General features: G+C 71.2%; 49 protein-coding genes, 3 tRNA genes, 2 pseudogenes and 1 riboswitch (2 of these 55 cut by a window edge). Of the genes and pseudogenes, 16 read left to right on the top strand and 38 right to left on the bottom strand.

The features are described 5' to 3' along the window. From rpmG to ACFQZ6_RS21225, 3 genes are all read right to left on the bottom strand, one after another. A protein-coding gene (gene rpmG, locus ACFQZ6_RS21235; RefSeq protein ID WP_003948671.1) for a 50S ribosomal protein L33 crosses the window boundary here: on the bottom strand, positions 1-87 show its 5' portion. 78 nt of this gene lie to the left of the window's left edge; 87 of the gene's 165 nt are visible here — the first part of the coding sequence; the start codon lies at positions 85-87; the stop codon falls past the left edge of the window. 89 nt (positions 88-176) lie between these two features. Then, positions 177-249, bottom strand: a tRNA-Met gene (locus tag ACFQZ6_RS21230). A gap of 46 nt (positions 250-295) precedes the next feature. Next, a tRNA-Thr gene (locus ACFQZ6_RS21225) sits at positions 296-368 on the bottom strand. Between the two features lie 269 nt (positions 369-637). Between ACFQZ6_RS21225 and ACFQZ6_RS21220 the strand changes: the two genes are divergently transcribed. Beyond that, positions 638-1897, top strand: a complete 1260-nt coding sequence (locus tag ACFQZ6_RS21220) for an amidohydrolase family protein (protein ID WP_381611456.1) — start codon at positions 638-640, stop codon at positions 1895-1897. Positions 1898-2011: 114 nt separating this feature from the next. Further along, the gene (locus ACFQZ6_RS21215) at positions 2012-2668 is read left to right on the top strand and encodes an SDR family oxidoreductase (RefSeq protein WP_381611454.1); all 657 of its coding nucleotides are present in this window, start codon (positions 2012-2014) and stop codon (positions 2666-2668) included. 35 nt (positions 2669-2703) lie between these two features. Here the strand turns inward: ACFQZ6_RS21215 and ACFQZ6_RS21210 are convergent, their stop codons facing one another. Both ACFQZ6_RS21210 and ACFQZ6_RS21205 read right to left on the bottom strand, forming a co-directional pair. Next, on the bottom strand, positions 2704-2916 hold the full coding sequence (locus tag ACFQZ6_RS21210; protein ID WP_381618507.1) for a hypothetical protein: 213 nt from the start codon (positions 2914-2916) through the stop codon (positions 2704-2706). A 98-nt stretch (positions 2917-3014) separates the two neighbouring features. Further along, positions 3015-3096 (bottom strand) — tRNA-Tyr (locus tag ACFQZ6_RS21205). Positions 3097-3319: 223 nt separating this feature from the next. Here ACFQZ6_RS21205 and ACFQZ6_RS21200 point away from each other — a divergent pair. Next, entirely contained in the window at positions 3320-3808 is a 489-nt protein-coding gene (locus ACFQZ6_RS21200) for a YajQ family cyclic di-GMP-binding protein (protein WP_381611452.1), read from the top strand. 85 nt (positions 3809-3893) lie between these two features. Here the strand turns inward: ACFQZ6_RS21200 and ACFQZ6_RS21195 are convergent, their stop codons facing one another. Further along, on the bottom strand, positions 3894-4160 hold the full coding sequence (locus ACFQZ6_RS21195; protein WP_381611450.1) for a GlsB/YeaQ/YmgE family stress response membrane protein: 267 nt from the start codon (positions 4158-4160) through the stop codon (positions 3894-3896). Between the two features lie 180 nt (positions 4161-4340). Here ACFQZ6_RS21195 and ACFQZ6_RS21190 point away from each other — a divergent pair, with 180 nt between their 5' ends. Continuing rightward, positions 4341-5597 carry an APC family permease gene (locus ACFQZ6_RS21190; protein ID WP_381611448.1) on the top strand — a complete coding sequence of 419 codons (1257 nt, stop codon included), beginning with the start codon at positions 4341-4343 and terminating at the stop codon, positions 5595-5597. 45 nt (positions 5598-5642) lie between these two features. Here the strand turns inward: ACFQZ6_RS21190 and ACFQZ6_RS21185 are convergent, their stop codons facing one another. The 13 genes from ACFQZ6_RS21185 to ACFQZ6_RS21125 form a co-directional block, all read right to left on the bottom strand. Beyond that, the gene (locus ACFQZ6_RS21185) at positions 5643-6209 is read right to left on the bottom strand and encodes an SMI1/KNR4 family protein (protein WP_381611447.1); all 567 of its coding nucleotides are present in this window, start codon (positions 6207-6209) and stop codon (positions 5643-5645) included. Positions 6210-6349: 140 nt separating this feature from the next. Then, on the bottom strand, positions 6350-6745 hold the full coding sequence (locus ACFQZ6_RS21180) for a YccF domain-containing protein (protein WP_381611445.1): 396 nt from the start codon (positions 6743-6745) through the stop codon (positions 6350-6352). Then, positions 6742-7605: a zinc metalloprotease HtpX gene (gene htpX, locus ACFQZ6_RS21175; RefSeq protein WP_381611444.1), complete on the bottom strand. Its 864-nt coding sequence runs from the start codon at positions 7603-7605 to the stop codon at positions 6742-6744. The genes ACFQZ6_RS21180 and htpX overlap by 4 nt, the downstream gene beginning before the upstream one ends. 250 nt (positions 7606-7855) lie before the next feature. Next, positions 7856-9415, bottom strand: coding sequence for an NADH-quinone oxidoreductase subunit N (locus ACFQZ6_RS21170; protein WP_381611442.1), 1560 nt, complete (start codon positions 9413-9415; stop codon positions 7856-7858). Then, positions 9412-11010 (bottom strand): complex I subunit 4 family protein, encoded by a 1599-nt coding sequence (locus ACFQZ6_RS21165; RefSeq protein ID WP_381611440.1) that lies wholly within the window; start codon positions 11008-11010, stop codon positions 9412-9414. Before ACFQZ6_RS21165 ends, ACFQZ6_RS21170 begins: the two co-directional genes overlap by 4 nt. A gap of 6 nt (positions 11011-11016) precedes the next feature. Then, entirely contained in the window at positions 11017-13011 is a 1995-nt protein-coding gene (locus tag ACFQZ6_RS21160; RefSeq protein ID WP_381611438.1) for an NADH-quinone oxidoreductase subunit 5 family protein, read from the bottom strand. Next, the gene (gene nuoK, locus ACFQZ6_RS21155; protein WP_381611437.1) at positions 13008-13406 is read right to left on the bottom strand and encodes an NADH-quinone oxidoreductase subunit NuoK; all 399 of its coding nucleotides are present in this window, start codon (positions 13404-13406) and stop codon (positions 13008-13010) included. The genes ACFQZ6_RS21160 and nuoK (ACFQZ6_RS21155) overlap by 4 nt, the downstream gene beginning before the upstream one ends. After that, entirely contained in the window at positions 13406-14164 is a 759-nt protein-coding gene (locus ACFQZ6_RS21150) for an NADH-quinone oxidoreductase subunit J family protein (protein WP_381611435.1), read from the bottom strand. Before ACFQZ6_RS21150 ends, nuoK (ACFQZ6_RS21155) begins: the two co-directional genes overlap by 1 nt. After that, positions 14161-14841, bottom strand: a complete 681-nt coding sequence (locus tag ACFQZ6_RS21145; RefSeq protein WP_381611434.1) for a 4Fe-4S binding protein — start codon at positions 14839-14841, stop codon at positions 14161-14163. Before ACFQZ6_RS21145 ends, ACFQZ6_RS21150 begins: the two co-directional genes overlap by 4 nt. Further along, complete coding sequence (locus ACFQZ6_RS21140) at positions 14841-15809, bottom strand: complex I subunit 1/NuoH family protein (RefSeq protein WP_381611432.1); 969 nt, start codon at positions 15807-15809, stop codon at positions 14841-14843. The genes ACFQZ6_RS21145 and ACFQZ6_RS21140 overlap by 1 nt, the downstream gene beginning before the upstream one ends. Beyond that, entirely contained in the window at positions 15806-16927 is a 1122-nt protein-coding gene (locus ACFQZ6_RS21135; protein ID WP_381611431.1) for an NADH-quinone oxidoreductase subunit C, read from the bottom strand. Before ACFQZ6_RS21135 ends, ACFQZ6_RS21140 begins: the two co-directional genes overlap by 4 nt. Beyond that, positions 16924-17559, bottom strand: a complete 636-nt coding sequence (locus ACFQZ6_RS21130; RefSeq protein ID WP_381611429.1) for an NADH-quinone oxidoreductase subunit B — start codon at positions 17557-17559, stop codon at positions 16924-16926. Before ACFQZ6_RS21130 ends, ACFQZ6_RS21135 begins: the two co-directional genes overlap by 4 nt. After that, positions 17550-17945: an NADH-quinone oxidoreductase subunit A gene (locus ACFQZ6_RS21125; RefSeq protein ID WP_381611428.1), complete on the bottom strand. Its 396-nt coding sequence runs from the start codon at positions 17943-17945 to the stop codon at positions 17550-17552. Before ACFQZ6_RS21125 ends, ACFQZ6_RS21130 begins: the two co-directional genes overlap by 10 nt. Before the next feature lie 213 nt (positions 17946-18158). On the opposite strand from ACFQZ6_RS21125, the gene ACFQZ6_RS21120 reads away from it, so the two are divergent. The 5 genes and pseudogenes from ACFQZ6_RS21120 to ACFQZ6_RS21100 all read left to right on the top strand — a co-directional run bounded on the left by ACFQZ6_RS21120 (position 18159) and on the right by ACFQZ6_RS21100 (position 24927). After that, entirely contained in the window at positions 18159-19355 is a 1197-nt protein-coding gene (locus tag ACFQZ6_RS21120; protein ID WP_381611426.1) for a sensor histidine kinase, read from the top strand. 162 nt (positions 19356-19517) lie between these two features. Further along, positions 19518-20872: pseudogene (locus ACFQZ6_RS21115) on the top strand (sensor histidine kinase). Positions 20873-21097: 225 nt separating this feature from the next. Then, positions 21098-21769 (top strand): LuxR C-terminal-related transcriptional regulator, encoded by a 672-nt coding sequence (locus ACFQZ6_RS21110; RefSeq protein ID WP_381611424.1) that lies wholly within the window; start codon positions 21098-21100, stop codon positions 21767-21769. 184 nt (positions 21770-21953) lie between these two features. Further along, the gene (locus ACFQZ6_RS21105; protein WP_381611422.1) at positions 21954-23885 is read left to right on the top strand and encodes a 2-oxoacid:acceptor oxidoreductase subunit alpha; all 1932 of its coding nucleotides are present in this window, start codon (positions 21954-21956) and stop codon (positions 23883-23885) included. Further along, positions 23878-24927, top strand: a complete 1050-nt coding sequence (locus tag ACFQZ6_RS21100) for a 2-oxoacid:ferredoxin oxidoreductase subunit beta (protein ID WP_381611421.1) — start codon at positions 23878-23880, stop codon at positions 24925-24927. Before ACFQZ6_RS21105 ends, ACFQZ6_RS21100 begins: the two co-directional genes overlap by 8 nt. 40 nt (positions 24928-24967) lie before the next feature. On the opposite strand, the gene ACFQZ6_RS21095 is transcribed toward ACFQZ6_RS21100, so the two are convergent. Beyond that, on the bottom strand, positions 24968-25408 hold the full coding sequence (locus ACFQZ6_RS21095; RefSeq protein WP_381611419.1) for a winged helix-turn-helix transcriptional regulator: 441 nt from the start codon (positions 25406-25408) through the stop codon (positions 24968-24970). 93 nt (positions 25409-25501) lie between these two features. Between ACFQZ6_RS21095 and ACFQZ6_RS21090 the strand changes: the two genes are divergently transcribed. From ACFQZ6_RS21090 to ACFQZ6_RS21080, 3 genes are all read left to right on the top strand, one after another. Then, a complete protein-coding gene (locus tag ACFQZ6_RS21090) occupies positions 25502-26356 on the top strand; it encodes an SDR family oxidoreductase (protein ID WP_381611417.1) in 855 nt (284 codons plus the stop codon). Between the two features lie 113 nt (positions 26357-26469). Further along, positions 26470-27462 carry an EamA family transporter RarD gene (gene rarD, locus ACFQZ6_RS21085; protein WP_381611415.1) on the top strand — a complete coding sequence of 331 codons (993 nt, stop codon included), beginning with the start codon at positions 26470-26472 and terminating at the stop codon, positions 27460-27462. 22 nt (positions 27463-27484) lie between these two features. Next, positions 27485-27952, top strand: coding sequence for a VOC family protein (locus ACFQZ6_RS21080; RefSeq protein ID WP_381611413.1), 468 nt, complete (start codon positions 27485-27487; stop codon positions 27950-27952). 36 nt (positions 27953-27988) lie between these two features. Here the strand turns inward: ACFQZ6_RS21080 and ACFQZ6_RS21075 are convergent, their stop codons facing one another. Further along, positions 27989-29185 (bottom strand): tetratricopeptide repeat protein, encoded by a 1197-nt coding sequence (locus ACFQZ6_RS21075; protein ID WP_381611411.1) that lies wholly within the window; start codon positions 29183-29185, stop codon positions 27989-27991. A gap of 190 nt (positions 29186-29375) precedes the next feature. Between ACFQZ6_RS21075 and ACFQZ6_RS21070 the strand changes: the two genes are divergently transcribed. Continuing rightward, a complete protein-coding gene (locus tag ACFQZ6_RS21070) occupies positions 29376-29957 on the top strand; it encodes a flavodoxin family protein (protein ID WP_381611409.1) in 582 nt (193 codons plus the stop codon). Positions 29958-29980: 23 nt separating this feature from the next. Here ACFQZ6_RS21070 and ACFQZ6_RS21065 read toward each other — a convergent pair whose 3' ends face one another. The 4 genes from ACFQZ6_RS21065 to ACFQZ6_RS21050 all read right to left on the bottom strand — a co-directional run bounded on the left by ACFQZ6_RS21065 (position 29981) and on the right by ACFQZ6_RS21050 (position 34687). Continuing rightward, a complete protein-coding gene (locus ACFQZ6_RS21065) occupies positions 29981-30940 on the bottom strand; it encodes an ABC transporter permease (RefSeq protein ID WP_381611407.1) in 960 nt (319 codons plus the stop codon). Beyond that, on the bottom strand, positions 30927-31967 hold the full coding sequence (locus tag ACFQZ6_RS21060) for an ATP-binding cassette domain-containing protein (protein WP_381611405.1): 1041 nt from the start codon (positions 31965-31967) through the stop codon (positions 30927-30929). The genes ACFQZ6_RS21065 and ACFQZ6_RS21060 overlap by 14 nt, the downstream gene beginning before the upstream one ends. A gap of 31 nt (positions 31968-31998) precedes the next feature. Further along, entirely contained in the window at positions 31999-33282 is a 1284-nt protein-coding gene (locus ACFQZ6_RS21055) for a LolA family protein (protein WP_381611403.1), read from the bottom strand. A 394-nt stretch (positions 33283-33676) separates the two neighbouring features. Further along, on the bottom strand, positions 33677-34687 hold the full coding sequence (locus tag ACFQZ6_RS21050) for a polyprenyl synthetase family protein (RefSeq protein ID WP_381611401.1): 1011 nt from the start codon (positions 34685-34687) through the stop codon (positions 33677-33679). 656 nt (positions 34688-35343) lie between these two features. Then, a riboswitch (cyclic di-AMP (ydaO/yuaA leader) is annotated at positions 35344-35537 on the top strand. Between the two features lie 3 nt (positions 35538-35540). Here ACFQZ6_RS21050 and ACFQZ6_RS21045 point away from each other — a divergent pair. Next, the gene (locus ACFQZ6_RS21045) at positions 35541-36038 is read left to right on the top strand and encodes a transglycosylase SLT domain-containing protein (protein WP_381611399.1); all 498 of its coding nucleotides are present in this window, start codon (positions 35541-35543) and stop codon (positions 36036-36038) included. A 39-nt stretch (positions 36039-36077) separates the two neighbouring features. Here ACFQZ6_RS21045 and ACFQZ6_RS21040 read toward each other — a convergent pair whose 3' ends face one another. Further along, positions 36078-36908 (bottom strand): HAD family hydrolase, encoded by an 831-nt coding sequence (locus ACFQZ6_RS21040; protein ID WP_381611397.1) that lies wholly within the window; start codon positions 36906-36908, stop codon positions 36078-36080. Between the two features lie 263 nt (positions 36909-37171). Between ACFQZ6_RS21040 and fahA the strand changes: the two genes are divergently transcribed. After that, on the top strand, positions 37172-38386 hold the full coding sequence (gene fahA / locus ACFQZ6_RS21035; RefSeq protein WP_381611395.1) for a fumarylacetoacetase: 1215 nt from the start codon (positions 37172-37174) through the stop codon (positions 38384-38386). A gap of 217 nt (positions 38387-38603) precedes the next feature. Further along, a complete protein-coding gene (locus ACFQZ6_RS21030; protein WP_381611393.1) occupies positions 38604-39542 on the top strand; it encodes a M56 family metallopeptidase in 939 nt (312 codons plus the stop codon). A 6-nt stretch (positions 39543-39548) separates the two neighbouring features. On the opposite strand, the gene recQ is transcribed toward ACFQZ6_RS21030, so the two are convergent. From recQ to ACFQZ6_RS20970, 12 genes and pseudogenes are all read right to left on the bottom strand, one after another. Further along, positions 39549-41555, bottom strand: coding sequence for a DNA helicase RecQ (gene recQ, locus ACFQZ6_RS21025; RefSeq protein WP_381618505.1), 2007 nt, complete (start codon positions 41553-41555; stop codon positions 39549-39551). A 167-nt stretch (positions 41556-41722) separates the two neighbouring features. Then, positions 41723-43372, bottom strand: coding sequence for an NADH-quinone oxidoreductase subunit NuoN (nuoN, locus tag ACFQZ6_RS21020; protein WP_381611392.1), 1650 nt, complete (start codon positions 43370-43372; stop codon positions 41723-41725). After that, positions 43369-44940, bottom strand: a complete 1572-nt coding sequence (locus ACFQZ6_RS21015) for an NADH-quinone oxidoreductase subunit M (protein WP_381611390.1) — start codon at positions 44938-44940, stop codon at positions 43369-43371. Before ACFQZ6_RS21015 ends, nuoN begins: the two co-directional genes overlap by 4 nt. A 5-nt stretch (positions 44941-44945) precedes the next feature. Then, the gene (nuoL, locus tag ACFQZ6_RS21010) at positions 44946-46892 is read right to left on the bottom strand and encodes an NADH-quinone oxidoreductase subunit L (protein ID WP_381611388.1); all 1947 of its coding nucleotides are present in this window, start codon (positions 46890-46892) and stop codon (positions 44946-44948) included. 15 nt (positions 46893-46907) lie between these two features. After that, entirely contained in the window at positions 46908-47207 is a 300-nt protein-coding gene (gene nuoK, locus ACFQZ6_RS21005; RefSeq protein ID WP_356061246.1) for an NADH-quinone oxidoreductase subunit NuoK, read from the bottom strand. After that, entirely contained in the window at positions 47204-48046 is an 843-nt protein-coding gene (locus ACFQZ6_RS21000; protein ID WP_381611386.1) for an NADH-quinone oxidoreductase subunit J, read from the bottom strand. The genes nuoK (ACFQZ6_RS21005) and ACFQZ6_RS21000 overlap by 4 nt, the downstream gene beginning before the upstream one ends. Next, a complete protein-coding gene (nuoI, locus tag ACFQZ6_RS20995; protein WP_381611384.1) occupies positions 48043-48693 on the bottom strand; it encodes an NADH-quinone oxidoreductase subunit NuoI in 651 nt (216 codons plus the stop codon). The genes ACFQZ6_RS21000 and nuoI overlap by 4 nt, the downstream gene beginning before the upstream one ends. After that, positions 48686-50050, bottom strand: coding sequence for an NADH-quinone oxidoreductase subunit NuoH (nuoH, locus tag ACFQZ6_RS20990; protein WP_381611382.1), 1365 nt, complete (start codon positions 50048-50050; stop codon positions 48686-48688). The genes nuoI and nuoH overlap by 8 nt, the downstream gene beginning before the upstream one ends. Then, positions 50047-52548 carry an NADH-quinone oxidoreductase subunit G gene (locus ACFQZ6_RS20985; RefSeq protein ID WP_381611380.1) on the bottom strand — a complete coding sequence of 834 codons (2502 nt, stop codon included), beginning with the start codon at positions 52546-52548 and terminating at the stop codon, positions 50047-50049. Before ACFQZ6_RS20985 ends, nuoH begins: the two co-directional genes overlap by 4 nt. After that, complete coding sequence (gene nuoF, locus ACFQZ6_RS20980; RefSeq protein ID WP_381611378.1) at positions 52545-53894, bottom strand: NADH-quinone oxidoreductase subunit NuoF; 1350 nt, start codon at positions 53892-53894, stop codon at positions 52545-52547. The genes ACFQZ6_RS20985 and nuoF overlap by 4 nt, the downstream gene beginning before the upstream one ends. Next, positions 53894-54763: an NADH-quinone oxidoreductase subunit NuoE gene (gene nuoE, locus ACFQZ6_RS20975; protein WP_381611376.1), complete on the bottom strand. Its 870-nt coding sequence runs from the start codon at positions 54761-54763 to the stop codon at positions 53894-53896. Before nuoE ends, nuoF begins: the two co-directional genes overlap by 1 nt. Then, positions 54760-55863: pseudogene (locus tag ACFQZ6_RS20970) on the bottom strand (NADH-quinone oxidoreductase subunit D) (its annotated part continues 195 nt past the right edge of the window); the annotation flags it as partial. The gene nuoE and the pseudogene ACFQZ6_RS20970, both read right to left, overlap by 4 nt.

Raw genomic sequence — 55863 nt, 5'->3', positions numbered from 1 at the left:
ACGCCGGTTCTTCTTGGTGATGTAGTTCCGCTCCTTGCACTCCACGCAGGCCAGCGTGATCTTCGGGCGGACGTCGGTGGCAGCCACGTGAGTGCTCCTTGACGAACGGATGGGATGATTTAACGCAAGAAAGAGTAGCCGATCGAAGGACCGACCCCACAATCGGCTACTGTCAGTAGCGGTGACCGGACTTGAACCGGTGACACAGCGATTATGAGCCGCTTGCTCTACCGACTGAGCTACACCGCTTCGATGCGATCAGATCCCGCCTCACGGCGGGAACCTCACACACCAGAGCCCCAAAACGGAATCGAACCGTTGACCTTCTCCTTACCATGGAGACGCTCTGCCGACTGAGCTATTGGGGCGAGCGATGAAGACATTACACGGTCAGCGGCGGTTCACCCAAATCCGTTTCCCGCCGCCCGCCCGACCCCGCGCGACGGGCCGCGCAGGGGCCCCAGGGAACGCACCGGCACCACCCGTCCAAGCGGCTGACCACGCCGTACGCACGACCGCGGACCACACCGGTACGACTATTGCGCTCCTCCCCGCCGCGGGCTGATCACCGTCCTAGGCTCGACTCACTCTGCGTGATCATCTGTTTCCCTGGATGCCCGCGACCCCCTGGAGTGCGATGCCCGACAGTCAGCCGCAGCCGCCCCACTCGTCGTCCTCCCCGGGCTCGCCGGGCCAGCCCGACGCGGCCCCCCTGCTGCTGTGCGGGGCCCGCCTCGCCGACGGCCGCACCGTGGACGTACGGCTGAGCGGCGGGCACATCGAGGCCGTGGGCACCGTCGGCAGCCTCGGCCCGGTGCGCGGCGGCGGGACGCGCCTGGACCTCGGCGGCTATCTGCTGCTGCCCGCCCCCGCCGAACCGCACGCCCACGCCGACACGGCCCTGTCGGCCGACGAGGACGGCCCAATCTCCTACGACCCCCAGGACGTCCAGCGGCGCGCCACCGAGGCCGCACTGCTCCAGCTCGGGCACGGCGCCACCGCCGTACGGGCGCACGCGCGCGTGGGGGACGTCCAGGGGCTCGGCGTCCTGGAGGCCACCCTCCAGGCGCGCCGCTCGCTGCGCGGGTTCGCCGAGCTGACGACGGTGGCGGTGCCGCGCGTGCTGACCGGGGCCGCGGGGGCCGACGGTCTGGCGATGCTGCGGGACGCGCTGAAGATGGGCGCGTCCGTCGTCGGGGGCTGTCCCGACCTGGACCCGGACCCGGGTGGCTACGCGGAGGCGGTGCTGGAGATCGCGTCCGAGCACGGCTGCCCCGTCGACCTGCACACCGACGCCGCCGATCCGGCGCGGCTCGCCCGGCTCGCGGCGATGGCGGGCGGGCTGCGTCCCGGCGTGGCCATCGGCCCGTGCGCCGGGCTCGCCGACCTGCCCGCCGACCTGGCCGCCCGCACGGCCGACCAACTGGCGGCGGCCGGGGTCTCGGTGGTCTGTCTGCCGCAGGGCGGCTGCGCGGGCGCCGACCGGCGCGGCACGGCACCGGTACGGCTGCTGCGCGCGGCCGGGGTGCGGGTCGCGGCCGGGAGCGGTGCCCTGCGGGACGTGTCCAACCCGGTGGGCCGCGGGGACCCGCTGGAGGCGGCGTTCCTCCTCGCCTCCCGCCACGGGCTGCGCCCCGAGGACGCCTACGACGCCGTCAGCGCCTCCGCGCGGGCCGTGCTGGGGCTGCCGGAGGTGCGGGTGGAGGCCGGTTTCCCGGCCGAGCTGCTGGCGGTCCGCGGGGACCGGCTCGCGGGGGCGCTGTCGTTGGCGTACAGCCGGATCGTGGTGCACCGGGGGCGCGTTGTGGCGCGGACCAGCGCGGTGCGGGAGTACTGCAACACGGCGGTGACGTCGGAGCTGGGGTTGCCTCGGCAGGGGCGGGGGGAACTGTCCTGACCGGGGGCCTGGGCCCCACGGACCCGCCCTCTGGGACGCCGCACCCGTGCGGCGAAGGCGGCCTCTGGGACACCCTGGCGGCGAAGGCGGCTGGCCGGGCGTACGGTCGAAGACATGCGCATTGTCATCGCTGGTGGTCATGGACAGATCGCGCTGCGGCTGGAGCGTCTGCTCGCCGCGCGCGGATACGAGGTCGCGGGCATCATCCGCAAGCCGGAGCAGGGCGACGACTTGCGGGAGGCGGGCGCCGAACCGGTGCTGCTCGACCTGGAGTCGGCCTCGGTGGAGGAGGTCGCGGCGCACCTCCAGGGCGCCGACGCCGCCGTCTTCGCGGCGGGCGCGGGGCCGGGCAGCGGCGCCGCGCGCAAGGACACCGTGGACAAGGGCGCGGCGGTGCTGTTCGCCGACGCCGCCGTACGCGCGGGCGTACGGCGCTTCCTGGTCGTCTCCTCGATGGGCGCGCACCCCGGGCACGAGGGGGACGAGGTCTTCGACGTCTACCTGCGCGCCAAGGGCGAGGCCGACGAGCACGTACGCGGCCTGGACGCCCTGGACTGGACGATCCTGCGCCCCGGCGCCCTCACCGACGACCCCGGCACCGGCCTGGTCCGCCTGGAGGCCCACACCGGCCGTGGCCCGGTCCCCCGCGACGACGTGGCCACCACCCTCGCCGAACTCCTGGAGACCACGGCGACAGCGGGCCTGACCCTGGAACTGGTCTCCGGGTCCACACCGGTACCGGTGGCGGTGAAGGCGGTGGCGGGCAACTGACGCTCGGGGGCGTGAGAACAGTTGGCCCTGGGGCGTCAGAACAACGGCAACTGCCCCGGGAACTCCGGCACGACGAACCCGTCAAGCCCCGGCTGTACGGCATCCAACTGCGCCCACCGCCGTGACCCGGGGCACGACACCAGTTCCCCGCTCTCCCGCGCCCCCGGCGGATCGTGCCGCGCGAACCGCCCCGCGACGACCGCGATCTCCCGACGGCACTCGGGGCACCTCCTACGACGGCTGACCATGCCCCCAGTCTGCCCGTCCACGCGCCCTCCTCCACCCCACTCCCCCAACGCGAAGACCCCGCCCCCTGCGTTTCCGCAGAGGACGGGGTCTTCTGATGTGGCGGCGCCAGGATTCGAACCTGGGAAGGCTGAGCCGGCAGATTTACAGTCTGCTCCCTTTGGCCGCTCGGGCACACCGCCGGGTTTGCCGCCAAATCGAACCGCCTTTCGGCTGTGCTCGCTGGCAACGACGTAAACAATACCCGATACGCAGGGGTGCTTCGCCACCTGATTGATCGGCACCCGGAGCGCGGAGGGTGGCTAGGCTTGTCCGGATGCGGCCCGCGCCCCCTATCGGTCGTGGCCGCCGTCGCGTACGCCGCTACGCACCCGATACGCACCCGGACACAAGGAGCCACAGGACATGGCCGACTCCAGTTTCGACATCGTCTCGAAGGTCGAGCGGCAGGAGGTCGACAACGCCCTCAACCAGGCCGCCAAGGAGATTTCCCAGCGTTACGACTTCAAGGGCGTGGGTGCCTCGATCTCGTGGTCCGGCGAGAAGATCCTCCTGGAGGCGAACTCGGAGGACAGGGTGAAGGCCGTCCTCGACGTCTTCCAGTCCAAGCTGGTCAAGCGCGGCATCTCGCTGAAGGCGCTGGACGCGGGCGAGCCCCAGCTCTCCGGCAAGGAGTACAAGATCTTCGCGACGATCCAGGAGGGCATCTCCCAGGAGAACGCGAAGAAGGTGGCGAAGATCATCCGCGATGAGGGGCCCAAGGGCGTGAAGGCCCAGGTGCAGGGCGACGAACTGCGCGTCACCTCCAAGAGCCGGGACGACCTCCAGGCCGTGATCTCCCTGCTGAAGGGCAAGGACTTCGACTTCGCCCTGCAGTTCGTGAACTACCGGTAGGGACGGCAGGGGCAGCAGGGGCAGTAAGGACGGTCTTCGGAGGGTGGGCACCAAGTGCCCGCCCTTCCGGCTGCCCGGCGCCCCCTCAGTCCCGTGAGTTGCCGAACAGGAGGCGGTAGGCCACCAGGAGGACGAACGAGCCGCCTATCGCCGCCAGCCAGGTCGTGCCGTCGTAGAAGTCCTTGCTGACCGGGTGGTCCAGCCAGCGGGCCGAGATCCAGCCGCCTGTGAAGGCGCCCGCGATGCCGATGAGGGTGGTGCCGATGAGGCCGCCCGGGTCGCGGCCCGGCAACAGGAACTTGGCGATGGCCCCGGCCAGGAGTCCCAGGATGATCCAACTCACGATGCTCATGCCGTGAACCTGCCCTTCCGTGCTGTGGCCGCACCTTGATCGGGATGTGTTTTCCCGATCGTGGTCAGGGAGCCTCTCGGTGCCCTGCCGCGTGTGCGTTGGCGCGGTGTTGGTGCGGTGTTGATGTTCAGGACGGCTGCCCCGCATCCGGCGGTTGCGCCGCTCAGTAGAGTGCGCCGCATGACACAGTCCGGCGCTGAACTGCGGCGCACCCTGGGCGTCGGTGACGCCGTGGTCATCGGGCTCGGCTCGATGGTCGGGGCCGGGATCTTCGCCGCGCTGGCCCCCGCGGCCCACGCGTCCGGGTCCGGGCTGCTCCTCGGGCTGGCGGTCGCCGCGGTGATCGCCTACTGCAACGCCATGTCGTCGGCGCGGCTGGCCGCCCGCTACCCGGCGTCGGGCGGCACGTACGTGTACGGGCGGGAGCGGCTCGGGGAGTTCTGGGGTTATCTCGCGGGCTGGTCGTTCGTCGTCGGCAAGACCGCCTCCTGCGCGGCGATGGCGCTGACCGTGGGGGCGTACGTCTGGCCGGAGCAGGCGCACGCGGTGGCCGTCGCCGCCGTGGTGGCGCTGACCGCGGTGAACTACGGCGGCATCCAGAAGTCGGCCTGGCTGACGCGGGTGATCGTCGCGGTGGTTCTGGCTGTCCTCGCTTCCGTGGTCGTGGTCTGTCTGGGGTCAGGGGCCTCGGACGCCGAGCGGCTGGGCCTCGGGGCGCCGGACGGGGCGGGCGGTGTGCTCCAGGCCGCCGGGCTGCTCTTCTTCGCCTTCGCCGGGTACGCGCGGATCGCCACCCTCGGTGAGGAGGTGCGGGATCCCGCGCGCACCATCCCCCGCGCGATCCCGCTGGCGCTCGGCATCGCGCTGGTGGTGTACGCGTGTGTCGCGGTCGCCGTCCTTTCCGTGCTGGGGGCGGATGAGCTGGGCCGGGCCACGGCGCCGCTGGCCGACGCGGTGCGGGCGGCCGGTGTGCCGGGGCTGGCGCCGGTGGTGCGGGTGGGGGCCGCCGTGGCCGCGCTGGGTTCGCTGCTCGCCCTGATCCTGGGCGTCTCGCGGACCACGCTGGCCATGGCGCGGGACCGTCATCTGCCCGGCGCCCTGGCGGCCGTCCATCCCCGCTTCCAGGTGCCGCACCGGGCGGAACTGGCCGTGGGCGTGGTGGTCGCGGTGCTGGCCGCCACGGTGGACGTGCGCGGCGCGATCGGCTTCTCCTCCTTCGGTGTGCTGGCGTACTACGCGGTGGCCAACGCCTCCGCATGGACGCTGGACAGCTCGCCCGTGGCACGCGCCGTGCCCGCCGTGGGCCTGCTCGGGTGCGTGGTGCTGGCGCTCTCGCTGCCGGGGGTTTCGGTGGTGGTGGGTGCCGGGGTGCTGGTGGTGGGTGTCGTGGCGTACGGCGTCCGGCGGTGGGGGGTTGGGCGGCGGGCGCGGGGTTGAGCGTCGAGGGCGCGGGGTGAGGGGAGCGGGTCTGGGCTGGCTGGCCTAGGCGGTCGGGTGGCCTGCCGTGCGTAGGGGGAAGTCGGGCCAGGGCTCCATGTCCATGCCGTCGTTCGTCTCCTCGTACCAGCCGGTGCCGTCGAGCCAGGCGGTGAGCCAGGCCGTGAGGCTGGGGGCGTCGACGTACCACGCCTGGTCGGCTTCGTCCGCGTTCGGTTCGAAGAGCAGGACGGGGGCCTCCGGGCTCAGGCAGTCCACGCAGGCGTACATCGCGCAGCCCCAGTGGGATATCGGCAGGACGCCTTCGGGCCAGGGCCAGTCGGGGTCCTCGACGCCCTCGGCGCGGTTGGTGAGGTACTGCGTGACGGCGGCGGGCTCGTCGGCGGGCGCGTTGTCGAGCAGGGGCAGCAGTCCGTACTCCGGGCCGAAGCCGCCGTCCCCTATCCGCAGGTAGAGCGCGGCGAGCAGCGGGGGCAGCCGGAAGCCCAGGGCGGCCTCGGCGCGGGCCACCGTGGCGGCGTCCACGGGGCGCGGCAGTGATGTCCAGCCCCACGGGCGGGTGTTGCGGGCCTTGTCGGCCACCCGTGTCAGCAACTGCTCGTTCTCGGTCATGGGTTCATGATGCAAGGCACCACTGACAATCGAGCGGGCCTGTGGAAAACCTGCCGCCTGTGGACAACTCCGTGCCCCGGACCGCCCGTCGGGGCGCATGTCGGTGCGCTTCGGTGCGCTTCGGTGCGCCCGGTGGCGCCTTACACGGTGGCGGTGAAGGGCTGGTCGGTGCGGACGATCTCGCGGCCGAGGGGCAGCAGCGAGACCGGGATCAGCTTGAAGTTGGCGATGCCCAGCGGGATGCCGATGATCGTGACGCACAGGGCGATGCCGGTGACGATGTGCCCGATGGCCAGCCACCACCCCGCGAGGACCAGCCACAGCACGTTGCCGACGCAGGAGGCGGCGCCCGCGTCACGGCGCTCGACGGTGGTGTACCCGAAGGGCCACAGGGCGTAGACGCCGATGCGGAAGGCGGCGATGCCGAAGGGGATGCCGATGATCGTGACGCAGAGCAGCACGCCCGCGAGCAGATAGGCCAGGAACAGCCAGAGGCCGCTGAGGACGAGCCAGATGATGTTGAGGATGGTCTTCATCGACTACGACCTGCCATCTGCTCAAGGCGGGAGATGCGTTCCGCCATGGGCGGGTGGGTGGAGAACATCTTGGACAGCCCCTGGCCGGGCCGGAACGGGTTGGCGATCATCATGTGGCTGGCGGTCTCGATGCGGGGCTCCGGGGGCAGCGGTAGTTGCTTCGTGCCCGCCTCCAGCTTGCGCAGGGCGCTGGCCAGGGCGAGGGGGTCGCCGGTGAGCTGGGCGCCGGAGGCGTCGGCCTCGTACTCCCTGGACCGGCTGATGGCCAGTTGGATGAGGGTCGCGGCGAGCGGGCCCAGGATCATGATCAGCAACATGCCGAGCAGGCCGGGGCCGTCATCGTCGTCGGAGCGGCCGATCGGGATCAGCCAGGCGAAGTTGACCAGGAACATGATCACGGAGGCGAGGGCGCCCGCGACCGACGAGATGAGGATGTCGCGGTTGTAGACGTGGCTCAGCTCGTGCCCGATCACGCCGCGCAGTTCGCGCTCGTCGAGGATGCGCAGGATGCCGTCCGTGCAGCACACGGCGGCGTTGCGCGGGTTGCGGCCGGTGGCGAAGGCGTTGGGCGCCTCCGTCGGGGAGATGTACAGGCGGGGCATCGGCTGGCGGGCCTGCGTGGAGAGGTCGCGGACCATGCGGTACAGCGCGGGGGCCTCGAACTCGCTGACCGGGCGGGCGCGCATGGCGCGGAGCGCGAGCTTGTCGCTGTTCCAGTACGCGTACGCGTTGGTCCCCAGGGCGATCAGGACCGCGACGACGAGCCCCATGCGGCCGAAGAAACTGCCGATGACGATGATGAGTGCGGACAGTCCCCCGAGGAGTACTGCGGTCCTGAGCCCGTTGTGCCGGCGGTGCACGGTACGCCCTCCAAGTGGTGCGGCAGGGGAACCCATTGCTTGCGATCTGCTTGGTGAACCTGCTTGCTGATCTGTGAATCCGCTGGTGTCGTGGTGTCACGTCCAGTGGACCCTCCCGCTCTGGTCAACGCCAGGCGGGAGGGACTAGTTCCCTTGTGCGTGCGGCGGCATGTGTGGGCCGTCCGGGTGACGGGCTGCCCGCTCGCCGGTCAGGAGAGTCCGCCGCCGGTCAGAAGAGTCCGGTTGTCGATCAGAAGAGTCCGGTGTCGGCGAAGCGCAGCACGAGCTGGGGCGCTCCGGACAGTCCGACGCCGAGTACGGCGGTCAGGGCGATCGCGGCGGTGAGGGGCGTGGGGACGAGGTGCTTCTCGGGCTGGTCCGCGGGCTGTCCCTCGGGCGCGCGGAAGAGCAGCGCCGTCCACTGGAGGTAGTAGAACAGCGCGATCACGACGTTGGCCGCCATGACGACGGCCAGCCAGCCGAGGCCCGCGTCGACGGCCGCGGAGAAGACGGCGACCTTGGCGAACAGGCCGATGATGCCCGGCGGCAGTCCGGCGAGACAGAGCAGGAAGAACGCCAGGAGGAGCGCGGTGAGCGGGTTGCTGGCGTAGAGGCCGCGGTAGTCCGTGATCCGGTTGAGTGACCTCGTACGGCCGACCAGTGCGGCCACCGCGAAGGCGCCGAGGTTCACGGCGGCGTACATGAGGGCGTAGGCGACCGTGGAGCCGATCGAGCGCTCGGCGTCGTCGGAGTACGCGGCGGCGGCGATCGGTACGAGGAGGTAGCCCGCCTGGCCGACGGAGGACCAGGCCAGCAGGCGTACCGCGCTGTACGCGCGCGTGCCCTGCTGGTGGAGGGCGCCGACGTTGCCGACGGTCATGGTGAGCGCGGCCAGCGCGGCGAGGGCGGGGCCCCAGACGTCGGCGTACGACGGGAGGGCGACGACGGTGACGAGGATAAGGCCGGTGAAGCCGACCGCCTTACCGACGACGGACAGGTAGGCGGCGACCGGCAGGGGTGCTCCCACGTAGGTGTCGGGCACCCAGAAGTGGAAGGGCACGGCGGCGGTCTTGAAGGCGAAGCCGACGAGGGTGAGGACGACGCCGGTCTGGGCGAGGGTGTGCAGTTGCCCGTCGACGTCCTGGATGCGCTCGGCGATGCGGGTGAGGTGGAGGGTGCCGGTGGCGGCGTAGACGAAGCTGACGCCCATGAGGCTGACCGCGGTCGCGGTGACCGAGGACAGGAAGAACTTCAGGGCGGCTTCGGAGGATCTCTTGTCGCCGTGCCGGAGGCCCACGAGGGCGAAGGCGGGCAGGGAGGCGACCTCCAGGGCGACGATCAGGGTGGCGAGGTCGCGGGAGGCGGGCAGCAGGGCGGCACCGGCGGCGGAGGAGAGCAGCAGGAACCAGAACTCCCCTTCGGGGAGTCCTCCGCGCGCGTCCTTCAGGGCGGTCACCGACAGCAGCGCGGTGAGGAGGGCGCCGCCGAGGACCAGGAACTGGACGACGAGGGTGAAGCGGTCCGCCGTGTAGCTGCACACGTCCGGGGCGCCGGTCAGGCAGAAGGTGGAGCGGTCGCCGTCCAGCAGCGGCAGCAGCATCAGCGCGGACGCGGCGAGGCCCGCCACGGACACCCAGCCCAGCACGGCCTTCCTGGCGTCGGCCACGAAGAGGTCCGCGACGAGCACGACGAGGGCGACCAGGGCGGCGATGGTCGGCGGCGCGACGGCGAGCCAGTCGACGGACTGGACCACGGACTGGGCGGTCACCGTGGACTCGGCGACCGTCACGGTCGGGGCCGGAAAGCTCATCGGGTGCCTCCTGCGAGGAGCTGCTGCACGGCCGGGTCGGTCAGACCGAGCAGGGTCTTGGGCCACAGCCCGGCCACGACGGTGAGGGCGACGAGCGGCGCCCAGGCCGCGTACTCGTAGCGCTGGACGTCAGCGAACTTCGGGGCGTCCTGCTCGACGGCGCCCATGCAGACGCGGCGGACCACGATCAGCAGGTAGGCGGCGGTGAGGAGGGTGCCGAACGCGCCGATCGCCATGAAGGTGAGGAAGGCGGGGCGGCTGAGGTCGGCGGCGGGCTCGAAGGCGCCGAACAGGGCCAGCATCTCGCCCCAGAACCCGGCGAGGCCGGGCAGGCCGAGCGAGGCGACCGCGGCGAACGCGAGCAGGCCGCCGAACCGGGGTGCCTTGCCGTACAGCGCGGCGCCGGTGCGGTCGGCGAGGGTGTCGAGGTCCGTGGTGCCGGTGCGGTCCTTCAGCGCGCCGACCAGGAAGAAGAGCAGGCCGGTGATGAGGCCGTGGGCGATGTTGGCGAACAGGGCGCCGTTGACGCCGGTCGGGGTCATGGTGGCGATGCCGAGCAGGACGAAGCCCATGTGGCCGACGGACGAGTAGGCGATGAGGCGCTTGAGGTCGCCCTTCGCCCCGCGTTTGGCCAGGGCCAGGCAGGCCAGGGACCCGTAGATGACGCCGACGACGGCGAAGGCGGCGAGGTACGGCGCGAAGGTGCGGAACCCGTCCGGCGCCACCGGCAGCAGAATGCGGACGAACCCGTACGTTCCCATCTTCAGCAGGACGCCCGCCAGCAGCACCGAGCCGACGGTCGGGGCGGCGGTGTGGGCGTCGGGCAGCCAACTGTGCAGCGGCCACATCGGCGTCTTCACCGCGAGCCCGAGACCGATCGCCAAAGCGGCGGTGACCTGCACGGATGTACTCAGCGACCGGCCGTTGTCAGTGGCGAGTGCCATCATGTCGAACGTGCCCGCTTCGAGTCCGATGAGGAGCAGGCCGAGCAGCATGACGACGGAGCCGAGCAGCGTGTAGAGGATGAACTTCCAGGCGGCCTCGGCCCGGCCCTCGCCGCCCCAGCGGGCGATGAGGAAGTACATCGGGATCAGGACCATCTCGAAGGCGAGGAAGAACAGCAGCAGGTCGAGGACGGCGAAGGTGGCGAGGGTGCCGGACTCCAGGACGAGCAGCAGCGGTACGAACGCCTTCGGGGACGGGCCCGAGGCCCGCGGCGTGAGCCGCTGATGTCGCTGCTTGGAGTAGGAGTAGAGCGCGCAGAGGAAGGTCAGCAGCGCGGTCAGGACCAGAAGGGGGAGGGAGATGCCGTCGATGCCGAGGTGGATCCGCACGTCGAGTGCCGGGATCCAGTTGATGTCCGTCGTGGCCTGCATCTTCGACGGCTGGTCGTGGTCGAAGCCGAGCACGAGGACGATCGCGGCGATGAGCACGGCCCCGGTGACGGTCACGCCGTGCCGCAGCGCGGCCTGCTCGGGTGACTTCCCCTTCAGTCCGGGCGGGGCGGGCAGCAGAGCGGCGGCGGCGCCGAGGAGCGGGCCGACCACGACGAACGCCAGAAGGAACTGCATCACGGACTCGCTGATATCGATCACGCCTGCTCACGCTCCCGTGGCGACGAGGACGACGGCGACCGCGAGGACGACGGTGCCGGCGAGCAGCGCGCTCACATAGGTCTGCACATTGCCGGTCTGGGCCCGGCGTACGCCCGCGCCCAGCAGGCGGGGCAGGGCGCCCGCGCCTCGTACGTAGGTGTCGACGACCTCACGGTCCAGGAAGCGGACGAGACGCGCCGCGCCCCGCACCGGGCGGACGAACAGCGCCTCGTACACGGCGTCCAGGTGGAAGCCGAGGGCCGCGTGGCGGTGCAGCGGGCCGAGGAGGAGCCGTCCGGGGTCCGCCGGGTCGGGGGCGGAGGCCACGTCGCCGTAGGCCGGTGTGTGGGTGGCGATGGCCTCGGACTCCACGAGTCCGGCGTCGCCCTCCGGGTGCGCGGCGACCGCGCCGAGCGGTGCCTGGGCCGTGAGCGCGGTGGTGTGCCGCCAGGCCGCGTAGGTGACGATGCCGCCGACCAGGGCGACACCGGTGCCGAGCACGGAGGTGGTGAGGGTCGGTGCCAGGTCACCGCCGTCGAACCAGTCGGGCAGCACGCGGAAAGCGAGACCGCCCACGGCGAGGGACGGCACGGCGAGCACCCACAGCACCGCCGTCATGGCGAGCGGCTGCCTGCCGTGGTCCGGGGCCTCGGTGCCCTGACCGCGGAAGGCGAGCAGCCACAGCCGGGTGGCGTAGGCGGCGGTGACCAGCGCGGTGAGCAGTCCGGCGACGAGGACGATCCAGCCCGCGGCGCCGGGGGCGTGCTCGGTGTGACCGGCGGAGACGTGCTCGGCGGCGCCGAGGACGGACTCCTTGGAGAAGAAGCCGCTGAACGGCGGGATCGCGGCGAGCGCGAGCAGCGCCACGGTCATCGTCCAGTAGGCGTCGGGCACGCGGTCGCGCAGGCCCCGCATCCGGGACATGGCGGCGAGCGAGTTGGTGCCCGCCGCGTGGATGATCACGCCCGCCGCGAGGAACAGCAGCGCCTTGAAGGCGCCGTGGGTGAGGAGGTGGAAGACGGCGGCCGACCGGTCGCCGACGGCGAGGGCACCGCTCATGTAGCCGAGCTGGCCGATCGTCGAGTAGGCGAGGACGCGCTTGATGTCGTCCTGGGCGAGGGCGGCGAGCGCCGAACCGGCCATCGTGACGGCGGCCATGACGGCGAGGACGACCATCGCGGCCGAGGAGGCCTCGAAGACCGGAAGGAGGCGGGCGATGAAGTAGACACCGGCGGCGACCATCGTCGCGGCGTGGATCAGCGCGGAGACGGGCGTGGGGCCCGCCATCGCGTCGGGGAGCCAGGTGTGCAGCGGGAACTGCGCCGACTTGCCCGCCACGCCCGCGAGGAGCAGCAGGGCGATCAGGGTCGGGTGGTCGAGGCCGCCGTTCGCGACGGTGCCGAGGACCTGGGTGACGCGGAACGACCCGGCGTCGGTGGCGAGCGCGAACAGGCCGATCAGGAAGGGGACGTCACCGAGTTTGGTCACCAGGAACGCCTTGAGGGAGGCGGCGCGGGCCTCCGGGGTCTCCCAGTAGTGGCCGACGAGGAAGTAGGAGCAGATGCCCATGACTTCCCAGCCGACCAGCAGGACCATCAGGTCGCCCGAGTAGACGACCAGCAGCATCGCGGAGGTGAACAGGGAGACGAGAGCGGCGTACGAGGGGTAGCGCGGGTCGTCGCGCAGGTAGCCCGTCGAGTAGATCTGCACGCAGGAGGCGACCAGGCCGACGAGTACGGCGACGAGGGCGGCGAAGCCGTCGATGTGCAGGGCGAGTTCGATCGGGACCGAGCCGGTGGGTGTCAGCTCGGTGGCGGCGTCGACGGCGCGGTCGCCGCCCTGGCGCACGGCGACCAACACGGCGAGGACGAGCGCGGTGACGGTCGGCAGGACGGCGATGGGACGGACGAAGCCGGGAGCGGTGCGGCCCAGGAGCAGTCCGGCCGCGGCGCCGAGGAAGGGAAGGAGGGGGACGAGGACGGCGAGGGTGGTCGTGGTCACGCGGTGGCCTCAGCCTTCTCGGTCCGCGCGGGCCGCCCGGCCGCGCCGGGGTCGTGGTCGGGGCCGTCGGTCCCGCGGCCCTCGGCGGTGTCGCGGAGCTTGTCGATGTCCGAGGTGCCGCGGTTCCGGTACACCGCGAGGACGATCGCCAGGCCGATGCCGATCTCGGCGGCGGCGATGGCGATGGTGAACAGGGTCAGTGCCTGGCCGGAGTGCAGGGTCTCCTCGGCGGTCCTGCTGAGCCAGACGTCGAAGGCGACGAGGTTCAGGTTGACGGCGTTGAGCATCAGCTCGACCGACATCAGGACCAGGATCGCGTTGCGGCGCGCGAGGACTCCGTACAGGCCCGTGCAGAACAGGAGGGCGGAGAGCACGGCGGGATAGGCGAGGTGCATCAGCGGGCGCCTTCCTTCTCGTCGGCCGCGGAAGGTGTGGGGGGCGTGGTGGGTGCGGTGGCCGTCGAGGTGGCGTCGGTGGCCGGGTCGGCGCCGGGTGCGCCCGGTGCGGGGTTCGCGGCCGAGGGGAGGCTCGCGCCGGGCGCGGGGCTCGCGCCGGGCGCGGGGCTCGCGTCGGCCTTCGCCTTGCGGGACAGGACGATCGCGCCGACCAGGGCAGCGAGGAGGAGGACGGAGAGGGCCTCGAAGGGGAGGACCCAGTTCTGGAAGAGGCTCGCGCCGGTGACCTCGGTGGAACCGGCGGCGGGGCCGTCCAGGTCGATCCAGGTGGTGCGGAAGGCGTCGACGACGACCCAGACCAGGGCGGCGGCTGCGGCGACAGCCACGGTGAGGGCGGCCCAGCGGTTGCCGGAGTCGGCGTCCGGGGAGCGGCCGATGGGGGCCTTGGTGAGCATCAGACCGAACAGGAGGAGGACGACGACGGAACCGACGTAGATGAGGACCTGCACCCAGGCGATGAACTCGGCGGTGAGCAGGAGGTACTCGACGGCGAGGCCGCCGAGGGCCACCACCAGCCAGAGGGCGGCGTGCACCAGTTGCCGGGTGGTGACGGTGACGAGCGCGGCGCCGAAGGTGACCAGGCCGACGAGGAGGAAGGCGATCTCGACGCCGGTCGGGGAGAGGAAGCCGTGGGAGTCGGCGGCGGTCACGGTCGTGGCGTGGGCGGCCAGGTGGCCCGCGGTAGCGGCGAGGGTCATTCCCGGCCCTCCTGGCGTGGCTGGTCGGTCTGCTGCGGGGAGTCGCCCGCGGGGCGGGTGGGGCCTTCGGCGGCGCGGGACTGCTCGTCGGCGTGGGGCTGCCCCTCGGCGGAGTCCGTGGGAGCGGAGGCCGCACCGGTGCCTGTGGGCTCCTGCTGGGCCGCCAGCTTCTCCGCGGTCTTGCGGGCCGCGGCGAGTTCCTTCGGTTCCTCCGCCGACGGGTCGAGGGCGGGTGGGGCCGGGACCGTCCACATCCACTCGCGGAGCTTGTCGCGTTCGTGGGTGAGGTCGCGGATGTCGGTCTCGGCGTACTCGAACTCGGGTGACCAGAACAGCGCGTCGAAAGGACAGACCTCGATGCAGATACCGCAGTACATGCACAGGGAGAAGTCGATGGCGAAACGGTCGAGGACGTTGCGGCTGCGCTCACGGCCACCGGGGGCCGCCGCCGGGATCGTCTCCTTGTGGGAGTCGATGTAGATGCACCAGTCGGGGCACTCGCGGGCGCAGAGCATACAGACCGTGCAGTTCTCCTCGAACAGGCCGATCACCCCGCGCGTGCGGGGCGGGAGGTCGGGCTGTACGTCCGGGTACTGCTCGGTGACCGACTTCCTGGTCATCGTGCGGAGGGTGACGGCCAGGCCCTTGGCGAGGCCGGAGCCAGGGATGGGGGCCATTAGGAGATCACCACCTTGACGACGCCGGTGAGGGCGATCTGGGCGAGGGAGAGGGGGACGAGGAGGGTCCAGGAGAGCTTCTGGAGCTGGTCCTCGCGCAGGCGCGGGTAGGTGACGCGCAGCCAGATGACGAGGAAGGCGAGGACGGCCGTCTTGAGCAGGGTCCACACCCAGCCCAGGCCGTCGGCGCCCCAGGGGCCGTGCCAGCCGCCCAGGAACAGGACGGTCGTCAGTCCGCAGAGGACGACGATCCCGGCGTACTCGGCGAGGAGGAAGAGGGCGAACCGCAGACCGGTGTACTCGGTGTACGCGCCGAAGATGATCTCCGAGTCGGCCACCGGCATGTCGAAGGGCGGTCGCTGGAGTTCGGCGAGACCGGCGACGAAGAAGACGATCGCGCCGACGATCTGCCAGGGCAGCCACCACCACTCGAAGGCGTCGAGGATGCCGGGGAGGGATACGGTTCCCGCCGCCATGGCCACCGAGGCGGCGGTGAGCAGCATGGGGAGTTCGTAGGCGAGCAGTTGGGCGGCGGTGCGCAGACCGCCGAGGAGGGAGAACTTGTTGGCGGAGGCCCACCCGGCCATGAGGGAGCCGAGGACGCCCACGCCCATCACGGCCAGCACGAAGAAGACGCCCGCGTCGACGACCTCACCGACGGCGCCCTCCCCGGGGCCGATCGGGATGGCGAGCAGGACGAGGAGGTACGGGAGGAGGGCCACGGCGGGGGCGAGCTGGAAGATGCGGCGGTCCGCGCCCGCGGGGACCACGTCCTCCTTCTGCGCGAACTTCACGCCGTCCGCGACGAGCTGGGCCCAGCCGTGGAAGCCACCGGCGTACATCGGGCCGAGGCGGCCCTGCATGTGCGCCATCACCTTGTGCTCGGTCTGGCCGATGAGCAGCGGGAAGGTGAGGAAGACGGCGAAGACGACCAGGAGTCGCAGGGCGACGTCCAGCGCGTCGTTCACTGCGGGCCTCCTGAGGGGTCTTCGGGTGTCGTCGGGTCGTCAGCGGAAGTGGTCGGCTCTTCGAGGGGTGCGTCCTTGGGCGGCGTCGGCGGGGTCGGCGGCGTCGGCTCGTCCTTCGGTTCCTCGAAGGCCGGGCGGGCGTGGTGCCAAGGGGCGTCGGGGCTGCGGGGTGCGGTGCCCGTGCCGGGAGTGGCTTCCGGGGCGGGCGGAGGCGTCGGTTCCGCGGGGGCCGCGCTCTCCGTGGCGCCCGGCCGCTGGCTGGCCGACCCCTCGCTCGCGCTGCGGGCGCGCCGGGCACGGGCGGGAGCGGCGGGACCCTCCGCACCGACTCCCCCGGCTCCCCCGGCTCCCCCGACGCCCCCGGCTGCATCGGCTCCCCCGGCCGCACCGGCTCCCCCGGCCGCACCGACTCCCCCGGCCGCCCCCGCTGGCCCGGTCGCCTGGGTGGCCGACCCCTCCGACGCGGTGCGCGTCCGCCGGGCCGGGCGTTCGCCGGGTGTGCGGGTGCCGCGGGCCGGGCGGGACGGGGCCGGGGGGAGCTGGCCCTTCTGGGGGCCCCACTCGTTGGGGTCGGGGACGCCCGGCGGGAGCATCTGGCGGCGCTTGGGGCCGCCGTGCGCCGAACCCGCCGCAGGCTCCCCCGGCTCCTTCGCGCCGGGCCATGCCTTCGCCACGCGGGCGGCGAGGACGAAGTCCTTGCGCAGGGGGTGGCCCTCGAAGGTCTCCGGGAGGAGGAGGTGGTCGAGGCCGGGGTGGCCCTCGAAGGTGACGCCGAACATCTCGTGGGTCTCGCGCTCGTGCCAGGCGGCGCCCGCGTAGACGTCGACGGCGGAGGGCAGGGCGGGCGCCTCGTGCGGGACGGTCGTGCGCAGCAGCAGCCGTCGTACGGGGGCGAGGGCGACGACGTGGGCGGCGACGCGGAAGCCGGTGCCGGGTTCGTCGACCGCGCTCAGCCAGTCGAAGTAGGTGCAGCCGAGCCGGTCGCGTGCCGTCGTCAGGGCGGTGAGCCAGGACGCGGGCGGTACGTCGACGGTGAGGACCTCGTAGGACTCCTCGGCCGTGGCCTCCGTACCGAAGAGTTCCTCGGCGGGGGCGGGCAGCCAGCCGACGCCGGTCATCCCCGCACCTCCGGACCGTCCCCGGGACCGGGACGCCGCTCTGCGTGCTCCGGGCCGCGCACCAGGCCGCTCTGGAGGGCCGCCGTCGAGGGACGGGCGGCGGCGCCGTCGCCGTAGCGCTCGCCGAGCGACTCGCGGGCGATCTTCTCCTGGAGCTTGAGGATGCCCTGGAGGAGCGCCTCGGGGCGGGGCGGGCAGCCGGGGACGTAGACGTCGACGGGGATGATCTGGTCGACGCCCTTCGTCACCGAGTACGAGTCCCAGTACGGGCCGCCGCAGTTGGAGCAGGCGCCGAAGGAGATGACGTACTTGGGCTCGGGCATCTGCTCGTAGAGCCGCTTCACGGCGGGCGCCATCTTGTCGGTGACCGTGCCGGAGACGACCATCAGGTCGGCCTGGCGCGGCCCCGGCGCGAAGGGGATGACGCCGAGGCGGATGAAGTCGTGGCGGGCCATCGACGCGGCGATGAACTCGATGGCGCAGCAGGCGAGGCCGAAGTTGAAGACCCAGAGCGAGTAGCGGCGGCCCCAGTTCAGGACGACCTTCATCGGCTCGGGGGCGAGCCGGGAGAGCACGCCCAGCCGCTTGGGTTCGGGGAGCGGCACCGGTGCGGCGGCGGGGGTCACGTCCATGCCAGGACGCCCTTCTTGTAGGCGTACAGCAGGCCCACGGCCAGGAAGCCGAGGAAGAGGAACATCTCCACGAGGGTCGTCGCGCCGTAGCCGGGGGCGGCGAAGACCGTGGCCCAGGGGAAGAGGAAGATCGAGTCGACCGCGAAGATCACGTACAGGAAGGCGTAGACGTAGTAGCGGACCTGGGTGTGGGCCCAGCCCTCGCCGACGGGGTCGACACCGCACTCGTAGGTGAGCAGCTTCTCCGGGGTGGGGACCACCGGCCGCAGCAGCCGCCCCGCGCCGAAGGCCACGGCGACGAAGAGCACGCCGACGACGGCCAGCAGCCCGACGACCGAGTACGACTGGAAGTAGTCCGCCGCCACCACGACGGTCGGTTCCCGCACGTCCGTCCCTCGCTCCCTGCCATGTGCCCGGTGACCTGGTGTGAGTCTAGGCCCTGTTAAAGAGACGGTAAGCAGCCCGTCGCACCTTGAGATGCAGGTGAGATGTGCGGGGGAGGTGTGGGGCGGCCGGGCGGTGGGGTGGGGTTATCCCCCGGTGCGTCGCGGCGGTCCACCTCATGGCGTCGCGGCCGGGCAGACGGCACGCTGATCCGTATGACCGAACGCCTTCCGTCCGCGCGCCGAGACCGGTACGCCGCCGACGACCGACCGCCCCCGGCCCGGTTCGCCTACGGTGCCCACACCTGGAAGGAGATCGCGCATCTCCTGGCGAACTTCCCGATGGCGCTGATCGGGTTCGTCTACACGGTGACGGTGCTGTTCACCAGCGCTTTCCTGACCCTCACCGTCATAGGCTTCCCGCTGCTCGCGGCAGGTCTGATGGGGGCCAGGCAGCTCGGCAAGCTGGAGCGGGCCAGGGCCAGGGCGCTGCTCGGGGTGCGGATCGACGAGCCGAGCCCGCTGCCGTTGCGCAGCACGCGGAACGGCGTCTTCGCCCAACTGTGGATGGCGCTGAAGGACCCGGTGGGCTGGCGGACGGTGCTGTACGACTTCATCCGGCTGCCGTGGGGCATCGTCACGTTCACCGTGACGTTGGTCTCGCTGTTCGTGCTGTGGCCGGTGCTGCCGTTCATCGCGCGAGGGCTGACCAACGCGGACCGGGCGATGGTGCGCGGGCTGCTGTCGCCGTCCGACGAGCTGGAGCGGCGGATCGCGGAGCTGGAGTCGGACCGGGGGGTCGTCGTCGACACGGCGGCGGCCGACCTGCGCCGTATCGAGCGTGATCTGCACGACGGCGCGCAGGCCCGGCTGGTCAACCTGGCGATGGGGCTCGGTCTGGCGAAGGAGAAGCTGCTGGACGGGCAGGCCGACGAGCAGGTGGCGGCCATGGTGGAGGAGGCGCACGGCGAGGTGAAGCTGGCGCTCCAGGAGCTGCGGGACCTGGCGCGCGGCATCCACCCGGCCGTCCTGACCGACCGCGGTCTGGACGCGGCACTGTCCTCGGTGGCCACGCGCTGCACGGTGCCGGTGAAGGTGACGGTCGACCTGGTGGCGCGACCGGCGGAGGCCATCGAGGGCATCGCCTACTTCACCGTCTCCGAACTCCTCCAGAACGTCAGCAAGCACAGCGGGGCGAAGTCCGCCTCCGTCGAGGTGTGGCGGTCGGACGACCGGCTGCTGATCCAGGTCGGCGACGACGGCCGGGGCGGCGCCAGCCTCGACGGCGGCACGGGGATGCGCGGGCTGGCGGAGCGGCTGGACGCCGTCGACGGGCTGTTCGTCGTCGACTCGCCGGCGGGCGGACCGACGACGGTCACCGCCGAACTGCCCTGGCGGGACCGGCAGCGGTAGCGGCCGACGGCCGGGGTAGGGAAAACCCCCCGTTCAGGACGCCGACGGACTCCATGGTCCCGGCGCCCCGGGCCGAGCAGGCTGGAGACACGGCGCACGGCACGGCCAACGGACGAGCAGGACGACCAGGACGACCAGGACGACCAGGACGGGACGACAGGGATGAGCACCGTGGACACCATGGACTACCGGCACGAGTACGGGTACGGCTACCCGAGCGGGCCCGGCGACCGCCGCCACCGGCTCCCCGCCCCGCTGCGGGCGCCGTTCGAGGCCCGGCACTGGGCCGAGCTGGCGTATGTGCTGCTCGGCCTGCCGATGGCCGTACTGATGTTCACCTACGCGGTGACGATGGTGTCCCTCGGCGTGGGCCTGCTGGTGACCTTCCTCGGCGTGCCGGTGCTGGCGGCGGCCCTCGCGGGGTGCCGGGCGTTCGGGTCGGTGGAGCGGGGGCTGGCGCGCGGCCTGCTCGGTCTCGACGTGGCCCCGCCGGAGCCGCTGCGGATGCGCGGGAACGGCGCGATGGCGTGGATGGGCGCCATGCTGCGCAGCGGCGCGTCATGGCGGCACCTGCTGTACGCGGTGCTGCGGCTGCCGTGGTCGGTGTTCTCCTTCTCCGTCGCGATCAGCTTCTTCGCCTACGGCTGGGCGATGCTGACGTACCCGCTGTGGTTCTGGGTCTTCCCGCTGTACGGCAGCCAGGACGGGCTCCAGCTCTACGGCGACGAGACGCACGGCTTCTACCTGGACAACCCCTTCGAGATCACCGTCACGGCGGGCGTCGGACTGCTGGTCACGCTGGCCACGCCGTGGATCGTGCGGGCGCTGACGATGGTGGACCGGGTGCTGGTGCACGGGCTGCTCGGCCCGTCGCGGCTGGCCTCGCGCGTGGTGGAGCTGGAGTCGGACCGGGGGGTCGTCGTCGACACGGCCGCCGCCGACCTGCGCCGGATCGAGCGTGACCTGCACGACGGCGCGCAGGCCGCCTGGTGAACCTGGCGATGGACCTCGGCCTGGCGAAGGAGAAGCTGGCGGAGGACCCGCAGGCGGCGGCGCGCATGGTGGACGAGGCGCACGGCGAGGTGAAGACGGCGCTCCAGGAACTGCGGGACCTGGCGCGCGGCATCCACCCGGCCGTGCTCACCGACCGTGGTCTGGACGCGGCGCTGTCCTCGGTGGCCTCGCGCTGCACGGTGCCGGTGGCGGTGGACGTGGACCTCGCCGAGCGGCCCGCGCCCGCCATTGAGGGCATCGCCTACTTCACCGTCTCCGAACTCCTCCAGAACATCAGCAAGCACGCGCGGGCGACCCGGGCGACCGTGGACGTGTGGCGGTCGGAGAGCCGACTGATGCTCCAGGTCACCGATGACGGCGTGGGTGGCGCCGACACCACCGCCGGGTCCGGTCTCGCCGGGCTCGCCGAGCGGCTGGACGCCGTGGACGGCATCCTCGTCGTCGACTCCCCGGCGGGCGGCCCGACCCGGGTGACGGCGGAGCTGCCGTGGCGGCAGGCGTGAAACACGAGAATCCACGAGGACCGAGGGAGCGCACCGCCACACGTGATCGAATTTGATCGAGTCCCGCTCAAGCCTTCATCCTGTTCTGGGCTGATCTGAACCGACTCGTTCCGATCCCTCTTCCCCCACTCCGGGCGCCCCCGAGCCCGAAGACTGGAATGCTTGACTGTCGAACGGGCCGTACAGGGTGTACGGCCCGAACGGGCTGTGGGGGGCCGAGGGATCGTGGAGGACAGGGTGCGGGTGGTCATCGCGGAGGACTCGGTACTGCTCCGGGAGGGCCTGACCCGGTTGCTGACCGACCGCGGGCACGAGGTCGTCGCCGGGGTGGGGGACGCCGAGGCCCTGATCAAGACGATCACCGAGCTGGACGCGGAGAACGCCCTGCCGGACGTCGTGGTCGCGGACGTACGGATGCCGCCCACCCACACCGACGAGGGCGTCCGGGCCGCCGTACGACTGCGCAAGGCGCATCCGGGGCTCGGGGTGCTGGTGCTGTCGCAGTACGTGGAGGAGCGCTACGCCACCGAACTGCTGGCCGGTTCCAGCCGGGGCGTCGGCTATCTGCTGAAGGACCGGGTCGCCGAGGTCCGCGAGTTCGTGGACGCGGTGGTGCGGGTGGCGCAGGGCGGTACGGCGCTGGACCCCGAGGTGGTCGCGCAGTTGCTGGGGCGCTCCCGCAAGCAGGACGTGCTCGCCGGACTCACCCCGCGCGAGCGTGAGGTGCTCGGTCTGATGGCCGAGGGACGGACCAACTCCGCGATCGCGCGGCAGCTCGTCGTCAGCGACGGGGCCGTCGAGAAGCACGTGAGCAACATCTTCCTCAAACTCGGGCTGTCCCAGAGCGAGGGGGACCACCGACGGGTCCTCGCGGTCCTCACCTACCTGAATTCCTGACCCCGGTGTCCGGGCGCGGGCGTACGGCTCCACACGGCACCCGGTGCCACCGGAGCGCCGACCCGCGACTACTGACTCGTGCGAATGACCAACGGAAGCCGCCCTCGGCGGACGTAGGGTTGATTTCGGGAGGGTCTGTGGGAAGGCCACTCCCCGACACTCGCCTCGAAGGAGGTCCAGTTCAGTGACCAGCCAGGTCAGCAGCCCAGCGGAGCAGACCGACGGAGCCGTCGTAGGAGAGCAGCGCAGGGCGGACGGGGCCAAGACCGTCCGCCGCCTGGACCGGGTGATCATCAGGTTCGCGGGGGACTCGGGTGACGGTATGCAGCTCACCGGGGACCGGTTCACCTCGGAGACGGCGTCGTTCGGGAACGACCTGTCGACCCTGCCGAACTTCCCGGCCGAGATCCGGGCGCCCGCGGGCACCCTGCCCGGTGTGTCGTCGTTCCAGTTGCACTTCGCCGACCACGACATCCTCACGCCCGGCGACGCGCCGAACGTGCTGGTGGCGATGAACCCGGCCGCGCTCAAGGCGAACATCGCGGATCTGCCGCGCGGCGCGGAGATCATCGTGAACACGGACGAGTTCACCAAGCGGGCGATGCAGAAGGTCGGCTACGCGGCGAACCCGTTGGAGGACGGTTCGCTGGACGGCTACCACCTGCACCCGGTGCCGCTGACGACGCTGACGGTGGAGGCGCTGAAGGACTTCGACCTCTCCCGCAAGGAGGCCGAGCGCAGCAAGAACATGTTCGCGCTGGGGCTGCTGAGCTGGATGTACCACCGGCCCACGGAGGGCACGGAGACCTTCCTGAAGACGAAGTTCGCCAAGAAGCCGGAGATCGCGGCGGCGAACATCGCCGCGTTCCGGGCGGGCTGGAACTTCGGGGAGACGACCGAGGACTTCGCGGTCTCCTACGAGGTGGCTCCGGCGCAGCAGGCGTTCCCGACGGGGACGTATCGCAACATCTCCGGGAACCTGGCGCTGTCGTACGGCCTGGTCGCCGCGTCCCGGCAGGCGGATCTGCCGCTGTTCCTGGGCTCGTACCCGATCACCCCGGCCTCGGACATCCTGCACGAGCTGAGCAAGCACAAGAACTTCGGCGTCCGCACCTTCCAGGCGGAGGACGAGATCGCGGGCATCGGCGCGGCGCTGGGCGCGGCCTTCGGCGGCTCGCTGGCCGTCACGACCACCTCCGGTCCCGGTGTCGCGCTCAAGAGCGAGACCATCGGACTGGCCGTCTCCCTCGAACTGCCGCTGCTGGTCATCGACATCCAGCGCGGCGGCCCCTCCACGGGCCTGCCGACCAAGACCGAGCAGGCGGACCTGCTCCAGGCGATGTTCGGCCGCAACGGTGAGGCGCCGGTTCCGGTCCTCGCCCCGCGCACCCCGGCCGACTGCTTCGACACCGCCCTGGAAGCCGCCCGGATCGCGCTGACCTACCGCACCCCGGTGATGCTGCTGTCCGACGGCTACCTCGCCAACGGCTCCGAACCCTGGCGCATCCCCGAGCTGGAGGAACTCCCCGATCTGCGGGTGCGGTTCGCGCAGGGTCCGAACCACACCCTGGAGGACGGCACCGAGGTCTTCTGGCCCTACAAACGCGACCCGCACACCCTCGCCCGCCCGTGGGCGATTCCGGGCACGCCGGGCCTTGAGCACCGCATCGGCGGGATCGAGAAGCAGGACGGCACCGGGAACATCTCCTACGACCCCGCCAACCACGACTTCATGGTCCGCACCCGGCAGGCCAAGATCGACGGCGTCGACGTCCCCGACGTCGAGGTCGACGACCCCACCGGCACCGCGCGCACGCTCGTGCTGGGCTGGGGATCCACGTACGGGCCGATCACCGCGGCGGTCCGAAGACTGCGCACCGCGGGTGAGGAGATCGCGCAGGCCCATCTGCGCCACCTCAACCCGTTCCCGCCCAACCTGGGCACGGTCCTCGCCGCCTACGACCGGGTGGTGATCCCCGAGATGAACCTCGGCCAGCTTGCCACCCTCGTCCGCGCGAAGTACCTGGTCGACGCCCGCTCCTACAACCAGGTCAACGGGATGCCGTTCAAGGCCGAACAGCTCGCCACGGCACTGAAGGAGGTCATCAATGACTGAGGCGCTGCACCTGGTGCCCAAGGCAGAGGCCACGCAGTCCATGAAGGACTTCAAGTCCGACCAGGAAGTGCGCTGGTGCCCGGGCTGCGGCGACTACGCCATCCTCGCCGCCGTCCAGGGCTTCATGCCCCAGCTCGGCCTGGCGAAGGAGAACATCGTCTTCGTCTCCGGCATCGGCTGCTCCTCCCGCTTCCCGTACTACATGAACACCTACGGGATGCACTCCATCCACGGCCGCGCCCCCGCCATCGCCACCGGACTTGCCGCCTCCCGCCGCGACCTGTCCGTGTGGGTGGTCACCGGCGACGGCGACGCCCTCTCCATCGGCGGCAACCACCTCATCCACGCCCTGCGCCGCAACGTCAACCTGAAGATCCTGCTGTTCAACAACCGCATCTACGGCCTGACCAAGGGCCAGTACTCGCCCACCTCCGAGGTCGGCAAGATCACCAAGTCGACGCCGATGGGCTCCCTGGACGCCCCCTTCAACCCCGTCTCCCTCGCGCTGGGCGCGGAGGCGTCGTTCGTCGCCCGCACCCTCGACTCCGACCGGAGGCACCTCACCGACGTACTGCGGCAGGCCGCCGACCACCCGGGCACGGCACTGATCGAGATCTACCAGAACTGCAACATCTTCAACGACGGCGCCTTCGACGCGCTGAAGGACAAGCAGCAGGCCCAGGAGGCGGTGATCCGCCTGGAACACGGCCAGCCCATCCGCTTCGGCGCCGACCAGGCCAAGGGCGTGGTGCGGGATGCGGCGAGCGGGGAGCTGAAGGTGGTCACCGTGACGCCGGAGAACGAGCACCAGGTCCTCGTGCACGACGCGCACGCGGCCTCGGCGACGACCGCGTTCGCGCTGTCCCGGCTCGCCGACCCCGACACCCTGCACCACACCCCCATCGGCGTCCTGCGCTCCGTCACCCGCCCCGTCTACGACGACCTCATGGCCGACCAGCTCGACCAGGCCGTCGAACAGCGCGGCAAGGGCGACCTCGCCGCCCTCCTCGCCGGCGGCGACACCTGGACCGTCGTGGGCTGACGACCTACGTGCGTTCCCCGGGGCCCGGTCGGCCCGTCGATCAGTTGTTCGACGCCGACCGGGCCTCGTCGTGTGCCGTACGGGCCCCGTCGTGTGCCGTACGGGTCTCGTCGCGTGCGGCGCGGGTCTCGTCGTACGCCTCGCGGGCCCTGGTGACCTCGGTCATCCGCCGCTCGGTCCACAGGGCGAGCGCCCGTACCTGTTCGGCGGCCTCGCGGCCGAGGTCGGTGAGGGAGTAGTCGACGCGGGGCGGGATGACGGGCCGGGCGTCGCGGTGCACGAAGCCGTCGCGCTCCAGGGTCTGGAGCGTCTGGGTGAGCATCTTCTCGCTGACCCTGCCGATCGCCCGGCGCAGCTCGCTGAACCGGTACGGGCGCTCCAGCAGCCGGATCAGCACTAGGACGCCCCAGCGACTGGTGACGTGCTCCAGCACCAGACGGTGGGGGCACTCCGGGGGACTCTCCGCAACGCTTACTTTCACGTCGGTACCTTACCTCAAAGTGGGTACTTTCCAGAAGTTAGCGCTTCCTTTAGCGTTAGTGAGCAGGTCCCCCACAAGGAGAGCGCGGAAATCATGAGCATCGTCGTCACCGGAGCCACCGGCCACCTCGGCCGCCACGTCATCGAGCAGTTGCTGCAGAAGGTCCCGGCCGACCAGGTCACCGCCGTCGTCCGCGACCAGGAGAAGGCGGCCGACCTCGCCGCCCGGGGCGTCCGGCTCGCCGTCGCCGACTACAACGCCCCCGAGACCCTCGACGGCGTGTTCGGCGCCGGTGACAAGGTGCTGCTCATCTCCGGCAGCGAGGTCGACAAGGACCGCGTCGGCCAGCACAAGGCCGTGATCGACGCCGCCCGGGCGGCCGGTGTCGCGCTCCTCGCCTACACCAGCGCCCCGGGCTCCCTCACCGCCGCGCTCGCCGACGACCACCGCGCCACGGAGGAGGTCCTGACCTCGTCCGGACTGCCGTACGTGCTGCTGCGCAACGGCTGGTACCACGAGAACTACACCGAGAACCTCGCCCCCGTCCTCGCCCACGACGCCGTCGTCGCCGCGGCTGGTGAGGGCCGGGTCGCCTCCGCCGCCCGCGCCGACTACGCCGCTGCCGCCGTCGCCGTACTGACCGGCGAGGGTCACGAGAACCGGACGTACGAGCTGGGCGGCGACGTGGCGTGGAGCTTCGCCGAGTACGCGGCCGAGCTGTCCCGGCAGACGGGCCGGGAGATCGTCTACAACGCCGTCTCCGGCGAGGCCCTCGTCGGCATCCTGACCGGCGCCGGGCTGCCGGAAGGCTTCGCCTCGGTGCTGGCCGGGGTGGACGCGTCCATCGAGAAGGGCGAGCTGGCGGTCGTCAGCGGCGACCTCTCCCGGTTGGCCGGACGGCCTACGACGCCGATCAGCGAGGCGATCGCCGAGGCGCTCAAGGGCTGATCCCTGAGGGTCACATCCCGTGCTGTCATGACCGTATGGCGATACGGCCATGACAGCACGGGACCGTGGGCGCTACCTTCGTCCGAACGAGTGACGTACGAAGGAGGGCGGCCGTGGCCGAGAAGTCCAGGGGCGAGCAGCGCATAGGCCTGCTGAACGGCTTCGCGGCCTATGGGATGTGGGGCCTCGTCCCCCTCTTCTGGCCGCTGCTGAAGCCCGCCGGGGCGATCGAGATCCTCGCCCACCGGATGGTGTGGTCGCTGGCCGTCGTCGCCGTCGCGCTGCTGGTCATACGACGCTGGGGCTGGGCCCGCGAACTGCTCCGGCAGCCGCGCCGCCTCGGCCTCGTCGCGGTCGCCGCGGCCGTCATCACCGTCAACTGGGGCCTCTACATCTGGGCCGTGAACACCGGCCACGTCGTCGAGGCGTCCCTCGGATACTTCATCAACCCCCTGGTCACCATCGCGATGGGCGTCCTGCTGCTGAAGGAGCGGCTGCGGCCCGTGCAGTGGGCGGCGGTCGGGATCGGCTTCGCCGCCGTCCTCGTCCTGTCCGTCGGCTACGGGCGTCCGCCGTGGATCTCCCTCGCCCTCGCCTTCTCCTTCGCCATCTACGGCCTGGTGAAGAAGAAGGTGAACCTCGGCGGCGTGGAGTCGCTGGCCGCCGAGACCGCGATCCAGTTCCTGCCCGCGCTCGGCTATCTGCTGTGGCTGACCTCGCGGGGCGACTCCACCTTCAGCACCGACGGCGCCGGGCACGCTGCCCTGCTCGCCGCGACCGGCCTGGTCACCGCCGCGCCGCTGGTCTGCTTCGGCGCCGCCGCGATCCGGGTGCCGCTCTCCACGCTGGGGCTGCTGCAGTACCTGGCCCCGGTCTTCCAGTTCCTGCTCGGCATCTTCTACTTCCACGAGGCCATGCCGCCCGAGCGCTGGGCCGGGTTCACCCTGGTCTGGCTGGCCCTGACCCTGCTGACCTGGGACGCCTGGCGCACGATACGACGCTCCCGGCCGCGCCCGCTGGAGGAGCTGGCCCGGGTGTCGCCCGAGGGCGGGCGGGAGCGGCGGGAGCTGCCGGAGCGGCGGGAGCGGGACGCGGTCGGTCAGTGAGCCAGCGCATATAACTGGTCCCATGACACAGACGCCCGCCACCCCGGTGCACTGGAAGCTCGTCATCGACGCCGCCGACCCGCACGCGCAGGCCGACTTCTGGGCCGCCGCCCTCGGCTACGAGGTCGAGGACAACAGCGCGTTGATCGAGAGGCTCCTCGGCTTCGACGCCGTACCCGCCGAACTCACCGTCGAGTCCCACGGGCGGCGCGCCTGGCGGGACCTGATCGCCGTACGGCATCCGGACGACCCCTACGACGAGGAGAGCGGCACGGGGCTGGGGCGCCGACTGCTCTTCCAGCGCGTACCCGAGCCCAAGACCGGCAAGAACCGGCTCCACCTCGACCTGCATCCCGGCGGCGATCGGCGTGCGGACGAGGTGGCGCGGCTGCGAGGGCTGGGGGCGAGCGTGCTGCGGGAGGTCAAGGAGGCGGGCGGCGAGTGGGTCGTGATGCGGGATCCGGAGGGGAACGAGTTCTGCGTGCACTAGGCGTGCCGGGTCTGACCTGGTCGTGCCGGGCCCGCCCTAGGACGGGGCGTGGGTGTCCTCGGCTCGGCGGGCGCGTTCCGCGAGGCGGACCATGCGGGTGCGGGCCGTCTCCAACTGCTCGGCGTCCTCGGCGGCCACGCCCCCCGCGGCGGTGAGTTGGGTCCACAGGTCGATCAGGTCCCGCCCGAGGGCCAGGCCCAGCTCCGGGTCGCGCACCGCACGCCAGGCGGTGGCCGCGCTCTGGACGTTGCCGTAGGCCGCCTCCGCGTCCCGGGTGCGGTGGTGGTGGACGCCCGCCAGCTCCAGGGAGAGCCGGAAGGCGCGGACCGGGTCGCCCGCCAGGTAGGCGACGTAGGCGGCCAGCTCGCAGAGCCGGAGCACTTCCGGGTGCTCCGGGCCCAGCGCGCCGGACGCCTCCCCCAGCGCCCGTTCCGCCAGCTCCGCCGCCGTCTCTATCTGGCCCGACTTCACCGCGTCGCCGATCCGCGTCATGGCGGCGGACGCGGCGGACGCGGTGTTCGCTGACGGGCCGTCGTCATCACCGAGGATCGCCTCGGCCACGGCGTCGAAGCCCCGGGGCGGGGTGGGCTTGGTGTCGGAGACGGGGGCGGGCTTCGTTGGGGCGGGCTCCGCCTGGGCGGGCTTCGTTGGGGCGGGGGCAGCGGGCGGCGCCGGGGGCGGCTGACGACGCCCTCCACCGATCGCGTACGGCCCCACCTCCGGGAAACTGCCCTCGGCAGCGGAATCCGACCTCGGAGCCATCACCGGCGGGGGCCCGAACTGCCCCAGCGGCACGGAAGGTACGGCGGGCGCGGAAGGGACGGAGGACGCGGACGGTACGGCAGGCGCGGACGGCGCCGCAGGCGCGGACGGCGCCGCAGGCGCGGACGGCGCCGCAGGCGCGGACGGCGCGGCACGCACCGCCGCTGGCGCCGAGACCTCGGACGGCACCCCCCGCGGCGTCTCGACCGGCTCCCCGGTGAAGCGGCTGGAGCCGTCCGGGTTCACCTGGAGCGGGACGACGTACCCGATCCGCTCGTCATGGACCGTCGCCAGAACGGGGCCCTGGCTGGCGCGGGCCATGCGCCGCAGGTGGCGCAGTACCGCCTGCTGGGGCTCCTCCCCCTCCCCGGCGACCACGGGCACGCCCCCGACGGTCGTGCGGCCCCCGTCGGCGCCGGACACCCGGACCTCGATCGGTTCCTGTCGCTGATCGCGGCTGGGTACGGACATCGGTTCCTCACTCGGTTACGCCCATCGTCGTACTGTCGAGTCTCTCCGCGATCCCCCCATGCACACGTCACCGCGCCGTCACAGCCTCGTCCCAAGCAACGGGCGCCCCCTCCCCTTGCCCAAGATTGCTTGCGTACGCATATAATGCAGATGCGTTTTATGACCGCACGCTGGCTATTCAGGAGGACCCATGAGCCGCCGCCGTTTCCTGTTCGTCCTGGGCAGCAGCCGGAGCGAGGGCAACACCGAGCTGCTGGCCCGCCGCGCCGCCGAACAGCTCCCCGCGGACGTCGAGCAGGAGTGGATCTCCCTGGCCGACCACCCGCTGCCCGACTTCGTCGACCTCCGCCACGACGCCGACCACGAGCGCCCCACCCGGGGCGAGGTCGCGCTGCTGCTCGACGCCACCCTCGCGGCGACGGACATCGTGATCGCCTCCCCGCTGTACTGGTACTCCGTCTCCGGCCACACCAAGCGCTACCTCGACTACTGGTCGGGCTGGCTGCGCACCCCCGGTCTCGACTTCAAGGCCACGATGGCCGGGCGCACCCTCTGGGGCGTCACCGCGCTGTCGGACGACGAGCCCGTCGTCGCGGACCCGCTGATCGGCACGCTCAACAACTCGGCCGCGTACATGAAGATGCGCTTCGGCGGGGTCCTCCTCGGCAACGGCAGCAAGCCGGGTGACGTACTGAACGACACCGAGGCGCTGACCCGCGCGAAGACGTTCTTCTCGGCCGAGGCGCCCCTCGCCCGCTTCCCCCAGCCCTGACGCCCTCGGGCCCGCAGCCCCTCTTACGCCGTGATGTCCTTCGCCGTGAACCGCGCCCAGGCCGCCGAGCCGAACACCGCCGCGTACAGGCCCTGGAGGCCGAGGTTCTTCACCAGGTCGTCCCAGTACACGGGTTCGCGCATCAGGTCGGCGAAGGACAGCCAGTAGTGGGAGAAGAAGTACGGCTGGAGGGCGTCGAGCTGGGGTATCTGGTCCAGGATCTGGATGGTGATCAGCAGTCCGACGGTCGTCGCCATCGCGGCGATGCCGCTGTTGGTCAGCGTGGAGACGAACAGGCCGAGCGCCGCGACGCCTATCAGGGAGGCGGCGACGACCAGGGCGATCAGCAACGCCCGCAACAGGCCCTCGCCGAAGCTGATCCGGGTGCCGGAGATGGTGGTCAGCTCACCGAGGGGGAAGAGCAACGCGCCGACCGTGAGCGCCGACAGCGCGACCACGAGCGTGGCCGCCAGGCAGAAGGTGATCACGGTGGCGTACTTGGTGAGCAGCAGCCGGGTGCGGCCCGCCGGGGCGACGAGCAGATAGCGCAGCGTCCCGGCGTTGGCCTCACCGGCGACCGCGTCGCCCGCGACGACGCCGATGGCCATCGGCAGGAAGAAGGGCAGCGTCGCCGCCAGCGCCGTGAACACCAGGAACAGCCCGTTGTTGGTGATCTGCGCGATGAACGCGGGCCCTTCACCGCCCTCGCCGCCCCCTCCGCCCACGGAGGAACCGTCACTCGTCTCGATCTTCACGGCGACCCCGACGAGGATCGGCACGGCGGCGAGCACCCCCAGCAGCGCCAGGGTGCGCCAGCGCCGGAAGGTGGTGAGGAGTTCGCTGCGGAAGAGGCCGAACGTCCACAGCACGCCGGGCTTGCGCGGCCCGGACGTCGTACGGCTGCCCGGAACGGACCCGGAGTCGGTGACGCCGACGGCACCGGCGGCCACCCGCACGCCCTGCCCCGCTTCAGCCCGCGACATCGAATCCCTCCCCCGTCAGCGCCACGAACGCGTCCTCCAACGAGGCACGTTCCACTCCGAAACCGCGGACCCGTACCCCCATCTCGACCAACGCGGCAGTGAGGTCCGCGAGTTCCCCGTCCGGTGCCTCTCCCGTCACCCGGCCGTCGTCCGTGACCACGACGTCGCCGACGCCCCGCTCCTTCAGCACCCGGGCCGCCTCCGCCGCGTCCGGCGTGGTCACCACCAGCCGTCCCCGGGTGCCCGCCGCCAGGTCGGAGACCGTGCCCTGGGTGATCAACCGGCCCTGCGCCATGACCGCGGCGTGCGTGCACACCTGCTCGATCTCGTCGAGGAGGTGCGAGGACAGGAACACCGTCGTGCCCTCGGCCGCCAACTCCCTGATCAGGGCGCGGATCTCCCTCATGCCCTGCGGGTCGAGGCCGTTGGTCGGCTCGTCGAGGACGAGCAGTCTGCGCGGCTGGAGCAGCGCCGCCGCGAGGCCGAGCCGCTGCTTCATCCCCAGGGAGTACGCCTTGGCCTTCTTCCCGGCCGCCGCCGCCAGCCCCACCCGCTCCAGCGCCGCCTCGACGCGGCTCCGCCGGGTGCGCGGGTCGGCGGTCGGGTCCGCGGCGTCGTACCGGGTGAGGTTCTCCCGGCCGGACAGGAAGCCGTACAGCGCGGGGCCCTCGATGAGGGCGCCGACGTGCGGCAGCACGGTGCGCGAGGCGCGGGGCATGGGCTGCCCCAGCACCCGCGCCGCGCCCGACGTCGGGGCGATCAGGCCCATCAACATGCGGATGGTGGTGGTCTTTCCCGAACCGTTGGGACCGAGGAAGCCGAAGACGCTGCCCGCCGGGACGGTCAGGTCGAGACCGTCCACGGCGAGCTGCCCGCCGCGGTAGCGCTTGGTGAGGGCGCGGGTGTGGATGACGGCGCCGTCCTCCAAGGCACTCGTAGCGTCCGTGGCACTCGTAGCGTCCGTGGCACTCGTAGCGTCCAAGGCACTCGTAGCGTCCGTGACACTCGTGGTGGACGGTTCACCCATCGGCTTCTCGGCTCCCTCGGTCGGCCTGCGGCTACTTCCCGGACTCGGCCGCCTTGACCAGCGCGTCCTTCGTCACGGCACCCACGTATACCTTGCCGTCGTCCGTGATCAGGGCGTTGACCAGGCGCGTCTTGAAGACCGTGCCCGAGCCGAAGTCGCCCTTCACCTCGTCGCCGAGGGAGTCGAGGAAGCCACCGATGTCCCCGCCGACCTCGGCGCCGGAGGGTATGCCCTCGCCGCCGGTGTCGAGGACGGCGACGGCGTTCCAGCCCTCACCGATGACGACCGGGCCCTCGGCGTCCTTGCCGTGCTCCTTCAGGGCGTCCTCGTCGAGACCCTTGCCGAAGTCCTTGTCGAAGCCCTTGCCGAAGTCCTTGTCGAGGTCCTTGGAGAAGTCCCGCTCCTCCGCCCCCGGCGCGGCGCCCTCCTCGGTGACCTTCGCGCCCTTGGGCGGGGTGAAGTCGAAGGTCGACGCGGCGGGCCTGGCGTAGCTGATCTTGGTGAAGCCCGCGTCCACGACGGCGGCGCCACCGCTCGCGGGGGTCAGCGTGAACTTCAGCGGCAGGCCGGTCTTCGCGTCCACCGCCACCGTGATGGCGCCGACCGTGGACCCGGACTGCTTGGGCTTGATGAGCAGCTTGTACGTGTCCCGCCCGGCCACCCGCGCGGTCCCGTCGACGGTCACGGAGGTGGTGTCGTCGACCGCCTTCAGGGCCTCCTCGGTGAGGTCCTTGGGCGTGGCGGGGACGTCCTCGGTCCCCTTCTCCGCGTGGGCGCCGTCGGCCGCGGTGCCGTGGTAGACCTCGTTCGAGGCACTGTCGTAGCCCCAGACGTCGTCGCCGTTGTGGATCAGGCTGTACTCGGCGGCGTCCTCAAGGAGGGACAGCTTCTGCCGGTCCGGGCCGTCGGAGGCGACGCGCAGGGTGTGCGTGCCGGACACCAGCTCGGTGAGCTTGGCCGAGGGGTCGGCGCTGGAGCCCTCGCCGTCGCCCCGCCCGGCCATCCCGGAGGCCAGTCCGCTCTCCAGGTCGCCGAGGTCGGGCAGCCCCAGATCGGTGGTGATCTTCACCGTGCCGGAGAGCTGCTGCACGTCCGACTTGGCGATCTTCTCTATGAGTTCCTGTGCGCTGATCTTGGGGAGGTCCGGGCTGCCGGAGTCGGCGAGCGCCGGGACGAGCCCGATGGTCGCCGCGGCCACCCCCGTCACCGCGACCGGGACCACGTACCGCGCGGCCCTGCGCCGCGCCCCGCGCGCGTCGTCCTCCCGCGCGTCCCGCGCCGCGGTCGTGTTGTCGTCGGATGCGTACGGTGCCATGTCTGCCTTACCTCTCGCGTCGGCGGCGGCTGTCCGTCTCGTCACGTCCTGGTCGCGCTGTACCCCGAGCCGCCATTCTCACCCGAATTGGTGAGGAGTGGTGTTTTCCGTGGTGTCCATCTGACCAAATCGGCCCACGGGATACGTCACCCCACGGAGCCAACTCCGCGTACTGCTCGGGTATGACGCGAGACGCCCCCGTGTGCACCCACCCGTAGGGGTCCTGATCAGCTTTCAGACGCACTACGCCGACTGGAGGTACGCCTAGGGGAGCGCGGCAGGGGGACACGACGGACCGCCGCCACCCCCATGAGACGGATACGACACCTGCGAGCACCTCCGCCAGGCGGACGGGACACCCGCGGTCCCCCGCCAGGCGGACAGGACCCCGCGGTCACCCCGCCCGGTGCACCACCGCGTCGCACAGCTCGGTCAGCGCCGCCTTGGCGTCGCACTCCCGCAGCGGCAGCAGAGCCGCCCGCGCCTCCTCCGCGTACCGCACGGTGTCGCGCCGCGCCTGCTCCAGCGCGGGGTGGGCGCGCAGCGCCGTCAGGGCGCGCTGGTGCTGGTCGTCGTCGGTGAGGTCGGAGTCGAGCAGCTTGCACAGGGCGAGGTCCTCCTCCAGCCCCAGCCGGGCGGCGCGCTCCCGCAGCCGCAGCACGGGCAGGGTGGCGATGCCCTCGCGCAGGTCGGTGCCCGGCGTCTTGCCGGACTCGTGGGAGTCGGAGGCGATGTCCAGGACGTCGTCCGCGAGCTGGAAGGCGACGCCGAGCCGCTCGCCGTACTGGGTGAGGACGTCGATGACCGTCTCGTCGGCGCCGGACATCATCGCGCCGAACCGGCAGGCGACCGCGACCAGCGAGCCGGTCTTGCCGGAGAGGACGTCGAGGTAGTGGTCGACCGGGTCACGCCCGTCGGTGGGGCCCGCGGTCTCCAGGATCTGTCCGGTCACGAGCCGCTCGAACGCCTCGGCCTGCACCCGCACCGCCTCCGGACCGAGGTCGGCCAGGATGTGCGAGGCGCGGGCGAAGAGGAAGTCGCCCGTGAGGACCGCGACGGAGTTGCCCCAGCGGGTGTTCGCGCTCGGCACGCCGCGCCGTACCGCCGCCTCGTCCATCACGTCGTCGTGGTACAGCGTCGCCAGGTGGGTCAGCTCCACGACCACCGCGGAAGGCACGATTCCGGGCGCGTAGGGGTCGCCGAACTGAGCCGCGAGCATCACCAGCAGTGGCCGGAAACGCTTCCCGCCCGCCCGCACGAGGTGCTGGGCGGCGCCGGTGATGAAGGGGACCTCACTCTTGGTTGCCTCAAGCAACCCTTCCTCGACGGCCGCCAGCCCAGCCTGGACATCGGCCTCCAGGGCCTGGTCCCGCACGCTCAGCCCGAATGGCCCGACGACGGTCACGAGGGGTCTCCTGTCTGCTGGTGTCCACCGGCGATTACGCGGTTTGTCGATACGTCGCTGCCTTCACTCAAGTCAGCGTATCCGGTCATGTTTCGATCACCGAGGGCGCCCACCGTTGCGGCACGGGCGGTATCGGATCGCGGTCGGTATGTTTTTGATCATTCGATACGAGTGGATATGGGGGCTAAGTGAGTGAATGCAACGGGATGCACCTGAACGTGGCGCGCTGCGCCCCCTTGATCGCCATGATGGCATGAACACGCTTTCCCCCTCGGACACCTCCCCGGGTGGCCAATACGACAACGACGCACCCCTCGGGAGGGGTTCCACATTCACCGGGACATCACCCCCTCCGCGGGGACGAGTTGGCGGTAATGCCCGTTTTGCGACTCTTGTTGACACCCGTGACTTGCCTCACCCCGACCCCGTGGACAGACCCGCGACCCACCACCGCCAACCCCACCCGAACCCCCGCCCCTCCCCCGGCAGTTGAATCTGTGCGACCGCAAAGGATCAAGTGCCCCGAAATCACCTGATCAAGGTCGAACCCACACCGAACCATGTGATGAGCGATTCCCACACTTGTTTCCGACATGTGCTCTCGCATACGTTCCCGGCCTGTCGGGCGGACGCCGAATCCTGCCACCGCCCCGGCAACCCACTGACTGACTCATCCATGGCAGGAGCGGGGGACCCAGGTAAGTCGCCGGGCCGCGACGCGTACGACGTCACACGACGCCGTACGTCGCCACGGCACGGCTCGGGGTGAAGCCGTACCCGCGCAGGGCACGGCCGGGCAGCTCCCGCCCGAACCCGACAGCTCACCTCGCAGGCGCCGGAGAGGACGTTCACCATGCCCGCAGACGGCCAGCCCCGCCGTGCCCGCACCACCCGCCTCGCCCGCACGATCGCCCTCGCCAGCACCGGCGCGGCCGTGCTCGCGCTGCCGCTGATCGGCGCGACCAGCGCCTCCGCGCACACCACGACGGCCGCCACCACCGCGACCACGACCGCCTCGGCCGTTGCATACCCGGACAACCTGGACGGGTGGATCCGCGAGTCGCTCGCCGTCATGGCCCAGCACGGCATCCCCGGCAGCTACGACGCCATCTACCGCAACGTGATGCGCGAGTCGTCCGGCAACCCGGCCGCCATCAACCTCTGGGACTCCAACGCCGCCGCGGGCACCCCCTCCAAGGGCCTGCTCCAGGTCATCGACCCGACCTTCGCCGCGTACCACGTGCCCGGCACCGCGTACAACCCGTACGACCCGGTCGCGAACATCACCGCCGCCTGCAACTACGCCGCCGCGCGGTACGGCTCGATCGACAACGTCTTCGGGGCGTACTGAGCACCCGGCCGCGGCCACGGCATCGCGGCCCGGCCCGCGTCAGCCCTGTGAGCAGAGGCGTTCGAGGACGACGGCGACGCCGTCGTCCTCGTTCGACAGGGTGACCTCGTCCGCGACCGCCTTGAGTTCCGCGTGGGCGTTGGCCATGGCGACGCCGTGGCCCGCCCAGTCGAACATCGGGATGTCGTTGGGCATGTCCCCGAAGGCGATCGTGTCCCGCGGGCGCAGCCCGAGGTGCCCGGCGGCCAGCGCCAGACCGGTCGCCTTGGTGACACCGCACGGCTGGAGTTCCACCGTCCCCGGCCCCGACATGGTGACCGTCGCCAGCGAGCCCACCACGGCGCGGGCCACCGACGCCAACTCGTCGTCCGACAGGGTGGCGTGGCGCAGCAGCACCTTGCTGATGGGCGCGCACCACAGGTCGTCGCGCCGGTCGACCCGCACCGCGGGCAGGGTGGGGTGCGGCATCTCGTAGCCCGGTTCGATGAGCGTGAGCCCCTCGACACCGTCCTGGTCGACCGCCGCGTGGACCTGGCCCACCTCCGCCTCGATCTTGCCGAGCGCGGTCTCGGCCAGCTCCCGGTCCAGGGTGACGGACCACAGCAGACGGTCCGCGCCCGCGTCGTACAACTGCGCGCCCTGCCCGCACACCGCGAGCCCCGTGCTGCCGAGGAACTCCAGCAGCGGGCGCACCCTGGGCGCTGGTCGTCCCGTCACCACCAGATGCTGGGCACCCGCCGCGGCCACCCGCGCGAGCGCGCTGAGCGACCGGTCGGAGAAGGTGTCGTCGCCGCGGAGCAGCGTGCCGTCCAGGTCGGTGGCGATGAGGGAGTACGTCGTGCGCTCGGCATATGCGATGGGTGCGGCCATGATCAGAGAATACGGACATCGCGCTCCCTTCGTTCACACCAGTTCCGGCCTCAACTTCCTTGCCCCGCTCCGTGATTAGGGGCCCCCGCCGGACCCGGCCCCCGAAGCCACCGGACCGGAACCGCATCTTCCAATCACCACCTATCGAACATTCCGATCTCTTCGGGCATATCAGACACTGCCCAAGACGGCCGCCTCAGCCGTAACGTGTGGCCCGACCACCTGAATGTGTGGCGCGCCCGCAGAAAGAGAGGCAGTACCCCATGCCCCCCTTCGATCTCCCCGAGGGCGATCCCTTCGGACCGCACAACCTTCCGTACGGCGTGTTCTCACTCCCCGGCAGCGCGGACCGCAGGATCGGCGTCCGTCTCGGCGACCACGTCCTCGACGCCGGTGCGGCGGCCCTGACCCTGGGCTCCCCCTACGCCACCCTGCTCGGCCGCCCGACCCTGAACCCGCTGCTGGCCGCGGGCCGCACCGCCTGGTCGGACGTGCGCCGCGCGCTGACGGCGTGGGTGACCGTGCCCTCCCACCGGGAGGCCCTGGAACCGCTGTTCCACCCGCTGCCCTCGGTGACCCTGCACCTCCCCTTCGAGGTCGCGGACTACGTCGACTTCTACGCCTCCGAGAACCACGCCCGGAACGTCGGCCAGATCTTCCGCCCGGACGCCGCGGACTCCCTGACCCCCAACTGGAAGCACCTGCCGATCGGTTACCACGGCCGCTCCGGCACGGTCGTCGTCTCCGGCACGGACGTCGTGCGCCCGAGCGGCCAGCGCAAGGCCCCCACCGACCCCGCGCCGGTCTTCGGGCCCTCCGTCCGGCTGGACATCGAGGCCGAGGTCGGCTTCGTCGTCGGCACGCCGTCCCCGATGGGCAGCCCCGTCGCGCTGGGCGACTTCCGCGAGCACGTGTTCGGTCTGTGCCTCCTCAACGACTGGTCCGCACGCGATCTCCAGGCCTGGGAGTACGTCCCCCTCGGCCCGTTCCTCGGCAAGTCCTTCGCCACCTCCGTCTCCGCGTGGATCACCCCGCTGGACGCCCTGGACGAGGCCCGGGTCACCCCGCCGGAGCGCACCCACCCGCTGCTGCCCTACCTGGACGACGCCCAGGAGGAGCCCGGCGGCTACGACCTGCGTATCTCCGTCGCCGTCAACGGCCACGTCATCTCCGAACCCCCCTTCTCCACCATGTACTGGACGGCCGCCCAGCAGCTCGCCCACATGACCGTCAACGGCGCCTCCCTGCGCACCGGCGACCTCTACGGCTCCGGCACGGTCAGCGGCCCGGCCGAGCGCGAACGCGGCTCCCTGCTGGAACTGACCTGGAACGGCCGCGACACCCTCGAACTCCCCGACGGCAAGCGCACGTTCCTGGAGGACGGGGACGTCGTCACCATGACCGCGTGGGCGCCCGGCCCGGACGGTGCCCGGGTCGGCCTGGGCGAGGTGACCGGCCGGATCGTCGCGGCCGACTGAGCCACCGCCCGGCCACAACCGGACTCCGCCGGAGCGCTGACTCCGACCGCCCGCCGCCGTCATACTGGCGGCGGGCGGACGTGTCGTACGGCCACGGCCGGAGCACGCGCACGCCCCGAGCCGCGCCACCCGCACCACCGCCCGTCCTCGATACCCCCGTTACCCCCGTTCTTCCGTTACTCCCGATACTTCCGATCAGGATCCGGAGCCGTGTGGCATGACCGTCTGCCTGCTCCTGCTGAGCATCGTCGCTCTGACGGCCGCCGTACCCGTACCGCGTCTGCTGACCCGCGCCACCTGGCCCGAACGGGAGCCGGTGGTGGGGCTGTGGGTGTGGCAGTGCCTGGTCGCCACGGTGCTGCTGAGCTGTCTGACCGCGCTCGTCCTGGGCACCGCCGCCGTCTTCCAGACCGTGCGCGCCCAGGTCTTCGCCCCCGCCCCGGCCGCCGTCACCGCCGCGTACGACCTGTCCACCGCGCCGCCCTGGGCGGTCGCCCTCACCCTGCTGCTGGCCTGCGGCGCCGCCTGGACCGGCGCCATGCTCGCCCGGGAGCTGTTCGAGGCGCGGCGCCGCCGTCTGCGCGCCCGCACGGTGCTGCGGGAACGCGCCCCGGATCTGCCCGCCGGGCTCCCGGCCGCCCGGGGGCCGCTGCTGGTGCTGGAGGACGAGTACCCCGACGCCTGGTGGATGCCGGGCCACCCGCCGCAGCTCGTCGTCACCACCGGCGCGTTGCAGCGGCTCACCGACCCCCAGCTCGACGCCGTCCTCACCCATGAGCGCGGCCACGCCCGCGCCCGCCACGACTGGCTGGTCCACCTCTCCACGGCGCTCGCCACCGGATTCCCCCACATCCCGTTGTTCGCCCACTTCTGCGACCAGACCCGCCGTCTGGTCGAACTCGCCGCCGATGACACGGCGTCCCGCCGCTGCGGCCACCTCACCACCGCGCTGGCCCTGATCGAACTGAACCAGCACCGCGGCGTCCTGTCCTGCGCCTCCAGTCACCGCCTCCTCGGCGAGCGCGTCGACCGGCTGCTGGAGCCGCCGCCCCGCCTGGGCCGCCGCCACCGCGCGCTGACCACCACGGCGGCGGCGCTGGTGCCCCTGGTGCCCCTCCTGATCACCTTCGCGCCGGGACTGACCGCGCTGAGCTGACCGCGGCTACGCCCAGTCCTCCGGCTCGGGCTCCGCCTCCCTCTCCGACCATATGCCGTCGTCGTCCGCGGCGGCGGAGGAGCGGCCGGGCTCCTGCCGCGTCCCGGCCGAGGCGCCCGAGCCCTCCTCCCCGAGGGCGGCGAGGACGCCGAGCACCCCTTCCCCGTACGTCGCCAGCTTCTTCTCGCCGACGCCGCTGATGCCGCCGAGCTGTGCCACCGACGTCGGCCACACCGTGGCGATCTCCCGCAGGGTGGCGTCGTGGAAGATGACGTACGCCGGGACGCCCTGCTCGCGGGCCTGCTCGGCGCGCCAGGCGCGCAGCGCCTCGAACGCGGGCAGCAGTTCCTCGGGCAGTTCGGCCGCGGCCGTCCTCGCCTTGCGCTCGCCGCGCCCGGAGCCGCCCGAGCCGGACGCCGACGCCGCCCGGGCGGGCTTCTTCGGCTCCTTGCGCAGCGGCACCTCCCGCTCCCGCCGCAGCACCGCGCCGCTCGCTTCCGTGAGCACCAGCGTGCCGTACTCGCCCTCGACGGCGAGCAGGCCCTGGGCCAGCAACTGCCGGACGACGCCGCGCCACTCGCCCTCGGTCAGCTCCTGGCCGATGCCGAACACGGAGAGCTGGTCGTGGTCGAACTGGATCACCTTGCCGGTGCGCTTGCCCAGCAGGATGTCGACGATCTGCACCGCACCGAACTTCTGCCCGCGCTCCCGCTGCAACCGCACCACCGTCGACAGCACCTTCTGCGCGGCGACCGTGCCGTCCCAGGTCTCCGGCGGGGTCAGGCAGGTGTCGCAGTTGCCGCAGCCCGACGGGTCGGGTTCCTGGCCGAAGTAGGCGAGGAGCTGGCCCCGGCGGCACTGGGCGGTCTCGCACAGGGCGAGCATCGAGTCCAGGTGCGCGGCGGCCCGCCGCCTAAACGCCTCGTCGCCCTCGCCGGACTGGATCAGCTTGCGCTGCTGTATGACGTCGTTGAGGCCGTACGCCATCCAGGCCGTGGACGGCAGTCCGTCGCGTCCGGCGCGGCCGGTCTCCTGGTAGTAGCCCTCGACCGACTTGGGCAGGTCGAGGTGGGCGACGAAGCGGACGTCGGGCTTGTCGATGCCCATGCCGAAGGCGATGGTCGCCACCACGACCAGGCCCTCCTCCCGCAGGAACCGGGACTGGTGCGCGGCGCGCGTGCCCGCGTCCAGGCCCGCGTGGTACGGCACGGCCTCGATGCCGTTGCGGGTCAGGAACTCGGCCGTCTTCTCCACGGAGTTGCGGGAGAGGCAGTAGACGATGCCCGCGTCCCCGGCGTGCTCCTCGCGCAGGAAGCTCAGCAACTGCTTCTTGGGGTCGGCCTTGGGGACGATCCGGTACTGGATGTTGGGCCGGTCGAAGCTGGCGACGAAGTGCCGGGCCGTCGGCATGTTCAGCCGCTCGGTGATCTCGCGGTGCGTGGCGTGGGTGGCCGTGGCCGTGAGCGCGATCCGCGGGACCTCCGGCCAGCGCTCGCCGAGCAGGGACAGGGCGAGGTAGTCGGGGCGGAAGTCGTGGCCCCACTGGGACACGCAGTGCGCCTCGTCGATCGCGAAGAGGGCGATCTTCCCGCGCGAGAGCAAGTCAAGAGTGGCGTCGACCCGCAGCCGCTCGGGCGCCAGGTAGAGCAGGTCAAGCTCGCCCGCGAGGAACTCGGCCTCCACCACCCGACGCTCGTCGAAGTCCTGCGTGGAGTTGATGAACCCGGCGCGCACACCCGCCGCCCGCAGCGCGTCCACCTGGTCCTGCATCAGCGCGATCAGCGGCGAGACGACGATGCCCGTGCCGGGTCTGACCAGGGACGGGATCTGGTAGCACAGCGACTTGCCACCGCCGGTCGGCATGAGCACGACGGCGTCCCCGCCGCCCACCACATGCTCGATGACGGCTTCCTGCTCACCGCGGAAGGCGTCATACCCGAACACCCGGTGCAGCGTGGCCAACGTCTCACTCTGCGTCACTACCATCTCGGCGACACCGCCCGTCCCACCCATCGTCATGCCCCCCGTACGTCGTCCCTCGACCACTGCCTCAACGATAGGGGCCCCCACCGACAGCATCCGGAGTTATCCACAGGCTCACCCCCGCGGTATGACCGCAGACGCCGCTGCCCGGCGCCCCCGAAGCCGGGGTGCCGGGCAGCGGCTCAGAAGGGACCAGGTCAGCGCACGAAGACTCCCGCCTGACCCGCCAGGTCCAGGAAGTACTGCGGTGCCACGCCCAGCACCAGCGTGACCGCCACGCCCACCCCGATCGCCGTCATCGTCAGGGGCGACGGGACGGCGACGGTCGGGCCCTCGGGCCTGGGCTCGCTGAAGAACATCAGGACGATCACGCGGATGTAGAAGAACGCCGCGATCGCCGACGAGATCACGCCGACCACGACCAGCGGGGCCGCGCCGCCCTCCGCCGCCGCCTTGAACACGGCGAACTTCCCGGCGAAGCCGCTGGTCAGCGGGATGCCCGCGAAGGCCAGCAGGAACACCGCGAAGACCGCCGCGACCAGCGGCGACCTACGGCCGAGACCGGCCCACTTGGACAGGTGCGTCGCCTCGCCGCCCGCGTCCCGCACCAGCGTGACCACCGCGAAGGCGCCGATCGTCACGAACGAGTACGCGGCCAGGTAGAACAGCACCGAGGAGACACCGTCCGGCGTGGTCGCGATGACACCGGCGAGGATGAAGCCCGCGTGGGCGATCGACGAGTACGCCAGCAGCCGCTTGATGTCGGTCTGGGTGATGGCGACGATCGCACCGCCGAGCATGGTGATGATCGCCACGCCCCACATCACCGGCCGCCAGTCCCAGCGCAGGCCCGGCAGCACCACGTACAGGATGCGCAGCAGCGCGCCGAACGCGGCCACCTTCGTCGCCGCCGCCATGAAGCCGGTCACCGGCGTCGGCGCGCCCTGGTACACATCCGGCGTCCACATGTGGAACGGCACCGCGCCCACCTTGAACAGCAGGCCCATCACGATCAGCCCGGAGCCGACGAGGAGCAGCGCGTCGTTGCCCATGGTGGACGCCAGCGCGGGCGTGACCTCGGGGACGGTGCCGTCGACGACCTGCGCGATCGTGCCGTACGACATCGACCCGGCGTAGCCGTACAGCAGGGCGATGCCGAACAGGGTGAACGCGGACGCGAACGCGCCCAGCAGGAAGTACTTGACCGCGGCCTCCTGCGACATCAGCCGCTTGCGGCGGGCCAGCGCGCACAGCAGGTACAGCGGCAGCGAGAAGACCTCCAGCGCCACGAAGAGCGTCAGCAGGTCGTTGGCCGCGGGGAACAGCAGCATCCCGGCGACCGCGAACATCAGCAGCGGGAACACCTCGGTGGTGGCGAACCCGGCCTTCACCGCGGCCTGTTCGCTCTCGCTGCCGGGCACCGACGCGGCCTGCGCCGCGAAGGAGTCGACCCGGTTGCCGTGCGCCTCCGGGTCGAGCCGCCGCTCGGCGAACGTGAACAGCGCGACCAGCGCCGCCAGCACGATGGTGCCCTGGAGGAACAGCGCCGGTCCGTCCACCGCGATGGCGCCCATCGCCGCGATGCGGGCCTTCGTGGTGCCGTACCCGTCGACCGCGAGGGCGACGACCGCGGCGAACGCGGCGGCCAGGGCCACCACGGCCACGAAGGTCTGGGCGTAGTAGCGGGACTTGCGCGGTACGAACGCCTCGATCAGCACGCCGATGATCGCCGCGCCCACGACGATCAGGGTGGGCGAGAGCTGCGCGTACTCGATCTTCGGCGCGTCGATCTTCGAGATCGGGTCGGCCGCCGTTGTCCACAGGCTGTGGACGGCTGTTGCGCTCACTTGGCCGCCTCCACGTCAGGCCGGGGATCCTTCTCCTGTACGTCCGACAAGGTCTGTTTGACCGCCGGGTTGACGATGTCCGTGACCGGCTTCGGGTAGACCCCCAGGACGATCAGCAGCACGACCAGCGGCGCGACGACGACCAGTTCCCGCACCCTGAGGTCGGGCATCTTGGCGACCTCGGCCTTCACCGGGCCGGTCATCGTCCGCTGGTAGAGGACGAGGGTGTACAGCGCGGCGAGCACGATGCCGAAGGTGGCGATGACGCCGACCGCCGGGTACCGCGAGAACGTGCCGACCAGCACCAGGAACTCGCTCACGAAGGGCGCCAGTCCCGGCAGCGACAGGGTCGCGAGTCCACCGATCAGGAACGTACCGGCGAGGACCGGGGCGACCTTCTGCACTCCGCCGTAGTCGGCGATGAGCCGCGAGCCGCGCCGGGAGATCAGGAACCCGGCGACCAGCATCAGCGCGGCGGTGGAGATGCCGTGGTTGACCATGTACAGCGTCGCGCCGGACTGGCCCTGGCTGGTCATCGCGAAGATGCCCAGGATGATGAAGCCGAAGTGCGAGATCGACGCGTACGCCACCAGGCGCTTGATGTCGCGCTGGCCGACGGCGAGCAACGCCCCGTAGATGATGCTGATCAGCGCCAGTACGAGGATGGCGGGCGTCGCCCACTTCGACGCCTCCGGGAACAGCCCGAGGCAGAAGCGGAGCATCGCGAAGGTGCCCACCTTGTCGACGACCGCGGTGATCAGCACGGCGACCGGGGCGGTGGACTCGCCCATGGCGTTGGGCAGCCAGGTGTGCAGCGGCCACAGCGGCGCCTTCACCGCGAAGGCGAAGAAGAAGCCGAGGAACAGCCAGCGCTCGGTGCTGGTCGCCATGTCCAGCTCGCCGCTCGCGCGGGCCTGCGCGATCTCCGGGAGCGAGAAGTTCCCGGCGACCACGTACAGGCCGATCACGGCCGCCAGCATGATCAGGCCACCGGCGAGGTTGTAGAGCAGGAACTTCACGGCGGCGTACGACCGCTGCGTGGACGCCACTTCCTCGCCGTGCTCGTGGGCACGGTCCCCGAAGCCTCCGATGAGGAAGTACATCGGGATGAGCATGGCCTCGAAGAAGATGTAGAAGAGGAAGACGTCGGTGGCCTCGAAGGAGATGATCACCATCGCCTCGACGGCCAGGATCAGCGCGAAGAAGCCCTGGGTGGGCCGCCACCGCTTGCTGCCGGTCTCCAGCGGGTCGGCGTCGTGCCAGCCCGCCAGGATGATGAACGGGATCAGGACGGCGGTCAGCGCGATCAGCGCGACCGCGATGCCGTCGACGCCCAGTTCGTAGCGGACCCCGAAGTCGGCGATCCAGGAGTGGGATTCGGTGAGCTGGTAGCGGTCGCCGTCCGGGTCGAAGCGGACCAGGACGGTGATGGCCAGCGCGAGCGTGGCCAGCGAGACGAGCAGGGCCAGCCACTTGGCGGTGGTGCGCCGCGCGGCCGGTACGGCCGCCGTGGCGACCGCCCCGAGCGCGGGCAGTACCGCCGTCGCTGTCAGCAGGGGAAAGGACATCGGTATCAGACCGCCCTCATCAGCAGGGTCGCGGCGACCAGGACCGCCGCACCGCCGAACATCGAGACCGCGTACGACCGCGCGAAGCCGTTCTGGAGCCTGCGCAGCCGTCCCGAGAGGCCGCCGACCGAGGCCGCCGTGCCGTTGACGACTCCGTCGACCAGGGTGTGGTCGACGTACACCAGGGAGCGGGTGAGGTGCTCGCCGCCGCGGACCAGGACGACGTGGTTGAAGTCGTCCTGGAGGAGGTCGCGGCGGGCGGCCCGGGTGAGCAGCGACCCGCGCGGGGCGACGGCCGGGACCGGGCGGCGCCCGTACTGCGCCCACGCGAGCGCGACGCCGATGACCATGCAGGCGACGGTCGCGGCGGTGACGGTGGCGGCGCTGATCGGCGCGTGCCCGTGGTCGTGGCCGGTGACGGGCTCCAGCCAGTGCAGGAAGCGGTCGCCGATGCTGAAGAACGCGCCGCCCGCGACCGAGCCGACCGCCAGGACGATCATCGGTACCGTCATGACCTTGGGCGACTCGTGCGGGTGCGGCGGGGTGTACTCGCCGCGGGTCTCGGCGGCGGGCTCCACGCTCGGCTCCGCCAGGGACGGCGTCGGGGCGTTGCGCCAGCGCTCCTCACCGAAGAACGTCATCAGCATCACGCGCGTCATGTAGTACGCGGTGATGGCCGCGCCCAGCAGGGCGACGGAGCCGAGGATCCAGCCCTCGGTGCCGCCCTTGGCGAATGCCGCCTCGATGATCTTGTCCTTGGAGAAGAAGCCGGACAGGCCGGGGAAGCCGATGATCGCGAGGTAGCCGAGGCCGAAGGTGACGAAGGTGACCGGCATGTACTTGCGCAGGCCGCCGTAGCGGCGCATGTCGACCTCGTCGTTCATGCCGTGCATCACCGAACCGGCGCCGAGGAACAGCCCGGCCTTGAAGAAGCCGTGCGTCACCAGGTGCATGATCGCGAAGACGTAGCCGATGGGGCCGAGGCCAGCGGCGAGGACCATGTAGCCGATCTGCGACATCGTCGAACCGGCGAGAGCCTTCTTGATGTCGTCCTTCGCGCAACCGACGATCGCACCGAACAGCAGCGTGACCGCGCCGACGATGGTGACGACGAGCTGCGCGTCCGGCGCGGCGTTGAAGATCGCTCCGGAGCGGACGATCAGGTACACGCCCGCGGTGACCATCGTCGCGGCGTGGATCAGCGCGGAGACCGGCGTCGGGCCCTCCATCGCGTCCCCGAGCCAGGACTGGAGCGGCACCTGGGCGGACTTGCCGCACGCGGCGAGCAGCAGCATCAGGCCGATCGCGGTGAGGTTGCCCTCGGAGGTCTCCCCCACGCTGTCCAGCACCGGCCCGAAGGCGAAGGTGCCGAAGGTGGTGAACATCAGCATGATCGCGATGGACAGGCCCATGTCGCCGACGCGGTTGACCAGGAACGCCTTCTTCGCGGCGGTCGCGGCGCTGGGCTTGTGCTGCCAGAAGCCGATGAGCAGGTAGGAGGCGAGACCGACGCCCTCCCAGCCCACGTACAGCAGCAGGTAGTTGTCGGCGAGGACGAGCAGCAGCATCGCCGCGAGGAACAGGTTCAGGTAGCCGAAGAAGCGGCGGCGCCGCTCGTCGTGCTCCATGTACCCGACCGAGTACAGGTGGATCAGCGAGCCGACGCCGGTGATCAGCAGCACGAACGTCATCGAGAGCTGGTCGAGGCGGAAGGCGACGTCGGCCTGGAAGCCCTCGACGGGGATCCAGCTGAAGAGGTGCTGCGTCAGCGTCCGTTCCTCGGCGCCCTTGCCGAGCAGGTCGCCGAAGAGGACGAGGCCGATCCCGAAGGAGACGGCGGCGAGCGCGGTGCCGAGCCAGTGGCCGACGGCGTCGAGCCGACGGCCGCCGCACAGCAGGACGGCCGCTCCGAGCAGGGGCGCCGCGACCAGCAGCGCAATCAGGTTCTCCACGATTCTTCCGACCCCTTACAGCTTCATCAGGCTGGCGTCGTCGACCGAGGCCGAGTGCCGGGCGCGGAACACCGAGACGATGATCGCGAGCCCGACCACGACCTCCGCGGCGGCGACGACCATCGTGAAGAAGGCGATGATCTGGCCGTCGAGGTTGCCGTGCATCCGGGAGAACGCGACGAACGCGAGGTTGCAGGCGTTGAGCATCAGCTCCACGCACATGAACAGCACGATCGCGTTCCGCCTGATCAGCACGCCGGTGGCGCCGATCGTGAACAGCAGGGCCGCGAGATAGAGGTAGTTGACCGGGTTCACTTCGATGCCTCCTCGGCCCGCTTGAAGGTCGCCGGTTCGATCGCGGCCCGCTCCAGGCGCTCCTCGGCCCGCTGCTCCAGCGCCCGCAGGTCGTTGAGCGCGTCCGTGGAGACGTCCCGGATCTGGCCGCGCTCCCGCAGCGTCTTGCTGACCGTCAGCTCGGACGGGGTGCCGTCCGGGAGCAGACCGGCGATGTCCACGGCGTTGTGCCGGGCGTAGACGCCGGGGGCGGGCAGCGGCGGCAGGTGCTTGCCCCCGCGCACGCGCTGCTGGGCCAGCTCCCGCTGGGTCTTGGCGCGCTCGGTGCGCTCGCGGTGGGTGAGCACCATCGCGCCGACCGCCGCCGTGATCAGCAGGGCGCCGGTCAGTTCGAAGGCGAAGACGTACTTCGTGAAGATGAGGGACGCCAGACCCTCCACGTTGCCGCCCGCGTTCGCCGTGGCGAGGCCGTTGAACTCGCTCAGGGAGGCGTTGCCGATGCCGCCGACGAGCAGGACGCCGAAGCCGAGGCCGCACAGCAGGGCCACCCAGCGCTGGCCCTTGATGGTCTCCTTCAGGGAGTCCGCCGCGGTGACACCGACCAGCATCACCACGAAGAGGAAGAGCATCATGATCGCGCCGGTGTAGACGACGATCTGCACGATGCCGAGGAAGTAGGCGCCGTTGGCGAGGTAGAACACCGCCAGGATGATCATGGTCCCGGCGAGGCAGAGCGCGCTGTGCACGGCCTTCTTCATGAAGACGGTGGCCAGGGCGCCGAGCACGGCGACGGTGCCGAGGATCCAGAACTGGACCGCCTCCCCGGTGGAGGTGGAGTACGCGGCGAGCTGCCCGGTCATCGGCCGATCACCTCCTGGGACGCCGGTTCCTCCGCGCCGGAGGTGGCGGCGGCCTCCTGCGGGGCCTCCCCCTTGGAGACGGCGGGCTGCCGGACCGTGCCGGGCGCGGCCTCGGTGACCAGGTCCCGGTAGTAGTCCTGCTCGTCCATGCCCGGGTAGATCGCGTGCGGGCTGTCGACCATGCCCTCCTCAAGACCGGCGAGCAGTTGCTCCTTGGTGTAGATGAGGTTGGCGCGGCTGGAGTCGGCCAGCTCGAACTCGTTGGTCATCGTCAACGCGCGCGTGGGGCACGCCTCGATGCACAGGCCGCACAGGATGCAGCGGGCGTAGTTGATCTGGTAGACGCGGCCGTACCGCTCGCCCGGGGAGTAGCGCTCCTCCTCGGTGTTGTCCGCGCCCTCGACGTAGATCGCGTCGGCCGGGCAGGCCCAGGCGCACAGCTCGCAGCCCACGCACTTCTCCAGGCCGTCCGGATGGCGGTTGAGCTGGTGCCGTCCGTGGAACCGTGGGGCGGTGGTCTTCTGCTGCTCGGGGTACTGCTCGGTCAGCCGCTTCTTGAACATGGCCTTGAAGGTCACGCCGAAACCGGCCACGGGGTTCATGAACCCGGGCTTCGTCTGCCCGGCCTCCTGGGGCTCCTCAGCCATCGGACGCCTCCTTTCCATCCAGAGATCCGTCACTGGCAGTATCCGGCCCACCACTGACAATCAACTCCCGCTCGCGGCGCGGGCGACGCCTGGGCACCGGCGGAAGCTCCTGCCCCGGCATGGGCGGCACCGGGAACCCGCCCGCCATCGGGTCGAAGCCGGGCGGTGCGGCGGGCGCTTCCTGCTCCGCCTTGCCGCGGTCGCGGAACATGTCCGCGACGAAGGACAGCAGCAGTACGACGAGCACGCCGCCGCCGACGTAGAGGGCGATGTCGGTGAAGTCGTAGTTCTCGTTCCGCAGGGTCCGCACGGTGGCGACGAGCATCAACCAGACCAGGGAGACCGGGATGAGGACCTTCCAACCGAGCTTCATGAGCTGGTCGTAGCGGACCCGGGGCAGGGAGCCGCGCAGCCAGATGAAGAAGAACAGCAGCAGCTGCACCTTCAGGACGAACCAGAGCATCGGCCACCAGCCGTGGTTGGCGCCCTCCCAGAAGGTGCTGACCGGCCAGGGCGCCCGCCAGCCGCCCAGGAAGAGCGTCGTGGCCACCGCCGACACCGTGATCATGTTCGCGTACTCGGCGAGCATGAACATCGCGAACTTGATCGACGAGTACTCGGTGTTGAAGCCGCCGACCAGGTCGCCCTCGGACTCCGGCATGTCGAACGGGGCGCGGTTGACCTCGCCGACCATCGTCACGATGTAGATCAGGAAGGAGACCGGCAGCAGGATCACGTACCAGCGGTCCGCCTGCGCCTCGACGATCGTGGAGGTTGACATCGACCCCGAGTAGAGGAAGACGGAGGCGAAGGCGGCGCCCATGGCGATCTCGTAGGAGATCATCTGCGCGCAGGAGCGCAGACCGCCGAGCAGCGGATAGGTGGAGCCGGAGCTCCAGCCCGCCAGCACGATGCCGTAGATGCCGACCGAGGCGACCGCGAGGATGTAGAGCATCGCGATCGGCAGGTCCGTGAGCTGCATCGTGGTGCGCTGGCCGAAGATCGAGATCTCGTTCCCGGCCGGGCCGAAGGGGATCACCGCGATCGCCATGAAGGCCGGTACGGTCGCGACGATCGGCGCGAGGACGTAGACCGCCTTGTCGGCGCGGCGGACGATCAGGTCCTCCTTCAGCATCAGTTTGATGCCGTCGGCGAGCGACTGGAGCAGACCCCAGGGGCCGTGCCGGTTGGGGCCGACGCGCAGCTGCATCCAGGCGACGACCTTGCGTTCCCAGACGATGGCGAACAGCACTGAGACCAGTACGAAGGCGAAGCAGAAGACCGCCTTGATGAGGGTCAGCCACCAGGGGTCGGTGCCGAACAGCGAGAGATCCTCGGCAGCCTGGTACGGGCTCATGCCTCCACCTCCTTGAGGGCGTCGGCGGCGTCGGTCGCCGGGCCGATGCGGACGAGCGAGCCGGGCCGGGCGCCGGTGTCGGAGGCGACGCCGCCGCCGACGGAGTTCAGCGGCAGCCAGACCACGCGGTCGGGCATCTCGGTGATCTCCAGCCGGAGTTCGACCGTTCCGGCGGGGCCGGTCACGGCGACCGTGCCGCCGTCCTCGACGCCCGCCTCGGCGGCCGTGGCGGGCGACACGCGCGCGTGGGCGGCGTGCCGGGTCCCGGCGAGCGCCTCGTCGCCCTCCTGGAGGACGCCCTGGTCGAGCAGCAGCCGGTGCCCGGCGAGGACGGCCTCCCCGGCGGCCGGACGCGGCAGCCCGCCCGCCGTCTCCAGCGGATCGGTGGCCCTGGGCCCGTCCCAGGCGCCGAGCCGGTCCAGCTCGGCGCGCACGGTCCGCAGGTCCGGCAGGCCCAGGTGGACGTCCATGGCGTCGGCCAGCATCTGGAGCACCCGCGCGTCGGCGTTCAGCCTGCGCGGGGTGTGCTCGGGCTTGAGCGCGGCCTCGAAGAAGCGTGCCCTGCCCTCCCAGTTGAGGAAGGCGCCCGCCTTCTCCGCGACCGCGGCGACGGGCAGGACGACGTCCGCGAGTTCCGTGACCTCACTGGGCCGCAGTTCGAGCGAGACCACGAACCCGGCCTCGGCGAGCGCCTCACGCGCGCGTGCCGGATCGGGCAGGTCGGCGACCTCCACCCCGGCGACCAGCAGCGCCTGCAGTTCGCCGGTGGCGGCGGCCTCGATGATCTGCCCGGTGTCACGGCCGTAGCTGTGCGGCAGGTCCGCGACGCCCCAGACGGCGGCGACCTCCTCCCGCGCGCGCGGGTCGGTCGCCGGACGCCCGCCCGGCAGCAGCGACGGCAGCGCGCCCGCCTCGATGGCGCCGCGCTCCCCGGCCCGCCGCGGGATCCACACCAACTGCGCGCCGGTCGCGGACGCGGCCCGTACGGCGGCGGTGAGACCGCCCTTCACGGCGGCCAGCCGCTCACCGACGACGATCACCGCGCCCTCGGCGCGCAGCGCCTCCGCGGCGACCGCACCGTCGTTCTCCAGACCGACACCGCCCGCCAGCGCGTCCAGCCACTCGGTCTCCGTGCCGGGAGCGGCCGGGAGCAGTGTGCCGCCCGCCTTCTCCAGGCCCCGGGTGGCGTGCGTGGCCAGCGAGAACACCCGCTGCCCGTGCTTGCGCCACGCCTTGCGCAGCCGCAGGAAGACGCCGGGCGCCTCCTCCTCCGACTCGAAGCCGACCAGCAGTACGGCGGGCGCCTTCTCCAGCGCCGTGTACGTGACGCCCGTACCGTCGAGGTCGCGGCCGCGCCCGGCGACGCGCGCGGCGAGGAAGTCGGCCTCCTCGCCGCTGTGCACGCGCGCGCGGAAGTCGATGTCGTTGGTGTCGAGCGCCACCCGCGCGAACTTGCTGTACGCGTAGGCGTCCTCGACGGTGAGCCGCCCGCCGGTCAGCACACCGGTGCGGCCCCGCGAGGCCAGCAGGCCCTGCGCGGCGATCTGGAGCGCGTCCGGCCAGGACGCCGCCTCCAGCTCACCCTCGGCGTTGCGCACCAGGGGCGTCTCCAGGCGGTCCTTCTGCTGGGCGTACCGGAAGGCGAAGCGTCCCTTGTCGCAGATCCACTCCTCGTTGACCTCGGGCTCGTTGGCGGCGAGCCGCCGCATCACCTTGCCGCGCCGGTGGTCGGTGCGGGTCGCGCACCCTCCGGAGCAGTGCTCGCACACCGACGGCGAGGAGATCAGGTCGAAGGGGCGGGAGCGGAACCGGTACGCCGCCGAGGTGAGGGCGCCGACCGGGCAGATCTGGATGGTGTTGCCGGAGAAGTACGACTCGAACGGGTCGCCCTCGCCGGTGCCGACCTGCTGGAGCGCGCCCCGCTCCAGCAGCTCGATCATCGGGTCGCCCGCGACCTGGTTGGAGAAGCGGGTGCAGCGGGCGCACAGCACGCACCGCTCCCGGTCGAGCAGCACCTGGCTGGAGATCGGGACGGGCTTGGCGAAGGTGCGCTTCTTGCCGTCGAAGCGGGACTCGGCGTTGCCGTGCGACATCGCCTGGTTCTGCAGCGGGCACTCGCCGCCCTTGTCGCAGACGGGGCAGTCCAGCGGGTGGTTGATGAGCAGCAGCTCCATCACACCCTTCTGGGCCTTCTCCGCGACCGGCGAGCTGAGCTGCGTCTTGACGACCATGCCGTCGGTGCAGGTGATGGTGCAGGACGCCATCGGCTTGCGCTGGCCCTCGACCTCGACGATGCACTGGCGGCAGGCGCCCGCCGGGTCGAGGAGGGGGTGGTCGCAGAACCGGGGGATCTCGATGCCGAGCTGTTCGGCGGCCCGGATGACCAGGGTGCCCTTGGGCACGCTGACCTCGGCGCCGTCGATCGTCAGCGTCACGAGGTCTTCCGGGGGGAGGGCCGCCTCGCCCCCGCCGGAGGGAGCGCTGGTGGTCACTGTCATGCGTTCACCTCCGTACGGTGGTCGGCCCAGGCCGTCGACCTGGCCGGGTCGAAGGGGCAGCCACGGCCCGTGATGTGCTGCTCGTACTCCTCACGGAAGTACTTCAGCGAGGAGAAGATCGGCGCGGCGGCGCCGTCGCCGAGGGCGCAGAACGCCTTGCCGTTGATGTTGTCGGCGATGTCGTTCAGCTTGTCGAGGTCGGACATCTGGCCCTTCCCGGCCTCGATGTCGCGCATCAACTGCACCAGCCAGTACGTGCCCTCGCGGCAGGGCGTGCACTTGCCGCAGGACTCGTGGGCGTAGAACTCGGTCCAGCGCGTCACCGCCCGCACCACGCAGGTCGTCTCGTCGAAGCACTGGAGCGCCTTCGTGCCGAGCATGGAACCGGCGGCGCTCACCCCCTCGTAGTCGAGGGGGACGTCGAGGTGCTCGTCGGTGAACATCGGGGTCGAGGAGCCGCCCGGGGTCCAGAACTTCAGCCGGTGGCCCGGCCTCATGCCGCCGCCCATCTCCAGCAGCTGGCGCAGGGTGATGCCGAGCGGGCCCTCGTACTGGCCGGGGTTGGCGACGTGGCCGCTGAGCGAGTAGAGCGTGAAGCCCGGGGACTTCTCGCTGCCCATCGACCTGAACCACTCCTTGCCGTTTTTCATGATGGCGGGAACTGATGCGATCGACTCGACGTTATTCACCACAGTCGGGCACGCGTAGAGGCCCGCGACCGCAGGAAAGGGGGGACGGAGCCGCGGTTGCCCACGGCGGCCTTCGAGCGAGTCGAGCAGTGCGGTCTCCTCACCGCAGATGTACGCGCCAGCGCCCGCGTGCACGGTGAGTTCGAGATCGAGGCCGCTACCGAGGACGTTCTTGCCCAGGTAGCCAGCCGCGTAGGCCTCGCTCACGGCCGCGTGCAACCGCCGCAGCACAGGGACCACTTCACCGCGCAGATAGATAAAGGCATGGGAAGACCTGATGGCATAACAGGCGATGACAATGCCCTCGATGAGGCTATGCGGGTTCGCGAAGAGGAGCGGAATGTCCTTGCACGTTCCGGGCTCCGACTCGTCGGCGTTGACAACTAGATAGTGCGGCTTTCCATCCCCCTGGGGAATGAACTGCCACTTCATTCCGGTGGGGAATCCCGCGCCGCCGCGCCCGCGCAGCCCGGAGTCCTTGACGTACGCGATCACGTCGTCGGGCGACATGGCCAGCGCCTTGCGGAGTCCCTCGTATCCCTCGTGCCTTCGGTACACGTCCAGCGTCCAGGACCTGTCCTCGTCCCAGAAGGCCGACAGCACGGGTGCGAGCAGCTTCTCGGGGCTGGTGTCTTTCAGCTCGGGTGCCAAGGTCATCACTCCCCCTCCTCGTCGACGGGCCCCGCCGGGTGGGAGGGGTCGGAGGCCGATGTGTCCTGCGGCGCGTCATGCGAACTGAGGTGCTCGGCGGGCGACGGCTCGTGCACCTTGTCCTGCGGCTCGCCGTGGGCTCCGGCGTCCCGCGGGTGCACGACCCGCGCGGGTGCCGCCTCGCCCTTGGCGATCTTGAGGCCGATCAGTGAGGCGGGTCCCGCGCTCACGGATGCCTCGGCCGCGCCGTCCCGCTCGTCGGGGAAGCCCGCCAGGATCCGGGCGGTCTCCTTGAAGGTGCACAGCGGCGCCCCGCGCGTGGGCGTGACCTGGCTCCCGGAGCGCAGGTCGTCCACGAGGCGCTTGGCGCTCTCCACGTCCTGGTTGTCGAAGAACTCCCAGTTGACCATCACGACCGGCGCGTAGTCGCAGGCCGCGTTGCACTCGATGTGCTCCAGGGTGACCTTGCCGTCGTCGGTGGTCTCGCCGTTGCCGACGCCGAGGTGCTCCTGGAGCGCCTCGAAGATCGCGTCTCCGCCCATCACCGCGCACAGGGTGTTGGTGCACACCCCGACCTGGTAGTCACCGCTCGGCCTGCGCCGGTACATGGTGTAGAAGGTGGCGACGGCGGTGACCTCGGCGGTGGTCAGGTCGAGCATGTCCGCGCAGAACTGCATCCCGGTGCGCGTGACATGGCCCTCCTCCGACTGCACGAGGTGCAGCATCGGCAGGAGGGCGGACCGGGAGTCGGGGTAGCGGGCGATGATCTCGCGCGCGTCCCGCTCCAGCCGGGTGCGGACGTCGTCCGGGTAGTCGGGTGCGGGCAGTTCGGGCATACCCAGGCTGACGCCCCGCTCCGAAGAAGAGGTGGTCACCGGTCGACGCCTCCCATCACGGGGTCGATGGACGCGACGGCGACGATGACGTCGGCGACCTGGCCGCCCTCGCACATCGCCGCCATGGCCTGCAGGTTGGTGAAGGACGGGTCGCGGAAGTGGACCCGGTAGGGGCGGGTGCCGCCGTCGGAGACGGCGTGGACGCCGAGTTCGCCCTTGGGTGACTCGACCGCCGCGTACGCCTGTCCCGGCGGGACGCGGAAGCCCTCGGTCACCAGCTTGAAGTGGTGGATCAGGGCCTCCATGGAGGTGCCCATGATCTTCTTGATGTGGTCCAGGGAGTTGCCGAGTCCGTCCGGTCCCAGGGCGAGCTGGGCGGGCCAGGCGATCTTCTTGTCGGCGACCATCACCGGTCCGGGCTCAAGCCGGTCCAGGCACTGCTCGACGATCCTGAGCGACTGGCGCATCTCCTCCAGCCGGATCAGGAAGCGACCGTAGGCGTCGCAGGTGTCGGCGGTCGGGACCTCGAAGTCGAAGGTCTCGTAGCCGCAGTACGGCTGCGCCTTGCGCAGGTCGTGCGGCAGGCCGGTGGAGCGCAGCATCGGGCCGGTGACGCCGAGGGCCATGCAGCCCGCGAGGTCGAGGTAGCCGATGTCCTGCATACGGGCCTTGAAGATGGGGTTCCCGGTGGCGAGCTTGTCGTACTCGGGGAGGTTCTTCTTCATCTTCTTCACGAACTCGCGGATCTGGTCCACCGCGCCGGGCGGCAGGTCCTGGGCGAGTCCGCCGGGCCGGATGTACGCGTGGTTCATCCGCAGGCCCGTGATCAGCTCGTAGATGTCGAGAATCATTTCACGATCGCGGAATCCGTAGATCATGATCGTGGTGGCGCCGAGTTCCATGCCGCCGGTGGCGATGCACACCAGGTGCGAGGAGAGCCGGTTCAGCTCCATCAGGAGCACCCGGATGAGGGTGGCGCGGTCGGGGACCTGGTCCTCGATGCCGAGGAGCTTCTCGACGGCGAGGCAGTAGCCGGTCTCGTTGAAGAACGACGTCAGGTAATCCATGCGCGTGACGAAGGTGGTGCCCTGCGTCCACGTGCGGTACTCGAGGTTCTTCTCGATGCCGGTGTGCAGGTA

This window comes from Streptomyces flavalbus (genome assembly GCF_042674625.1).
GTDB classification, from domain to species: domain Bacteria; phylum Actinomycetota; class Actinomycetes; order Streptomycetales; family Streptomycetaceae; genus Streptomyces; species Streptomyces flavalbus.
Note: the sequence above shows the minus strand (reverse complement) of the source record. Positions and strands in the feature narration are given on the sequence as shown.

Coding starts and splice junctions, on each gene's coding strand:
- ACFQZ6_RS21220 (WP_381611456.1), top strand. CDS start 638: ATGCCCGACAGTCAGCCGCAGCCGCCCCACTCGTCGTCCTCCCCGGGC.
- ACFQZ6_RS21215 (WP_381611454.1), top strand. CDS start 2,012: ATGCGCATTGTCATCGCTGGTGGTCATGGACAGATCGCGCTGCGGCTG.
- ACFQZ6_RS21210 (WP_381618507.1), bottom strand. CDS start 2,916: ATGGTCAGCCGTCGTAGGAGGTGCCCCGAGTGCCGTCGGGAGATCGCG.
- ACFQZ6_RS21200 (WP_381611452.1), top strand. CDS start 3,320: ATGGCCGACTCCAGTTTCGACATCGTCTCGAAGGTCGAGCGGCAGGAG.
- ACFQZ6_RS21195 (WP_381611450.1), bottom strand. CDS start 4,160: ATGAGCATCGTGAGTTGGATCATCCTGGGACTCCTGGCCGGGGCCATC.
- ACFQZ6_RS21190 (WP_381611448.1), top strand. CDS start 4,341: ATGACACAGTCCGGCGCTGAACTGCGGCGCACCCTGGGCGTCGGTGAC.
- ACFQZ6_RS21185 (WP_381611447.1), bottom strand. CDS start 6,209: ATGACCGAGAACGAGCAGTTGCTGACACGGGTGGCCGACAAGGCCCGC.
- ACFQZ6_RS21180 (WP_381611445.1), bottom strand. CDS start 6,745: ATGAAGACCATCCTCAACATCATCTGGCTCGTCCTCAGCGGCCTCTGG.
- ACFQZ6_RS21170 (WP_381611442.1), bottom strand. CDS start 9,415: ATGAGCTTTCCGGCCCCGACCGTGACGGTCGCCGAGTCCACGGTGACC.
- nuoK (WP_381611437.1), bottom strand. CDS start 13,406: ATGCACCTCGCCTATCCCGCCGTGCTCTCCGCCCTCCTGTTCTGCACG.
- ACFQZ6_RS21150 (WP_381611435.1), bottom strand. CDS start 14,164: ATGACCCTCGCCGCTACCGCGGGCCACCTGGCCGCCCACGCCACGACC.
- ACFQZ6_RS21145 (WP_381611434.1), bottom strand. CDS start 14,841: ATGGCCCCCATCCCTGGCTCCGGCCTCGCCAAGGGCCTGGCCGTCACC.
- ACFQZ6_RS21135 (WP_381611431.1), bottom strand. CDS start 16,927: ATGACCGGCGTCGGCTGGCTGCCCGCCCCCGCCGAGGAACTCTTCGGT.
- ACFQZ6_RS21130 (WP_381611429.1), bottom strand. CDS start 17,559: ATGGACGTGACCCCCGCCGCCGCACCGGTGCCGCTCCCCGAACCCAAG.
- ACFQZ6_RS21120 (WP_381611426.1), top strand. CDS start 18,159: ATGACCGAACGCCTTCCGTCCGCGCGCCGAGACCGGTACGCCGCCGAC.
- ACFQZ6_RS21100 (WP_381611421.1), top strand. CDS start 23,878: ATGACTGAGGCGCTGCACCTGGTGCCCAAGGCAGAGGCCACGCAGTCC.
- ACFQZ6_RS21090 (WP_381611417.1), top strand. CDS start 25,502: ATGAGCATCGTCGTCACCGGAGCCACCGGCCACCTCGGCCGCCACGTC.
- ACFQZ6_RS21080 (WP_381611413.1), top strand. CDS start 27,485: ATGACACAGACGCCCGCCACCCCGGTGCACTGGAAGCTCGTCATCGAC.
- ACFQZ6_RS21075 (WP_381611411.1), bottom strand. CDS start 29,185: ATGTCCGTACCCAGCCGCGATCAGCGACAGGAACCGATCGAGGTCCGG.
- ACFQZ6_RS21070 (WP_381611409.1), top strand. CDS start 29,376: ATGAGCCGCCGCCGTTTCCTGTTCGTCCTGGGCAGCAGCCGGAGCGAG.
- ACFQZ6_RS21065 (WP_381611407.1), bottom strand. CDS start 30,940: ATGTCGCGGGCTGAAGCGGGGCAGGGCGTGCGGGTGGCCGCCGGTGCC.
- ACFQZ6_RS21060 (WP_381611405.1), bottom strand. CDS start 31,967: ATGGGTGAACCGTCCACCACGAGTGTCACGGACGCTACGAGTGCCTTG.
- ACFQZ6_RS21055 (WP_381611403.1), bottom strand. CDS start 33,282: ATGGCACCGTACGCATCCGACGACAACACGACCGCGGCGCGGGACGCG.
- ACFQZ6_RS21045 (WP_381611399.1), top strand. CDS start 35,541: ATGCCCGCAGACGGCCAGCCCCGCCGTGCCCGCACCACCCGCCTCGCC.
- ACFQZ6_RS21040 (WP_381611397.1), bottom strand. CDS start 36,908: ATGGCCGCACCCATCGCATATGCCGAGCGCACGACGTACTCCCTCATC.
- fahA (WP_381611395.1), top strand. CDS start 37,172: ATGCCCCCCTTCGATCTCCCCGAGGGCGATCCCTTCGGACCGCACAAC.
- ACFQZ6_RS21030 (WP_381611393.1), top strand. CDS start 38,604: ATGACCGTCTGCCTGCTCCTGCTGAGCATCGTCGCTCTGACGGCCGCC.
- recQ (WP_381618505.1), bottom strand. CDS start 41,555: ATGGGTGGGACGGGCGGTGTCGCCGAGATGGTAGTGACGCAGAGTGAG.
- ACFQZ6_RS21015 (WP_381611390.1), bottom strand. CDS start 44,940: ATGTCCTTTCCCCTGCTGACAGCGACGGCGGTACTGCCCGCGCTCGGG.
- ACFQZ6_RS21000 (WP_381611386.1), bottom strand. CDS start 48,046: ATGACCGGGCAGCTCGCCGCGTACTCCACCTCCACCGGGGAGGCGGTC.
- nuoI (WP_381611384.1), bottom strand. CDS start 48,693: ATGGCTGAGGAGCCCCAGGAGGCCGGGCAGACGAAGCCCGGGTTCATG.
- nuoH (WP_381611382.1), bottom strand. CDS start 50,050: ATGAGCCCGTACCAGGCTGCCGAGGATCTCTCGCTGTTCGGCACCGAC.
- ACFQZ6_RS20985 (WP_381611380.1), bottom strand. CDS start 52,548: ATGACAGTGACCACCAGCGCTCCCTCCGGCGGGGGCGAGGCGGCCCTC.
- nuoF (WP_381611378.1), bottom strand. CDS start 53,894: ATGACCTTGGCACCCGAGCTGAAAGACACCAGCCCCGAGAAGCTGCTC.